Origin of the sequence: Streptomyces sp. 6N223 (assembly GCF_052246635.1) — a bacterium.
GTDB lineage: Bacteria > Actinomycetota > Actinomycetes > Streptomycetales > Streptomycetaceae > Streptomyces.
Window position 1 is genome coordinate 1 of sequence record NZ_JBQQCA010000037.1, and the last position, 55,912, is coordinate 55,912.

A 55,912-nucleotide genomic window follows, 5' to 3' on the forward strand; every position below is an offset into this window, starting at 1 on the left:
TCCAGGAACGCACCGATCGCCAACGGTCCGGACTGCCCTTGGACCAGGACTCCAGCACCCGGCTCTGCCGCTGCGGAGAGCGAAATATCCGACCAACGCTCAACTCTGAGCAATAAGTAGGAAGCAGTTTCAGGTGAAACGCAGAACGCTGCTGACGGCCACAGGCACCGCCCTCGCCTCCGGGGTGATGCTCCCCCTCCTCCCGGGGACCGCGCGGGCCGCCACCGTCACCATCGACCCCCAGGCGTCCTGGGGCGCGTGGGAGGGCTGGGGCACCTCCCTGGCCTGGTGGGCCAACGTGATGGGTGAGGACGAGGGCCTCGCCGACCTCTTCTTCACCACGCAGACCGTGCCGGTGCTGGGCACCCAGCTCCCGGGCCTGGGCATGAACCTCGCCCGCTACAACCTGGGCGCGTGCAGCTGGAACGCCTACGAGGGCGAGTCGATGGTGGTCTCGCCCAACATGCAGTCGTTCAAGCAGATCGAGGGCTACTGGCAGGACTGGGCCAGCGAGGACCCGGCGTCCAGCTCGTGGGTCTGGACGGCCGACGCCACCCAGCGGGCGATGCTGCTGATGGCCCACGAGCGCGGCGCGGCCGTCGAGCTGTTCTCCAACTCCCCCATGTGGTGGATGTGTTACAACCACAACCCCGCAGGTGCCGACAACGCCGCCGAGGACAACCTCCAGTCCTGGAACTACCGCCAGTTCGCCGTCTACCTGGCGGAGGTCGCCCGCCGCTCGGCCGAGGAGTGGGGCGTTCCCTTCATCTCGGTCGAGGCGTTCAACGAGGGCACCTCGGACTACTGGAGCGCGACCGGCCGGCAGGAGGGCTGCCACTTCGACCCCGCCACCCAGGAGGCGGTCCTCGGTCACCTGCGGAGCGAGCTGGACCGGGTCGGCCTGGCGGACACGCCGATCGCCGCCTCCGACGAGACGAGCTACCAGGCGGCGTACGACACGTGGAACGCCTACGCCCAGGCCAGCCGCGACCTGGTGGACCGCGTCAACGTCCACGGCTACCAGGGCTCCAGCGGGCCGCGCGCCGAGCTGGGCGACGCGGCGCGCGGCGCGGGCAAGGGGCTGTGGAACTCCGAGTACGGCGACAGCGACGGCACCGGCCTGTCGATGGTGCGCAACCTGATGCTGGACCTGCGGCTGCTGCGCCCCGACGCCTGGCACTTCTGGCAGGTGCTCGACGAGAGCCCGGGGTGGGCGCTGATCTCCTTCGACCCGGCCGCGGCGCAGCTGGTGCAGATCCAGACGAAGTACTACCTGCTCGCCCAGTTCACCCGCCACATCCGGCCCGGGATGCGCATGATCGACACGGGCGTCGAGGACGTGGTCGCGGCGCACGACGACGCGGCGGGCCGCCTCGTCGTGGTCGCGGCGAACCTCGGCAGCGGCGCCTCGGACCTGACGCTCGACCTGTCGGCGTTCGCCACGGTGCCCGCCGACGGGACGAGCGTGCCGCACTGGACCACCTCCACCGCCTCCGGCGGGCCGCGCTACGCCGCCCAGACGGGCACGGCGGTCAGCGGCGGCCAGATCACGGTCTCGCTCCCGGCGACCTCCGTGCACACCTTCGACCTGGAGGGCGTGGCGTAACGCCGCGCGCGCGGTGCCGCGCGCGCAGCGCCGGGGGTCGCCGGCCGGGCCCCGGCGTTAGGGTCGGCACATGACCGAGACCGCGCGCCCGCTGGCCACCGGCCCGCTGGGCATGAAGCTGCTGGCCTTCGAGCGCGTGCCGGAGGAGACGCGCTTCGCCGATGTGCCCGTCGCCTACGGTCTGGTGGCGCTGTGGCACACCGGGCGGCTGCTGCTGGTGCACGTCCGCCACCGCGACTGCTGGGAGCTGCCGGGCGGCGGCATCGACCCCGGCGAGACCCCGCGCGAGGCGGCGGCCCGCGAGCTGTGGGAGGAGGCGGGCCAGCGCGTCGAGCCGGGCGAGCTGCGCTTCTCGGGCTTCGCGCTGACCGCGCTCCCCGACAAGCGCACGCTCTACGGCGCGGTCTACGACGCGGAGGCGGCGCACGTCGCGGACTTCACGCCCACTGACGAGATCGCCGCCATCCACTGGTGGGACCTGAGCGAGCCGCTGCGCGGCGGCCGGCTCCAGACCGTCGACGCCTACCTCGCGGGCCTCACCAGGCCCTGAGGAACGCCTGCACGCCTGCACGCCTGCACGCCGGGACACCGGGACGCCTGGACCCCGGGCCCCAGCGGGACGCCGGCTCAGACCCCCACCGGCTCGCCGGCGTACGTGCGCCACAGCGCGGCGTACCGCCCGTTCCCCGCCAGCAGCTCCTCGTGGGTGCCGTCCTCGGTCACGCGGCCGTGGTCGAGGACGACGATGCGGTCGGCGCGGGCGGCGGTGGTGAGGCGGTGGGCGACGACGAGGGTGGTGCGGCGGGTGGCGAGGCGGTCGGTGGCCTGGTTGACGAGGGCCTCGGTGGCCAGGTCGAGGGCGGCGGTGGCCTCGTCCAGCAGCAGGATGTCCGGGCGCACCAGCTCCGCCCGCGCCAGCGCGATGAGCTGCCGTTGCCCGGCGGAGAGGTTGCGGCCGCGCTCCGCGACCGGCGCGAGGTAGCCGCCGGGGAGCGCGGCGATCATGCGATGCGCCCCCACGGCGCGGGCGGCGGCCTCCACCTCGGCGTCGGAGGCGCCGGGGCGGCCGTAGGCGATGGCGTCGCGGATCGTGCCCGCGAAGAGGTACGCCTCCTGCGGCACGACGCCGAGCCGGTGCCGGTAGCCGGTCAGGTCAAGATCGCGCAGGTCGGCGCCGTCGACCCGCACCGCGCCCGAGGTCGGGTCGTAGAACCGGGCCACCAGCTTCACCAGCGTCGACTTGCCCGCGCCCGTCTCGCCGACGAACGCCACGGTCTGCCCGGCCGGGATGGTGAGCGTGATCCCGGACAGGGCGTGCTCCTCCCCGTCGTAGGAGAAGTGCACGTCGTCGAAGGCGAGTTCGCCGCGCAGGGAGCCCACCGGCGCGGGCCGCTCGGCGGGCGGCGTGGTCGTCGGCTCGCGCAGCAGCTCCTGGACGCGGCGCAGCGAGACGACCGCCTGCTGGTAGCCGTCGAAGACCTGGGAGAGCTGCTGCACGGGCGCGAAGAACAGCTCGATGTACAGCAGGTACGCCACCAGCGCCCCGGCGGTCAGGCTGCCGTCGTCGATCCGCCCGGCGCCGACGACCAGCACCCCGGCGGTGGCGGCGGTCGCCAGGAGCTGCACGAAGGGGAAGTAGACCGAGATCAGCCACTGCCCGTGGACGCGGGCCTGGCGGTAGCCGTCGGAGCGGGCGGTGAAGCGCTCGTAGCCGTCGGCCTCGCGCCGGAACGCCTGCACCATGCGCAGCCCGGCGACCGACTCCTGGAGGTGGGCGTTGACGCCGCCGACGCGCTCGCGCGCCAGCTCGTACGCGCGCACGCTGTGGCGGCGGAAGACGACCGTGCCCAGGGCCAGCGGCACGAGGGTGGCGAGCACCACCAGCGCCATCTGGAGGTCGAGGACGACGAGCACGACCATGATCCCGAAGAACGTCAGCAGGGCGACGAGAGCCTGCACGAGGCCCGTCTGGAGGAAGGTGGTCAGCGCGTCGACGTCCGTCGTCATGCGGGTCATGACGCGGCCGGTCAGCTCCCGCTCGTAGTAGTCCAGGCCCAGGCGCTGGAGGTGGGCGAAGATCTTCACGCGCAGCGAGTACAGCGCGCGCTCCCCCGTCCGCCCAACGGTGCGGGTGGCGGCCCACTGCGCGACCCACTGGCCGAGCACCACCACCAGCGCGAGCCCGGACGCCACCCAGACCGCGCCGAGCGCCGTCCGCGTCACGCCCTCGTCGATGCCGTGCCGGATCAGGATCGGCACGAGGAGGGACGCGGCGGCGTCGGCGACGACGAGGAGGAGCGCGAGGGCGAGCGGCCGGCCGAGTCCGGCGAGCAGGCGGCGCAGGCCGTAGCCGCCCGGTTCGGGGCGGGCGGCGCGCTCCTCGTCGATGCCTGGGGCATCGGTGGCCGGGGGCAGGGCCTCGACCTGGGCCAGCAGTTCGGGCGTGGCGCGGGCGGTGCCGACGGCGGAGAACGCCGGCCCGACGGCGGGCGTCGCGGGCGGGCGCGACCCGTCGCCGTCGAGGGCGTTCCCGTCGCCGTCCTCGCGCACCCACAGCTCCGGCGTCACGCCGTCGACGAGGCCGTCGTCTTGGTTTCCGTCCGCGGCGAGCCCGGCCGGGTCCCGCTCCACGCCGCCGAGCTCGTCCGGGTCGGCCAGCAGCCGCCGGTAGAGCGGGCAGCGCTCCATCAGCTCCTCGTGGGTGCCGGTGTCCACCAGCCGCCCGGCCTCCAGCACGGCGATGCGGTCGGCGAGCTGGAGGGTGGAGAGGCGGTGGGCGATCAGCAGCGTGGTGCGCCCGGCCATCACGCCGCGCAGCGCGTCGTGGATCTCGTGCTCGACGCGGGCGTCGACGGCGGAGGTGGCGTCGTCGAGGATGAGCAGCCGCGGGTCGGTGAGGATGGCGCGGGCCAGGGCGATGCGCTGCCGCTGCCCGCCGGAGAGGGTCAGGCCCTGCTCGCCGATGACGGTGTCGTAGCCGTCGGGCAGCGCCCGTATGAACCCGTCGGCCTGCGCGGCGCGGGCCGCGGCCTCGATCTGCTCCTGGCTGGCCTCGGGGTGGCCGTAGGCGAGGTTGGCGCGGATGGTGTCGGAGAAGAGGAAGCTGTCCTCGGGGACGAGGCCGATGGCGGAGCGGAGGGAGTCGTAGGTCAGCTCGCGGATGTCGTGCCCGCCGAGGCGGATGGTGCCGCCGTCGGGGTCGTAGAAGCGGGGCAGGAGGAGGGAGACGGTGGACTTCCCGCTCCCCGAGGGCCCGACGACGGCGAGCGTCTCGCCGGGGTCCATGCGGAGCGTGAGCTCCCGCAGCACGAGCCCGCTGCCGCGGCGGGCGTGGCCGTCCGGCGACCGCCCGTCGGCCCCCTGACCCGGGCCGTGGCCGTCCGGGCTCGCGGACGCATCGCCGTCCGCGGCGACCGCCACGGCCCGCTCCGGCTTCGGTCCGCCGCGGCCGTCGCGGGCCTCGCCGCCGGGCGACTGCCCGTCGCCGACCGCACCGCCCACGTCGGCGCCGCCGCCTGCCGCGACGGTCGCGGAGCGCGGGCCCGGCCCCTGGCCACCCACGTCGGTGCCTGCCTCGAAGGGCACGGCCCGCCGGGCCGGGCGGCCCTGGGCGTCACGGCTCGCGGGCGCGAAGCCGTCGCCCACCGTGTCCGGCACGCGGCCGCCCGTCCCCGCCTCGTCGGCCGCGACGGCGGCCGTCCCCCGGTCCGCCGTGACCGTCACGGCCTCCCGGCCCTGCCGCAGCCCGTCCCGGCTCGGAAGCGCCCGCTCGCCCCCTGCCGCGCCCGGCTCCTCGGACCGCGCGGTGGACTCCGAACGCGCCGTCTCATCTGCCGCTCTGACCGTCAAGGTCGGCTCGTCCGGTCCTGCGCTCTTCACCGCTCCGGCCGGCGTGCCGTCGTCGGACCCGGTGGGTCGGTCCACAACAGCTGTCACGGCCTCCCGGCCCTGCCGCAGCCCGTCCCGGCTCGGAAGCGTTCGCACGTCCCCGTCCCCCTCCCCGGCCGCGTGCGGCGAGGCCGGGTGGACGGCCGAGGCGGTGTCCCCGTCCCTGGACTCGCCGCCAGTCGCGTCCCGTACGTGGCTGCCGGAGCCCTCGCCGCCGTCGTCCCCGCGCCCGGCAGCGGCCCCGCGCGGCCCGTAGCCGAAGCTGACGCGGTCGAACTCGACCGTGGCCGGGGCGTCCGCCGGGAGGGCGTACGCGCCGGGGGATTCGCTGATCTCCGGCTCGGTGTCGATCAGCTCCAGCACACGCTCCACGCTGGCCCGCGCCTGCTGGCCCATGGTGAGGATCATGGTCAGCATCCGCACCGGCCCCACGAGCTGCGCGAGGTAGGTGGAGAAGGCGACGAACGTGCCGAGGGTGATCTCGCCACGCGTGGCCATCCAGCCGCCCAGCGCGAGCATCGCGACCTGGCCAAGGGAGGGCACGGCCTGCAACGCCGGCGTGTAGCGGGCGTTCAGCCGCACCGTCCGCATCCGGGCGGCGAAGAGCGAGCGGCTCGCCTCGCGCAGCCTGCCGGTCTCCTGCTCCTCCTGGCCGAAGCCCTTCACCACGCGCACCCCGCTGATCGCGCCGTCCACGACGCCCGCGACCGCCCCGGCCTGGCCCTGGGCGTACCAGGTGGCGGGGAAGAGGCGCTTGCGGCTGCGGTGGGCGATGAGCCACAGGGCGGGGGCGACGGCGAGGGCGACGAGCGTCAGGGGCGGGGAGAGGATCAGCATCACGACCAGCGAGACCGCGAAGAGCATGAAGTTGCCGATGGTCATCGGCATCATGAACAGCAGCCCCTGGACGAGCTGGAGGTCGCTGGTGGCGCGGCCGACGACCTGGCCGGTGGAGAGCTGGTCCTGGCGGCGGCCGTCCAGTCGGGTGATGGTGCGGAACATCTCGGTGCGCAGGTCGTGCTGCACGTCGATGCCGAGACGGCCGCCGTAGTAGCGGCGGATGTAGGTGAGGACGTAGACGACGACCGCGGCGGCGGCGAGGAGACCGATCCACAGGGCGAGGCCGCCCTCGTCGGCCACGATGACGTCGTCGATGACGATCTTGATGATGAGCGGCATCAGCGCCATCACGCCCATGCCGAGCAGCGAGGCACCGACGGAGAGCAGCAGGTCGCGGCGGTAACGCCAGCAGTACGCGGTCAGCCGGCGTATCCACCCGTCGGCCGTGGCCGTCTCACCCGGCCCCGACCCCGGCCCCGATCGCGATCCCGATCCCGATCCCGATGCCGCCGCCCGCACCCGCACCTGCGTCTCCCGTCGCCTCGTCATGCCCCGTCCCGATCCCGTCCCGACCAGCATGCCCCCTGCGTAACGCCCGGGCCTGCGGTTTTCATCCCGGCGCAACGTGGAGAAACTCGATTGCGGGCGCTCGACGGCAGCTCCTACCCTGCCCGCATGGGAACTCTGCTCCTGGCCACGTGCGCCGTCGCGCCGTGGCCGTTCTCCCGCCGCCCGCGCGCCCGGCGCCCGGCCCTGGTCCGCTAGGACTCGCCCGGCGCCCCCGAGCCGCCTGCCTGCTCGGGTGCTGTCCCCGTCTCCGCGCTCCGCTGAGCGCCGAGCGCTGAGCTTTCTCTTCGCGATCCCTGTGCGCGCGCCAGGGCCGTCCGGTGTCTCTGCCGACCGGACGGGCCCTTCGCCGGCCTGTCCTCGTTCACGATTCCGAGGACCCCGTGGCACGCCGCCGCTCCCCCCACACCCACCACCGAAAGGCCCTCTCGCAGAACTTCCTCCACGACCCCGCCGCGCTGCGCGCCATCGTGCGCGCCTCGGGCGTCGGCCCGGCCGACCTGGTGCTGGAGCCGGGCGCCGGTGAGGGCACGCTGACCCGGCTGCTGGCGCACGGCGCGCGGCAGGTCATCGCCTACGAGCTGGACCCGGCGCTGGCCGCCCGCCTGCCGCGCCGCCTCGGGCCGGTGCACAACGTCCGGGTCGTGCCGGGCGACTTCCTGCGCGCCCGCGCGCCGCGCGCGCCGTTCGCCGTGGTCGGCAACATCCCCTACGCCCGCACCTCGGCCATCGTCCGCTGGTGCCTGGCGGCGCCCGGGCTCACCTCGGCGACGCTGCTGACGCAGCGGGAGTACGCGCGCAAGCGGACCGGCGACTACGGGCGCTGGACGCTGCAAACGGTGCTGAGCTGGCCGGAGTTCGACTGGCGGCTGGGGCCGCGCGTGGCGCGCGAGCTGTTCACGCCGGTGCCGCGCGCCGACTCGGCGGTGCTGCGGCTGACGCGCCGCCCGCAGCCGCTGCTGCCCGCGCGGCGGCTGACGGCGTACCGGGCGCTGGTGGCCGAGGGCTTCACCGGCGTCGGCGGCTCGCTCGCGGCCACGCTCGGCCGCGGGCGGCGCACCGCGCGCGTGCGCGCCGCCCTGCGCGCGGCGGGCGTCGCGGAGACGGCGCCGGTCGGGCTGGTCGGCCCCGGCCAGTGGCTCACGCTCTTCCGCCACCTGGGGGAGCCGTGAGGGCCGGGCCGGCCCTCCGGGCCTCAGAACAGGTCGCCGACGAAGTCGCCCACCGCGTCGGCCGCGTCGCTCAGGCCCTCGCCGACGGCGTCGACAGCGTTGCCGACGCCCTCGGTGATGCTGTCCCAGTTCTCGGCGATCTTCAGCCCGCCGTAGATCACGCCGGTGACGACGGCCGCGCCGATCGTGACCGGGTTCGGGGCGATCATGGCGGCGGTGAGGGAGGCGTTGAAGCCGAGCTCGGCCCAGTCGGCGGCGTATCCGATGCGCTCCTGCGTGTTGTACTCGCTCCACGCCTCCACGGGATTGCCCTGCGCGATGAGGTTGGCGGCGCTCACGCCCGTCCCGACGACGCTGCCCGCGACGCCGAGGCCGCGGATCCAGCCGCCGGCGCGCAGCGTGGTGCCGGCGGCCCGGACGCCCGAGGTCCAGCGGGTGTTGCCGGCCGTGCGGAGCTGGGTGTAGCGGTTGCGGGCGACCCAGTCCATGCGGAGGTTGGCGGCGCGCGGCGGCAGGGTGGGGCGCTGCTGCGCGCGGATGGCGGCCGGGGTGCCCGGGCGGTGGCCGAGCATCCGGGCGATCTGGTCGTTGCCGGTGATGCGGTTGGCGAGCCAGTTCGGGGTGAAGTTGCCGACGCCGGTGCGGGCCAGCGGGCTGCGGCGGGCCGCGTCCCAGGCGCTGCCGAAGACCTGGCCCTCGATGCGGGCGGCGGTCTGCCCCGGTATCCGCATCAGCCGGTCCACGGTGGGGTTGCCCCGGATGAAGTTGCCGAGCTGTCCGGGGAGCCAGGAGCGGGGCGCGTTGTAGTAGAAGCCGCGCCAGCGGGCGGCCCGGTACATGTTGGCGCCCGCGGAGCCGACGACCGTGGCGGCGGCGGTGAAGCTCAGCCAGTCGTTGCCGGTGCGGATGGCCCACTCGACGGTGGGGCCGTGGCCTTCGAGACCGGGGATCTCCTCGGTGTAGTGGCCGGCGATCCTGGCCAGCCACTCGTCGATCTTCTCCCGGTGGCCGCGCTGAAACTCCTCGTCGTCGGCGTTGCCGTTGGCGGCCAGGGAGTTGGCCATGACGAGCGCGTCGGTGGGCACCTCGCCGTTGAAGGCGGCGATGTCCTCCGTGGTGAAGCCGGCCAGCCGCAGCGCGGCGGTGGGGTCGCCGTCGGAGAGCCGGGCGTACCCGGCGCGGGCGCGGAGGTTGGGCGCGGTGTCCGAGAGCCAGGTCTGGAGGGGCCGCAGCGGCGCCATCTCGCTGGTGGCGTCGAGAGTGGCGGCACGCGTGAACATCCCGGAGAGGTCGGCGCTCACGCCTCCGCCGCCCGCCTCGCCGTCGAGCCGCCGGGCGAGCTCCTCCATCTGGTCGGGATTGACATTTCCCACGGTCATCGGCGTTCCCCCTGCCTCACCGGTTGCCAGTGGCCACGATAGGCGCGAACGCCCGCCAGTTCGTTACGACTTCGTCACGAGACCGCCACCGCCTCCAACGCCCTCGTGCTCGGACTGGGGCTGGGGCTCGGACTGGGCCGTCGCGCACCAGGCGGCGACCTCGTCGAGGGACAGCCCCAGCTCCCGCGCCAGCGCCGCCACCGTGAAGAACGCCGGGGTCGGGGCACGGCCGGTCTCGATCTTGCGCAGCGTCTCGGCGGAGACGCCGGCGGCCGCCGCGACCTCCGCCATGCTGCGGTCGCCGCGCGCCTGGCGGAGCAACGCCCCGAGCTGGCGGCCGCGTTCGCGCTCCAGCGCCGTGAGTGGATTCCGAACCATGCCCGTGATACTAATACCGCCAGCAACCGGTATAAGAATTGGCTTCCGATCGGAGGCGGGATCCATGGTGGAGATCAAGACCGACGCGGCGATGGACGCGATGCGCGAGGCGGGACGGGTCGTCGCGAACGCCCTGGCCGCGGCGCGCGAGGCGGCCCGGCCCGGCGTCACCCTGCTCGAACTCGACGAGGCGGCGCGCCAGGTGATCCACGAGGCGGGCGCCAAGCCGGCCTTCCTCGACTACCATCCGCGCTTCGCCCCCATGCCCTTCCCGGCCGTGATCTGCGCCTCCGTCAACGACGCGATCGTGCACGGCATCCCGGACGGGTACCGGCTGAGGGACGGCGACCTGCTGGGCATCGACTGCGGCGCGACCCTCGACGGCTGGACCGGCGACGCGGCTGTCACCTTCGCCGTCGGCGCGCCCGGCCCCGCCGACCGGCGGCTGCTGGAGACGGCCTGGCGGACCCTGGACGCGGGCATCGCCGCCGCCGTCGTGGGCGCGCGCATCGGCGACATCGCCCACGCCATCGGCCGCACCGCCCGCGCCGCGGGCTACGGCATCCCGCACGGCTTCGGCGGCCACGGCATCGGGCGGGCGATGCACGAGGATCCCGAGGTCCCCAACGAGGGCCGCCCCGGCCGCGGCTTCCCGCTGCGCCACGGCCTGGTGCTGGCGATCGAGCCGATGCTGATCGCGAGCGGCAACGACGGCTACCACGTGGCGCGGGACGGCTGGACCCTGCGCACCGACGACGGCAGCCGCGCCGCCCACGTCGAGCACACCGTCGCCATCACCCACGACGGCCCCAGGATCCTCACCCTGCCCTGACAGCCGCCGCGGCCTCCGCTCGAAATACCCCTGGCGGGTATACCGTGGGTGGGGAACCAGACGCCCGGCACCACCCGAGCGGGAGCCCTCATGAACGAGCACGCCCGCCGCGACCCCCACGCCCACCACGCCGTCCACCCCGCCCACCGCGTCCGCCCCGCCGACTGGCGCACCGCGTCGCAGGCCACCCTGCACTGCCTCACCGGCTGCGCCATCGGCGAGGTGCTCGGCATGGTCATCGGCACCGCCCTCGAACTGCGCGACGCCGCCACGGTCGCGCTCGCCGTCGCCCTGGCGTTCTTCTTCGGCTACGCCCTCACCATGCGCGGCGTGCTGCGCGCCGGCGTTCCCCTGCGCCAGGCGCTGCGGGTCGCGCTCGCCGCCGACACCGTCTCCATCGGCGTGATGGAGATCGTCGACAACGCGGTGATGGTGGGCGTGCCCGGCGCCATGGAGGCGGGGCTGGCCAACGGCTTCTTCTGGGGCGCCCTGGCGTTCTCCCTCCTCGTCGCCTACGTGGTCGCCCTCCCCATCAACCGCTGGCTCATCGGGCGGGGCCGGGGGCACGCCGTGGTGCACGCCCTCCACTGAGATCACAGCTAGGAGAAGGAAACTCCGGAATCCTCCCCTCCGGGCGATACTGACCGTATGCCGACTGCCGCTCCGTCCCGCCTCGAACTGATCGAACATCTCATACGGACCCGGATCGCCGGCGAGGTCGCCACCCCACGCGAGAACAACCTCGCGCACTACCGCGAACTGGCGAACGGCAACCGGTACTACTGGCTCGGCGTCGAGCTCGGCGAGCGGTGGACGGACGAGCAGGACGTGCTGGCGGTGATGGCGGAGCGCTGCGGCGTCGACGAGGACCCGGCGCACCGGCGCGGCCAGGACACGATCGACCCCGAGCTGACGCTCGACGCCCTGGACCGCGCCGCCGTGCTGCTGCGCAAGGCCGCCGGCGGCCGGCAGCGGGTGCTGGTCGCCACCGGCCACCCCGGCGGCCTGCTCGACGTCCACGCCCGCACCGCCGCCGCGCTCCAGGCGGCGGGCTGCGAGCTGGTGCGGGTCCCCCTGGGCCTCACGGCCGACGAGGGGGTGGTGGCGCAGCTCGCCGGGGTCGCGATGTACGAGCGGGGCGCGACGCTGTGGCACACCCACTCCCCCGCCCCGATGGCCGAGATCCTGGCGGCGCTGCCGCAGGAGGGCGAGGCCCTGCCCGACCTGGTCATCGCCGACCACGGCTGGGCGGGGTACGCCGCGCAGCAGGGCATCGACACCATCGGGTACGCCGACAGCAACGACCCGGCCCTCTTCCTCGCCGAGGCCGAGGGGACGCTCGCCGTGTGCGTGCCGCTCGACGACCACGTGGTGAACCCGCAGTTCTACGAGCCGCTCACGGCCTATCTGCTGAACGCGGCCGGGCTGGCCGGGCCGATCGGACCGGCCGGATCCGCCGCGGGCGCGTGATGCGGCGGCTGCGGGCGTTCGATCCGCTGCTGCCCGCCTCTCACCCGCTGCCGGAGCCGCTGCCCGGCGACGTGCGGCTGCGCGCCCCGGGCGGGGAAGCGGTCTACCGCCGCCACCGGCCGGACCCGGAGGCGTTCGAGGCCTGCTGGAACGCCCTGGACCAGCATCAGCTCCATGCCCGCGTCGCCCCCGACGCCGACGCCGACCACCCCGCCGCGCTCGACGCGCTCGACGCGCTGCTGACCGCCTGGGAACGCCGGATCGCCGCCGCCCCGCCCGGCGGCGCGGGCGGCGGCACGGGCGACGCCGAGGCCGTGATCACCTGGCCGAGCCGCGACACCGCCGCGGTGCGGGTGCTCCTGGCCCACGGCCTGACGCCGAAGACCATCGCCGCCGCCCGTCCGGCGACGGCGCACGGGCCGAGCCCTCGGCACGCCGTGCCGATCCGGCCGCTGACCCTGGCCGACGCCGGCGCCGCCGCCCGGCTGTGGCTGGAGGAGCTGCGCTGGGAGGCCCAGTTCGGCAGCGCCTGGGTGCGGGAGGCCGCAGAGCGCAACATCCGCCAGCGGCTGGCCGAGGCCCTGGCGCGCGACCGGCCGTGGGTCTGGCTGGCGGGAGAGCCGGGAAGGGCGGCGTCGGGCATGATCGCGGTCGAGCCCCCGGAGCCGGCGGCCGTGTGGGCGAGGGCCCTGACCTCGGCCCGCCGGCCGGGCTACATCACGCACATGGTGGTGACCGCCGCCCACCGCGGCGCCGGCGTCGGCACGGCCCTCGCCCACACGGCCCACACCGCCCTGTCCGAGGCGGGCTGCACCCTCACGCTGCTGCACTACGCCGCGCTGAACCCGCTCTCCGGCCCCTTCTGGCACCGCCACGCCTACCGCCCCCTGTGGACCACCTGGCACCGGAGGCTCTAGCGCTTCGCCAGTTCATCAGCTCAGTTCATCAACTCAGCTCATCAACTCAGTTCATCAACGCCCGCAGCGCGGTGGCTATCTGCTGAATGTCCGCCTCCCCCGACTTCGCGCGCTCGACGAGATCGCCCAGCGGCTCGGGCTCCGGCGGCTTCGGCCAGCCGTCGGCCGCGCAGTAGGAGCGCGTCATCGCCATGGCGTAGAACTCGTTCATCGGCGAGTCCAGCGGCGGGCACACGGTGAGGGTGTGCAGCAACGCCGCGGCCCGCCACGCCGAGTCGTGCGGCTCGGCGTCCGGCGCCATGACCAGGTCGGAGGCGTGCCTGGCTATGGCGGCCTCGATCCCCGAGGGATCCCACACCATCGGATCCGAGGGCAGGTGGTGGGCCAGCACGTTCCAGGCCCAGGTGAGCGTGACCTTCACTTCGCGGGTCCGAACCTCTCCTGGACGTAGGCCCAGTTCTCCGGCGTGTTGAACTCGGCGGCGGCAGCCAGGAACCGCTGCCGCTCCGGGTCGAGCTCACGCCGGGCCGCCTCGGTGATCAGCGCGGTCACGGTGGTGCCCTGCTCCTCCGCCCGCCGTTTCAGCTGCCGGTGGAACTCCTCGTCCAGCCGGATCGTGACGTGCTTCGACATGCCGAGGACTGTACAGCACGGATGCTGTACGGTCACCATCCGCCGCATTGTCCGCTGCGTCACGTTCATCCGTCCGAGCCCCCGCCTTCCTGTCGCTTCACCTTCCGCCGCTCGGCGCGCGGCACCCGCATCAGCCCTTCCTGCACCACCGAGACCGCCAGCCTCCCGTCCCGCGTGAAGATGCGGCCGTGGGCCAGGCCCCGGCCGGCCTGCGAGGTGGGCGAGGCGGTGTCGTACAGCAGCCACTCGTCCGCCCGGAACGGCCGGTGGAACCACATGGCGTGGTCGAGGCTGGCGCCGACGATGTCGCCGACGACCCAGCCGCCCCGGCCGTGGGCCAGGAGGATCGAGTCCAGCAGCGTCATGTCGGAGACATACGTCCCCAGGCAGGTGTGGACCAGCGGGTTGTCGTGCTCGCCGTCGAGCTTGCCGTTGATGCGGAACCACACCTGATTGTGGGGCTCGCGCCGCTGGCCCGCCGTGGCGAAGGGGGGTTCTGCGACGTACCGCATGTCGATCATCCTGCGGGCCTCCAGCAGGAGTTCGGCCGCGGCCGGGTCGGCGAAGAGGTGGCGGTAGCGGGGCAGCATCTCCTCGGCGGTGGGAAGCGTCTCGGGGTCGGGGGCCTCGGGCATGGGCTCCTGGTGCTCCAGGCCCTCCTCCGTGCGCTGGAAGGAGGCCGAGAGGTGGAAGATCGCCTGGCCGTGCTGGACGGCGACGGCGCGGCGGGTGGTGAAGGAGTGGCCGTCGCGGATGCGGTCGACGGTGTAGACGATCGGCGCGCCCGGGTCGCCGGGCCGGAGGAAGTAGGAGTGGAGCGAGTGCGGCGGCCTGTCCCCGGGCACGGTGCGGCATGCGGCGACGAGCGCCTGGGCGGCGACCTGCCCGCCAAAGACGCGGGGCGTGACCCAGGCGTGGCTCGCGCCCCGGAAGATGTCCTCCTCGATGCGCTCGAGGTCGAGCAGCCCGAGAAGATACTGGAGAGTAGCGTCCATGGCCCGATTCTCCCTCACAGGCCGAGGGACTTGGCCAGGATCGTGCGCATCACCTCGCTGGTGCCGCCGTATATCCGCGTGACCCGGTTGTCGGCGTAGAGCCGTGCGATCGGGTACTCCCGCATGTATCCGTAGCCGCCGTGGAGTTGCAGGCAGCGGTCGATCACCCGGCCCGAGCGTTCCGTCGTGAAGAGCTTGACGGAGGCCGCGTCCGCCGCGCTGAGCTCGCCCGCGTCGTGGGCGTCGAGCGCCTGGTCGACGAGCGCCCGCATGGCGCTCACCTCGGACGCGCAGTCGGCGAGCGAGAACTTCGTGTTCTGGAACGCCGCCACCGGCCGGCCGAAGGCCGTGCGCTCCTTGACGTACGCGGTCGCGAAGCGGACGGCCGCGGCGGCCTGGGCGTGGGCGAGGAGCGCGATGCTCAGCCGCTCCCTGGGGAGGTTCTCCGTGAGGTACCGAAACGCCCGGCCCTCCTCCCCCAGCCGGTCGGCCACCGGCACCCGCACGTCGGTGAAGGACAGCTCGGCCGTGTCGGAGGCGTGCAGGCCGAGCTTGTGCAGGGCGCGGCCGACGGCGAAGCCCTCGCTGCGCGCGTCCACGACGAGGATGGTGATGCCGCCGCGCCGGTCCTCGCCCGACGGGGGTGCGGTGCGGGCGCACACCAGCACCCGGTCCGCCTGCACGCCGCCGGTGATGAAGGTCTTGGCGCCGTTGAGCACGTAGTGCCCGCCGTCCTCGCTCAGGCGCGCGTTGGTGGTCATCCCGGCGAGGTCGGAGCCGGTGCCGGGTTCGGTCATGGCGATGGCGGTCATCAGCTCGCCGGCGACGGCCGGCGGCAGCCAGCGCCGCTTCTGCTCCTCGGTGCCGTACGCCAGCAGGTAGGGCAGGCAGAGCGTGGCGTGGACGCTGGCGCCGCCGACGCTCACGCCGGCGCGGCACAGCTCCTCGGTGAGGACGGCGTGGAACCGGAAGCTGGCCTGGCCCGCGCCGCCGTACTCCTCGGGGACCTCCATGCCGAAGACGCCGAGCTCGCCGAGCCGCTTGTAGAACGCCCGCGGGACGTGACCCCGCTCCTCCCACTCGTGGTAGACGGGGACGACCTCGTCCGCGATGAACTCGCGGATCACCCGCCGGAACGCCTCATGGTCCGGACCGAACACGGTGCGACGCACGGTGCCTCCCTCCCTCGCCCTGCCCCACGCAAAGCTACCGACGAGTTACCACCACGGCACGCGCGCGTAAACGCCGTCAACGCGCCGAGGCCCCGGATCCGTCACTTCGGATCCGGGGCCTCGGCTCGCAGTAGCGGGGACAGGATTTGAACCTGCGACCTCTGGGTTATGAGCCCAGCGAGCTACCGAGCTGCTCCACCCCGCGTCGTGTTCCTTAACTCTAGACCCCTACCCACCGTCGTTGCAAATCACCAAGCGCCAGGTCGATGACCCTCAGCTACCGCACCCGCACGAGCCGGCGAGCCGTCAGCCGAGGGCGGCGCACTCGGGACACCGCCCGTAGTACGTCACCGTGACCTCGGAGACGGTGAAGCCGAAACGCTCGGCCTCGGGCAGCACGGCCATCGGGTCGCCGCTGAGCCGGACGTCGCGGATGGCGCCGCAGCCGGAGCAGACCAGGTGCTGGTGGGGGTGGTGGGCGTTCGGGTCGTATCGCTTGGCACGGCCGTCGGTGGTGACCTCGATGACCTCGCCGAGGGCGACCAACTCGCCCAGCGTGTTGTACACGGAGGCCCGGGAGATCTCCGGCAGGCGCTCCACGGCCAGGGCGTGGATCTCGTCGGCCGTGTAGTGCACGTGCTCACCGTCCAGCACCTCGGCGATGACTCGCCGCTGTGCAGTGAGCCGCCAGCCGCGGTCACGGAGTCGATGGAGCAGGTCACTCATGGCTTCCACTGTAGTGGCGAGCCCTCATTTCGAACAGATTCATACATCTCCGAGCGCAATCTTGACTTAGACATAGTCCAAGATAGGATCGCATCAAGCACAGGAGCACGGCGAGCGGCCGCGGGACGCGGTCCAGGCCCTCCGCGCCCCATCCAGCCACTCGCCGTTCCGCCGGAGCGACCGGTCGCCTCCCCTTCAGGCGCCGGCCGCTCCGGCACGTGCGCACGCCGCCGTGCGCGGGTCGGTGGCGTTACGCGCTGCTGAGGACCGGGGTCCAGCAGCTGATGATGTCGCGGACCGAGACGATGCCGACCGCCTCCTGGCCCTCCAGCACGATCAGATGGCGGAAGCCGCCCTGCGTCATCGCGTAGGCGGCGTCGGCGAGCGTCCACTGGGGCGCGGCGAAGACCACGTCCGAGGTGGTGTGCGACCCGGCCCGCTCCTGGTCGGGGTCCTGGCCGAGGCCCACCGAGGTGAGCACGTCGCGTTCGGTGAGGATGCCGATCCCACTGGTGTCGGGATCGTAGACGACCGCGGCGCCGACCTTCCGGGCGGACATGAGCCGTGCGGCCTGGCGGAGTGTGTGATCGGGGCCGATGGTGAGGATAACGCTGGTCATGGCGTCGCGTACGAGCACGGGGACCGTCACCTCCTGAGGTGAAACACTCCCGATTGAGAGAGAATTCACAAGGTCACAAGCAGAGGAACTCTCATGCTCACATGAGCTCCCCCACCCAACAAGGGGGTGGGCGGCATATTCCGGACGCGACTAGTCGGACGAATGGTCAGGTGAAGGGATCAGGCCACGGGGTCAGGCGAACGAGCCGTAGGTGCCGAGGTATCCGAGCAGATCCTCGTGGAGCAGCCCGTTGGACGCCGCCGCGTTGCCGCCGTGCGGCCCGTCCCGCCCGTCCAGGCTGGTGAAACGGCCTCCCGCCTCCTCCACGACGACCGCCGGCGCCGCCATGTCCCACAGCGACAACTCCGGCTCGGCACAGACGTCCACCACCCCCTCGGCGACCATCATGTACGACCAGAAGTCGCCGTACGCACGGGTGCGCCAGCAGGCGCGCGCCAGGTCGAGGAAGCCGCTGAGCAGGCCACGCTCCTCCCAGCCCGAGAGCGAGGAGTAGGAGAAGGAGGAGTCCTCCAGCCGCGCCACGTCCGAGACCTTGAGCCGGGTCGCCGAGTACAGGCTGCGGCCGGTGTACGCCCCGCCGCCCTTCAACGCCCACCAGCGGCGGCCGAGCGCGGGCGCGGACACGACGCCGACGACGGGCTGGTCGCCGCGCTCGGCGCGCTCCGTCAGCGCGATCAGCGTCGCCCAGACCGGCACGCCGCGCACGTAGTTCGAGGTGCCGTCGATCGGGTCGATCACCCAGCGGCGCGGGCCGTGCCCCTCGCTGCCGAACTCCTCCCCCAGCACGGCGTCCCGGGGGCGGGCCCGCTGCAGCGACGACCTGATCAGGTCCTCCGCGGCCTTGTCCGCCTCGCTCACCGGAGTCATGTCCGGCTTGGTCTCGATCTTCAGATCGAGCGCCTTGAACCGTGCCATCGTCGCGGCGTCCGCCGCGTCGGCCAGCACGTGCGCGAGACGCAGATCATCGTGGTAGTCGGGCATGCCCGAAACAGTAATCCGCGCGCAGGCCGTCTTGACACCCCCTCTGACCGCGTCAATCCTGTCCCGCACCAGGCAGAGCCGTACCTGGAGGCGAGGAGGCAACGATGCCCACCGCGCGTGAATCCCTTCTGGAGGCCGCCCGCAACGCCGTTGAGCGCCGCCCGTGGCCGGTGGTGCGGATGGTGGAGGTGGCCGCCGCGGCCGGAGTTTCCCGGCAGACGCTCTACAACGAGTTCGGCGACAAGGCCGGGCTCGGCATCGCCCTGGTGGACCGGCAGGTCCGCCGGTTTCTCGACGGCTTCTCCAGCGGCCTCACCGAATCCCTCAGCGACCCGCCGGAGATCACCTCGGACGAGGCGCTGGCACGCGCCGCCGACTGGATGCTGTGGGCCGCCCGGCGCGACCGCATGGTGCGCGCGACCCTCACGGGCTGCCAGAGCTCCGAACTGCCCCCGAGCGCCGGGCAGGTCGGCCAGCCGGGCCAGCTCGTGGCGGAGCTGCGGGACCGCGCGCTCGGCGTGCTCGCGCGGCGCGACGAGGAGGCCACGGACCGGGGGGAGTTGGCGGGCCGCTGCGAGACCGCCATCCGGCTGGCGCTCTCCCACCTCGTCGCGCCGGCACCGGGCTCGGCCGCGCCGGGGCACGTGCCTCTCCCGCGCACCGGCTGGCGCCTCGACTCCACCGCCAACGCCGGGACGGGCGGGAACGCCGCCATGCAGCCGAGTCAGCGCGCCGCGCTCAGTCGCCCTCGCGGCGCTCCCGAGTAGCCAGCAGCCGCCGCAGCGAGGCGAGGCGCGCCGGTTCGGCGTGCCCCTCGGCCACCCAGTCGTCGAGCGCGCAGTCCGGCTCGTCGTGCCCGCAGGAGCGCGGGCAGCCCTCCGCGCCCGGCTCCAGGTCGGGGAAGGCCTGGATGACGCGCCCCGGGTCGACGTGGTGCAGGCCGAAGGAGCGCACGCCCGGGGTGTCCACGACCCAGCCCGCGTCGCCGGGCAGCGGCAGCGCGAGCGCGGCCACGGTGGTGTGACGGCCGCGCCCGGTCACGGGGTTGACCTCTCCGACCGCCCGCTCGCGCTCCGGAACCAGCGCGTTGACCAGCGTGGTCTTCCCGACGCCGCTGTGCCCGACGAACGCCGTGATCCGCCCGGCCAGCATCTCCCGCGCCCTCTCCACCGCCTCGCTGTCGGGCCCGAACGCCTCCGCGCTGGTCACCACGTGCCGCACCCCCAGCGGTGAGTACGCCGCCAGCAGCGGCCCGGGCGAGGCCAGGTCGGCCTTGGTGAGGATCAGCAGCGGGTCGAGCCCGGCGTCGAACGCGGCCACCAGGCAGCGGTCGATCAGCCGCGGCCGGGGCTCGGGGTCGGCGAGCGCGGTGACGATGGCGAGCTGGTCGGCGTTGGCGACCACCACCCGCTCGAACGGGTCGGTGTCGTCGGCGGTCCGCCGCAGCACCGAGGAGCGCTCCTCGACCCGCACCACCCGCGCCAGGGTGTCCTTGCGCCCCGACAGGTCGCCGACGACCGCCACCCGGTCGCCGACCACGACGCCCTTGCGCCCCAGCTCCCTGGCCTTCATCGCCAGCACGGTACGGCCCTCGACGAGGCAGGTGATGCGCCCCCGGTCCACGGTGGTGACGAAGCCCTCGGCCGCGTCCGCGTGCGCCGGACGCCGGTGGGTGCGCGGCCTGCTCCCGTGGCGGCTGGGCCTGACCCTGACGTCGTCCTCGTCGGTGTGCTTCCCGTACCGGCGCATGAGGGGGCGGCCTCTACGCTCTGGCTCCGTCGCCCGCGAGCATGCCGTGCCACAGCTCGGGGAAGCCGGGCATGGTCTTGCCGGTGGTGGCGATGTTCTCCACCTCCACGTCCTTCACGACCAGGCCGAGCACGGCCGCGGCCGTGGCCAGCCGGTGGTCGTCGTAGGTGTGGAAGACGCCGCCGTGCAGCTGGCGCGGGCGGATCCGCAGCCCGTCCTCGGTCTCGGTGACGTCGCCGCCCAGGGCGTTGATCTCCCTCGTCAACGCCGCCAGCCGGTCGGTCTCGTGCATCCGCAGGTGGGCGACGCCGCGCAGCACGCTCTCGCCCTCGGCGAGCGCGGCGACCGCCGCGATGCCCGGGGTGAGCTCCCCGACCTCGCTCAGGTCGGCGTCGATGCCGTGGACGCGGCCGCTGCCGGTGAAGGTCAGGCCCTGCTCGTCGAGGGTGCAGTCGCCGCCCATCTCGGTGAAGATCTGGCGCAGCGCGTCGCCGGGCTGGGTGGTGTGGGCGGGCCAGTCGGGGATGGTGACCCGGCCGCCGGTGACCAGGGTCGCGGCCAGGAACGGCTGGGCGTTGGACAGGTCGGGCTCGACCACGATGTCGCGCCCGAGCAGCGCGCCGGGCGTGACGCGCCAGACGTTCGGCTCGCCGCCGGAGTCGGGGGAGTCCACCTGCGCGCCGGCCGCGCGCAGCATGTCCACGGTCATGCGGATGTGCGGCAGCGAGGGCAGGGTGCGGCCGACGTGGCGCACCTCGACGCCCTGGTTGAAGCGGGGGGCGGACAGCAGCAGCGCGCTGATGAACTGCGAGGACGAGGAGGCGTCGACCTCGACCGGGCCGCCGTCGAGCGAGCCGATGCCGTGCACCGTGAGGGGCAGGCAGCCGCGGCCGTCGTCGTCGATGCGGGCGCCGAGGGAGCGCAGCGCGTCGAGCAGGCCGCGCAGCGGGCGCTGCCGGGCGCGCGGGTCGCCGTCGAAGGAGACCGGCCCCTCGGCGAGCGCCGCCAGCGGCGGCAGGAAACGCATCACGGTCCCGGCGTTCCCCACCTCCACGCGGGCCGGGGCCTGCGGGGTGCCGGGGATGACGCGCCACGCCTCGCCGCGCGCCTCGGGCAGGCCGGTGACGGCGGTTGAGGAGGCCGCGGTCTCCTCGATGCCGATGCCGAGGGAACGCAGCGCCTCGGCCATCAGCAGGGTGTCGCGGGAGCGCAGCGGGCGGCGCAGCCAGCCGGGGTCGGCGGCGAGCGCGGCCAGGATCAGAGCCCGGTTGGTCACCGACTTCGAGCCGGGCACGGTCACGGTCGCGTCCACCCCGCCGGAGGCGAGCGGCGCGGGCCAGAGGGCGGGGTTGTCGCCGAGTGCAGCGCGTTGCTCCGTCATACGACTCACTGTAGTGCGTGACGCTGAGTTAACCGCGAGAAATCAGCGCTCGACCAGCCAGCCGGCGCCGATGGCGAGGCAGGTGAGGGACACGACGAGGAAGAACAGCACCCACAGCAGGCCGGGGAGCCGGGTGAGGCGGGCGAGCTGGTCGGCGTCGGAGTCGCGGGCGGCGCCCCCGCGGCGTTTGCGCTGGAGCTCGATGACCGGGCGCACGCCGCCCAGCAGCAGGAACCACACGACGACGTAGGCGAACGCCGCCTGCACGTCGGGCTCGGTCAGCCAGGAGACGAGGAAGAACGCGGCGCCGGTGACCAGGACGGACAGCACGCCGTAGGCGTTGCGGATCATCACCAGCATGGCCAGCAACAGCGCGATGGCGCCCCACAGCAGGGCGGTGATGCGGCCGGCGGCCAGCAGCGCGGCGCCGCCGAGGCCGAGGAGGGAGGGGGCGGTGTATCCGGCGGCGGCGGTGAGGACCATGCCGAAGCCGGTGGGCTTGCCCCGGGAGACGGTCAGGCCCGAGGTGTCGGAGTGAAGGCGTATGCCCTGCAGGCTGCGGCCGGTGAGCAACGCCACCAGGCCGTGGCCGCCCTCGTGGGCGATGGTGATGGTGTTGCGGGCCAGCCGCCATATGCCGTATGGCCCCGCGACGGCCACGAGCGCGACGCCCGCGGCGAGCAGCACCAGCCAACGCTCCGGCTCCGGCTGGGTCCCCGTGACGCGGTCCCACAGCTCACCGAGATCGGCGGCGTCCACAATGTCCATGGGGTGAGCGACGGGACTCGAACCCGCGGCCACCTGGACCACAACCAGGTGCTCTACCAACTGAGCTACGCCCACCATGACCGGCATCGAATGCCTCGATCGGCCGGTACTGATGGTACATGCTCGCGGGGGCCGCCAGCGCCCGGGTTTATCACACCGCCGGTCGGTGCATCACGTGGTGCGCGGCGATGCGCTTGGCCTCGTCGGAGTCGGGGCCGGGCTGGGGCACGAAGATCGCCTCGCGGTAGTACCGCAGCTCGGCGATGGACTCCTTGATGTCGGCGAGGGCGCGGTGGTTCCCGTTCTTCTCGGGGCTGTTGAAGTAGACGCGCGGGTACCAGCGGCGGGCCAGCTCCTTGACGGAGGAGACGTCGATCACGCGGTAGTGCAGGTGCGACTCCAGGCTCGGCATGTCGCGGGCGAGGAAACCGCGGTCGGTGCCGACGGAGTTGCCGCAGAGGGGGGAGCGGCCCGGCTCGGGGGCGTACTCGCGCACGTACTCCAGCACCCGCTGCTCGGCGTCGGCCATCTCCGCGCCCCCGTCGAGCTCCTCCAGCAGGCCGGAGGAGGTGTGCATGGCGCGAACCACCTCGGGCATCGACACCAGGGCCGAGGCGGGTGGTCGGATGACGACGTCCACCCCCTCGCCGAGCACGTTGAGCTCGGAGTCGGTGACGAGGGCGGCCACCTCGATGAGCGCGTCGTCGGAGAGCGAGAGGCCGGTCATCTCGCAGTCGATCCACACCATGCGATCGTTCATGCGAACAACCTTACGCCGCGCCCCGCCTCGGTGACCTTTCGCGTCCGACCGTTTACGCCCGCGTACCGGCGAAGCCCTGGCCGGGACCCGGCTATGCCCTGTCCGGCCGCGCCCGCTGGCCGGGCAGGCGCGGCGAGAAGCCGTCGGTGGCCGGCTTGCCGCGGCCCGTGGCGGCGTCCTGCTGGCGCGCCCGGTACGCCGCCCGGTAGGCGGCCGGCGAGGCGCCGAGCTGGCGGCGGAAGTGTCCGCGCAGCGCGACCGGCGAGCGGAAGCCGCAGCGGCCGGCGACCTCGTCCACCGAGTAGTCGGAGACCTCCAGCAGCCGCTGCGCCTGGAGCACCCGCTGCGTGATCAGCCACTGCAGGGGAGCGCTCCCAGTCAGGGCACGAAAACGCCTGTCGAAGGTGCGGCGGCTCATGTACGCCCTGGCCGCGAGCGCCTCCACGTCGAACTGCTCGTGCAGGTGCTCCAGCGCCCAGGCGACGACCTCGGCCAGCGGGTCGGCGCCGATGTCCTCTGGTAAAGACCTGTCGAGATGGCGGTGGGGCGCGGCCTCGGTGCCGTTGGTGCCGCGGCGGGGCGGCAGCACCAGGCGGCGGGCGAGGGCGGCGGCGGCCTCCGGGCCGTGGTCCTGGCGCACGATGTGCAGGCACAGGTCGATCCCGGCGGCGGTGCCGGCGGAGGTCAGGATGTCGCCGTCGTCGACGAAGAGCTCCCGGGGGTCGACGTGGACCGACGGGTACCGCTTGGCGAGGGTGGGGGCGTACATCCAGTGGGTGGTGGCGGGGCGGCCGTCCAGCAGCCCGGCGGCGCCGAGGGCGAAGGCGCCGGTGTTCAGCCCGATGATCCGCGCGCCCTCGCTGTGCGCGCGGCGCAGCGCGGCCAGCGCGGCGGCCGGCGGCGGGCCGGTGATGGACCGCCAGGCGGGGACGATGACGGTGCCGGCGCGCGAGACCGCGCCCAGGCCGTAGGGCGCCCGCAGCTCAAGGCCGCCGGTGGTGCGCAGCGGCCCCTCCTCGCCCGCGCAGGCGAGCAGCCGGTAGCGCGGCACCCCCGCATCCTGGCGGTCGACGCCGAAGACGGACAGGGGGATGGAGCTTTCGAACATGGGGCTGCCGCTGAACAGCACCACCGCGACGATCTCTCGGCGGCGCCGGGCGGCGAGCTTGACGGCGGGCTCGGGGCCGTGCGTTGGGTCCTGGCTCATGCTCCTCAGTTCCCTCGGTTCGTCGCATCCTCTCGGTCCTGCACGTTTCCCCCGACGTGATGGCCAAGATCGAATCTACTGTGTCGGATGAGCTCGGCGGGACACATTCATCACTCGGCGCTTAATCGACATGACAACGTGGCGCGAAGCATTCGATCAGGAAGCGTTACACGTGGGAGCAGTTGGGGGAAGTGCGCCTGTCTCAGTCGCAGGTCACCGGCGCTGTGTCCGGAGGGCCGGACGGCCGGGCGCGGCCTGAAGATCCGTCTACCTCTCGTGATGCTCAAGGGGTTGGTGGGGTGGATGTGGAAGGTGTGGCGGGTGTGGGGAAGTTGGCCGAAAATATAACCTGTCAGTCCGGGCGCCGAGTCGGTCATCCCCGGTCATCACGGACGCCGCCGCTGGCCGGGAGCTCCCCGCGCTCCCCGTGCTCCCCGTGCGCCCCTCGTGCCCCCGCCCGTGCCGGTGCGTAGAGGTGCAGAACGCGCCACGGACACCGATGGTCACGCTCCGACAGCAGACGTACCTGAATGTGTACGAAAGCATTGCGCCGCGCGGCGGCCATGCGGCATGCTGCACGGTCAATAGCTTCAGGGATTGAAGCAGTCTCTGGTTCACGCGTTATGTCATCCCGCCGCCGTCGCCGTACCCTGGAAGCTCTGGAGGTCACACCAGTGGAAGCGTCCTCACTGACCCACCGCTGAGGCTCCGATGGCTGGATACGAGTTCCCCGAACCTGCGGATCGCAGGCGACCCAGGCACGTCGTCGATCCGGCGGCCTTCACGCCCGACGCCGACTCCGGCGCCGATCCGGCGGCGGAGGAGCGCACCACGCAGGACCCGGCGTTCCGGCACGGCGTGGTCGTGGGCTTCGACGGCTCCACGTCGAGCGAGCGTGCGCTGGCGTATGCCGTGGGCATGGCCAAGCGCTCCGGCTCCGGCCTGATCATCGTCCACGTGGCCAACCGGCTGCCGACCACCGTGTGGGCCGGCTGCGAGCCGCCCGCCCTCGTCGATGTGCCCGACCACCGCACCGAGGTGCTGGGTCTGGAGCTCGCCTGCGCCGAGCACCTGGCCGACGTGCCCTGGGTGCTCCTGGAGCGCGGCGGAGACATCTGCCACGAGCTGGAGGAAGTCGGCCGGGAGTACGAGGCGGACGCCATCGTGGTGGGCACCACCCATGGCATCCTCGGCCGCCTCTTCGGCTCGGTCTCCGGCCGCCTGGCGCGGCGCGCGCAGCGCCCGGTGGTCGTGATTCCGTGACCGGTCGGTAGACACTCACCGGTCATTCACCAAATAAGCCAGCCGTGAGGGGTGGATTGTGCGCTTGTGATGGGCATAAAGGGGAACAGGCGACTTTGACTTGGGGATGCCTTCGGGCTGACCTCGGGGACTATGGCCGCCCGGCGGGAGGTGACGGACCCGTCGGCGGCTTCTCCAGCCGGCGTAATGGGCGACGCCGGCACCAGATGGCGGCCCCCGGGAGTGCGTTTGGTGGCACGCACTCCGCGGGGGCCGCCGTATCTTTGCCCTTCTTCCCTTCTTCCCTTTTGTCCCTTTGCCCTTCTGCACGATCCTTCGTCCGACTTACTCCACAGTGACCGACTTGGCAAGATTGCGCGGCTTGTCGATGTCGCGGCCGAGCGCCAACGCCGTGTGGTACGCCAGCAGCTGAAGCGGGATGCCCATCAGCACCGGGTCCAGCTCGGGCTCGTTGCGCGGCACCACGATCGTGTCGTCGGCCTTGGGCTGCTCCTGGTGCGCCACCGCCAGGATCCGCCCCTGGCGGGCCTTGATCTCCTCCAGCGTGGCGCGGTTCTTCTCCAGCAGCTCGTCGCCGGGGATGATCGCGACCGTCGGGACGGAGGGCTCGATGAGCGCGAGCGGCCCGTGCTTCAGCTCCGAGGCCGGATACGCCTCGGCGTGGATGTAGGAGACCTCCTTGAGCTTCAGCGACGCCTCCTTGGCGACGGGGAAGCCGCGCACCCGCCCGACGAACATCATGCTCCTGGACTCGGCGAGCCCGGCGGCCAGCGCCGCGATGCGGTCCTCCTGCCGCAGGATCTCCGCGATCTGCTCCGGCAGGCGGCGCAGCCCCTCGATGAGCCGCTTGCCGTCGGCGACCGAGAGGTCACGGATGCGGCCCAGGTGGATGGCGAGGAGCGCGAAGGCGACGGCGGTGTTGGTGAAGCACTTGGTGGAGACCACGCAGACCTCGGGTCCGGCGTGGACGTAGACGCCGCCGTCGGTCTCGCGCGCGATCGCGGAGCCGACGACGTTGACCACGCCGAGCACCATCGCGCCCTTGCGCTTGAGCTCCTGCACGGCGGCCAGGGTGTCGTAGGTCTCGCCGGACTGGCTGACCGCGACGTAGAGGGTGTCGGGGTCGACGACGGCGTTGCGGTAGCGGAACTCGCTGGCGGGCTCGGCGTCGGCCGGGACGCGGGCCAGCTCCTCGATCATCTGCGCGCCGATCAGGCCCGCGTGGTACGCCGAGCCGCAGCCGAGGATCTTCACCCGGCGCATGGCGCGAGCGCCGCGGGCGTCGAGGTTGAGGCCGCCGAGCTTGACCGTGGCGAACCGGTCGTCGATCCGGCCGCGCAGCACCCGGTCCACGGCGTCGGGCTGCTCGGCGATCTCCTTGTGCATGTACGTGTCGTGGCCGCCCATGTCGTAGCTCTCCGCCTCCCACTCCACGGTGGTGGGCGAGGCGGCGGTGCGGGAGCCGTTGTTGGTGTAGGTGCGGTAGTCGTCGGCCTTGAGGGTGGCCATCTCGCCGTCGTCGAGGGTGATGACCTGGCGGGTGTGGCTGACCAGCGCGGCGACGTCGGAGGCGACGAACATCTCCTTCTCGCCGATGCCGAGCACGACCGGGGAGCCGTTGCGGGCGACGACGATCCGGTCGGGGAAGTCGGCGTGGAGGACGGCGATCCCGTAGGTGCCCTCGACGTGTCGCAGCGCCTCGCGGACCTTCTCCTCCAGGGTGGTCGGCTGGGCGCGGGCGATCAGGTGGGCCAGCACCTCGGTGTCGGTCTCCGAGGCGAGCTCGACGCCGTCGGCGGTGAGCTTGGCGCGCAGCTCGGAGCAGTTGTCGATGATGCCGTTGTGGACGACGGCGACCTTGCCCTTGGCGTCCAGGTGCGGGTGGGCGTTGACGTCGTTGGGCGCCCCGTGGGTGGCCCAGCGGGTGTGGGCGATCCCGGCGGTCCCGGCGAAGCGGGCGGGGACGCGCTCCTCGAGCTCGCGGACCCGGCCCTTGTACTTCACGGCCTTGATCCCGCCCGCCCGGCCGCTGGAGTGGATGGCGATGCCGGCGGAGTCGTAGCCCCGGTACTCCAGCCGTTGAAGGCCCTCCAGCAGCAGGGGCGCAACATCACGTTTGCCGATATATCCGACGATCCCGCACATAAAGACTCTGCTCCTTCTCCTGCTGCTGATCTCTTGCTTGTTCCCGGCGGTCGGTGAACGGCGGACGCCGACCGCGCTAGCCGTAGACGATCCGGCGAAGCTGCCGCAGCGACAGCTGCGGTGGCGACACCGCCCGGCGCGGCAGCTCGTCGGCGATCCGGCCGAAGATCGCCTCGTTGCCCATCCCCCGTGCCCGCAGCTCCCGGTGCCGCCGCCGCACGAACTCCTCGACCGTCTCGTCGAAGTACGCCAGCACGTCGAGCACCACCCGCGCGGCCTCGCCGCGCCCGAGCGGCGTGCTGCGCACGAGGTGGTCCACAAGGTCGTCATGACCGTTCGACGTCGAGAGCACCCCCTGATAGTGCTCATCGGCCGCGCGTTTCGCAAGAATTGTGCCCGATATCGGGCACGCGCGTGTCGTTTGGCGCCCGGGCGCGCCGCGGCGGTCAGCCGAAGTCGTCGCCGAACGCCGCGCCGAGGGCCGTGGCGACCAGGGCGGGGAGGTCGGGGACGCCGTCCTCCTGCGCCCAGCGCGTGATCGCGACCTCCATCGCCGCGAGGCAGGTGCTCGCCACCACCCACGTGCGGAACTCTGCCTCGGGGTCGGGGGCGTCGCCCAGCAGGGCGTCGGCGACGGCCTTCTGGGTGGCGTACTGGCTGTCCAGGTGGCGGGCGCGCAGGGCGGGCGTGTCGATCATCAGGCGGAGGCGGGCGAGCAGCAGGTCCCTGCCGGGGGGCTCGGCGGCGATGCGGGCCGCCTCGACCAGGGCCGTGCCGATGCGGCGCACCAGGGGCTCGCCGGCGGGCCGGGCGGCGACGCGGGCGGCGATGAGGGGGTCGTACCGGCCGTGGAGGACCAGGTCTTCCTTGGTCGGGAAGTGCCGGTAGACGGTCATGGGCGACACGCCGGCGGCCGCCGCGACCTCGTTGACGGTGGTCGCGTCGTAGCCGCGCTCGGCGAAGAGCCGCATCGCGTGCGACTGGATGGCCCGTTGGGTCTCCGCGCGGCGGCGCTCGCGCAGGCTTGGCGCCTCGTCCCTCATGTGATAGACACTATCGCAGTGGTAGTCACTAACACATTGGAGGGGTGGGATGGGTGTGGGTGTGGGTATGACGGGCGGCAGGACCGCCGTGGTGACCGGCGCCTCGCGCGGGATCGGGCGGGCCGTCGCGGAACGCCTCGCGGCCGACGGCGCGGACGTCGCCGTGACCTAGCGGCGGGACGAGGCGGCGGCGCGGGAGACGGTCGCGCGGATCGAGCGGGCCGGCGGGTCGGCGTTCGCCGTGCGGGCCGAGCTGGGGGTGGAGGGCGACGTGGACGCCCTGTTCGCGGGCCTGGAGGGCTGGCTGGCCGGGCGGGCGGGCGCTGGAGGACATCCTGGTCAACAACGCCGCCGCCGCGCCGGCCGGGCCGATCGAGACGGACAGCCCGGACGCGTTCGACCGCCTCTTCGCCGTGAACGTGAGGGCACCGTACTTCATCATCCAGCGGGCGCTCCCGCTGATGCGCGACGGCGGGCGCATCGTCACCCTGTCCTCGGTGGCCACCCGCGCGGCCAACCCGGGGCAGACCTCCTTCGCCATGACCAAGGGCGCGGTGGAGACGATGAGCCGGACGCTGGCGAGCGCGCTGGGCGTGCGCGGGATCACGGTGAACGCCGTGGCGCCGGGCGCCACCAGGACCGAGGCGAACGCGGCGCTGTTCGAGGCGCCGGGGACGGAGGAGTTCCTCGCGGGGATGACCGCGCTCGACCGGCTCGGGCGGGCGGAGGACGTGGCCGGCGCCGTGGCGTTCCTCGCCTCCGACGACGGCCGCTGGGTCACCGGCCAGGTCCTCGACGTCAGCGGCGGCCTCCACCTGGGGCTGCGGGGCTCGCAGGGCCCGGCGATGGCGGCCGGGGCATGAAGGCCGGGGCATGACGGCCGCCCGGCTGCGGCCCGCACGCGGCACCGAGGGCGAGTACGCCGCCATCGCCGAGGTGCACCGCCGCGGCGCCGAGCACGACGGGCTCGACCCGCGCTCCGCGCTGGAGCCGGTGCCGAGCGCGGCGGACGTGGCCGAGCGCGCCGGCGCCCTCGCCGATCCCGGCCTCGACCAGCGGGTCGTCGAGGCCGGCGGCCGGCTCGTCGGCCACGTGTACGTGGTGTGGTGGCCCGAGGAGGACGGCACCCGGGTCTTCCTGCACCGCGGCTGTCTGCTCCCGGAGTTCCGGGGGCGGGGCATCGGCACCGCCATGCTGGGCTGGGCCGAGCGGCGCGCCCGCGCGATGGCCGCGAGCCTGCCGCCCGGCCGCGACGTGCTGGGCGGCAACGCGGCGCGAAGGGAGACCGCCGCCACCTCGCTGCTGCTCGACCACGGGTACGCGCCCGCGCTGCGCCTGGGCGAGTACCGGTACCGGCTGCCGGGCGGCGCGCCCGTCGCGGAGCCGCACGGCACCGGCGTGCGGGCCGCGACGACGGACGAGGAGTACGCCGCGCTGTGGGAGCTGATCGAGGTCAGCTACCGGGGACGGCCCGGCATCCCGCTGGGTACCGAAGCCCACCGGCGGCGTTTCGTCGAGCGCGCGCGCTCCATGACCTGGCTGGCGGCGTGGGACGGGGCGGCACCGGTCGGCTGCACCGGCCTCGCCGTCGACGAGGACGCCGCGCCGCGCGCCCGGATCATGGAGCTGTCCGTTCACCCCGCCCACCGACGCCGCGGCATCGGCCGGGCCCTGCTGCTGCACGGCCTGAGCGTGGCACGTGCGCGGAACGCCGCCGAGGTGAGGCTGTGGACCAACCTCGAGGGCCCGCAGCGCGCGTTCGAGCTGTACGAGGACGCCGGCTTCCGGCAGGTCGCGGAGTTCGTCCGCTACCGGCGGGCTCTGGAGCCCGGTCCTCACCGGCACGCGGCCGCGTAAGGTCGCCACACCCGCGCCGCCGGGGTTACACGATGTCGCCCGGGTGTCAGTGGCGAGCGCCATCATGGGGATCAAGGCCAGTCACCGATGTCGCAGGGAGCCAGCCATGTCCGTTCGTCGCGTCATGCCCGACATCCGCTCCGAGGCGTTCGCGGAGAGCCGGGACTTCTACGGCCTGCTCGGTCTTGAGGAGGTCATGAACCTGGGCTGGGTCATGACGCTCGCCTCGCCCTCGAATCCCACCGCGCAGGTCACCTTCATGCGCCACGACGCGACCGCGCCCGTCGTGCCCGACATGAGCGTCGAGGTGGCGGACGTGGACGCGGCGTACGCGGCGATGCGCGACAGCGGCGCGGAGATCGTGCACGAGCTGCGGGACGAGGAGTGGGGCGTGCGCCGGTTCTTCGTGCGGGATCCGAACGGGCGCGTGGTGAACGTGCTGGGGCACCGGATATGACGGAGAGCCGCTACGGGAGAGGCGTCGCCTTCGTGCCCCGAGCGCGGTAGCGGAGGTGGACGACGCCGCCCGCGAAGCGGCGTTCGTCCAGCAGGTCGAGGGTGACGCGCACGCCGTCGGGGAGGAACGGCTTGCCGCCGCCGACGACGATCGGGTTGAGGAAGAGGTGGTACTCGTCGACGAGGCCCGCCGCGATGGCGCGAGCGGCGAGGGCAGGGCCGCCGATGGCGATGTCGCGGGTGGCCGTGGTCTTGAGGCGGCGGATCGCCTCGGGGTCGAAGCGCCGCTCGATCCGGGTGCGGGCGGTGGAGGGCGCCTGAAGGGTGGTGGAGTAGACGATCTTGTCGGCGGCCTGCCACAGCTCGGCGAAGTCGCGCATGAGGGGCGACTGTCCGGCGAGGGAGGGGTCGGTCTCCCAGCCGGTCATCACCTCGTACATGCGGCGTCCGTAGACGTGGGTGCCGACGGACCGGGTCAGGTCGTTGACGAAGGCGTGGACCTCCTCGTCCGGCATGCTCCAGTCGAACCTGCCGGACGGGTCCTCGATGTAGCCGTCGAGGGACGTGATCCCCGTGTAGATCAGCTTGGCCATGCGTCTCAGTGTGCCCCGTCGCAGCAGCTGTCGCGGCGCATGCGGTGACCGACCACCTCCCAGTCGTGCAGGGCCTCGGCCGTCACCTCGGCCTCGTCGAAGGAGGCGATCAGCTCGGACTGCCGGAAGGGCGTGCCGCCACGCAGGACGGACTCGGTGCGCACGAGAGCGTCGAAGTCGGTGAAGGGGTCGCCGTCGACGATGGTGGCGTCGGCGAGCCTCCCCTCGGTGAGGGTGCCGAGGTCGGCGTCGGCGCCGAAGACGCGGGCGGGCAGCAGCGTCGCGGTGCGCAGGGTCTCGGCCGGGGTCAGGCCCGCGCGGTGGAGAGCGCGCAGGGCGAGGTGGAGGTGGAGTCCGACGGGGACGAGGGGCTGGTCGGTACCGAGGGCGACCAGGCCGCCGCCGGCGAGGATGCGGCGGTAGATCGCGGTCTCGGTGTCGAGGGAGGCCAGCTCGGCGGCGGTCGGCGGCGTGCCTGCGCGGGTGCGGACGCTGGCGACGTCCCACGGCGGCATGAGGGTGGTGACGCGGGAGTCGTCGGCGAGCGCGGGGTCGGCGCCGAGCAGGGCCAGCGCGGTGAACGGGGTGGCGATGAGGTGGAACGCGGCGCCCGCGGCCGTGTAGATCTCGGTGAGGTCGGCGTACGCCTGCCCGGTGGCGGTGGTGGCGTGGCCGAACTCCAGGCGCTGCGTGGCCTGGAGGTGGGTGGTCAGGTCCTGGCCGAGCTGCACGCCGGGGGTGCACAGGTGGCTGCCGCTGCGTACGCCGAGCTCGTCGTGGGCGAACGCCGCGGCCTCGGCCATCAGCCAGCCGGGGGCGCGGACGTAGGTCTTGACGAAGTCCCAGTCCAGGGCCTTCGCGCGGTCGAGGGAGCGGTGCAGTCCCTCGGGCGTGCGGTGGGCGCGGCCCATGCTGTACGCCACGCGGGAGCCGTCGAGGAGTTCGCCGGTGGCCAGCAGGCGGGGTCCGGCGAGGTCGCCGGCGGCGACGGCCTCGCGGATGCGGGCCTGTTCGTAGGCGAAGCCGCCGAGGGAGACGGCTGTGGTGATGCCGTAGGCGAGCTGGAGCGCGGTCTGACGGCCGCCGTACATGTACTGGTAGGGGTGGGTGTGGGAGTCCCACAGGCCCGGGATCACGGTCTTGTCGGAGGCGTCGACGCGGTGGGCGGCGGCGCGGCCGGGGCGGTGGGGCTCGACGGCGGTGACGCGGCCGCCGCGGATGATCACGTCGGCGTCGTCGAGGACCGCGTCGCCGGTGCCGTCCCACAGGCGCCCGGCGTGCAGCACGGTGGTGTCGGGCGCGGGCGGGCGGCGGTAGGTGAGGCGCAGCGGGACGGTGCGCGGGGCGCCGCCGTCGACGGAGACCGTGCGCAGCGTGCCGGCGGAGAGGTAGAGGAGGGTGCGGGAGTCGCCGGACCAGGTGGGGTGGTCGGCGGCCTCGGTGGTGAGGCGGCGGGGCGGGCCGTCCGGCGTTCCGTCGGGCTGGACGGGGAGGAGGTACAGCGCGGAGTCGGCGATGACGGCGAGGTGGCGGCCGTCGGGGGACCAGGCGGGGCCGGAGGCGAAGCGGTCGGAGAGGGAGGCGTGGGGCTCGAGGGCGTGGAGGGCGTAGGAGCCGGTGTCGGCGTTGACGACGCGGATGAGGTTGTAGCCCTCGCGGAAGCGCTGGTTGAGGCGGTTGCGGTCGACGAGGGCGAGGTGGCGGCCGTCGGGGGACCAGCTCGGCGCGCCCGGCAGGCCGTTGGCGCCGACGGGCGTGGCGAGGGTGCGTTCCTCGCCCGTGGCGAGGTCGCGGAGGAGGAGGTTGCCGGAGAGGTCGAGGCAGGCGAGGCGGGTGCCGTCCGGGGAGAGCGCGGGATACATGCGGCCGCCGGTGGCGAGCACGGTGTCGGAGTTGGTGGCCAGGTCGCGTCGGTGGACGGCGAAGAGGCCGTCGCCGTCGGTGCCGTCGTCGAGGGAGTAGAGGAGGGCGCGGCCGTCGGGGGTCCAGGCGGGGGCGGTGACGTAGCGGGTGGCGGCGGCCTGGAGGACCTTGCGCGGGGCGCCGTGGCCGGAGACGGGCGCGGTCCACAGGGCGTTGAGGGCGACGAACGCCACGCGGCGGCCGTCCGGGGAGAGCACGGGCTGCTGCACGCCGCGCACGTCGTGGCGGCCACCGGTGGCGAGGTCGTAGGGCTTGACACGGTAGCGGGGGCGTTCGACGGGGAGGGTCGCGGTGAAGGGGATCTCGGCGGAGGCGTCGGGGTCGCTGGGGGCGTTGGGGGCGTTGGGGCGGAGGATGCGGAACTGGCCGCCGGCGGTGAGGAGGAGCTCGTCGCGGGAGATCCAGCGGGGCGGGACGGGCAGCACGCCGCCGTCCACGGGGACGGGCTCGCCGTCGACGACGAGGGTGCAGCTGGCAGCCGGTGCGGCGGTGGTGCGGAGGTAGGCGAGGCGGCCGTCGGGCGAGACGGCCGGGGTCATCAGCTGGGCGGTGGCGGGCCCGGCGTCGGTGTGCTCGGTGGTGACGGGGCCGGCGCCGTCGGCGGGGGCCGAGGCGATGGTGCGGGAGGCCAGGGTCGGGGTGCCGGTGGTGGTGAGGGAGCCGCGGACGAACAGCAGGCGTCGGCCGTCCGGGGACCAGGCGGGGTCGAAGTCCTCGTGCCAGCCGTCCTGGAGGGGGCCGTCCTGGCCGGGGACGCCGGTGACGCGGGTGAGTTCGCCGGTGCGGACGTCGACGACCCAGATGCGGTAGGGGCTGCCCGCGACGGTGTCGCCGCCGCGTTCTGAGGCGAACGCGATGCGGGTGCCGTCCGGGGACCAGGCGGGGCCGCGGGCGTCGAACGGGCCGTCGGTGAGCTGGCGCAGGCCGGTGCCGTCGGGGCGCAGCGTCCAGATGTGGAAGCCGCCGCCCTGGTAGGCGGCGACGGCGAGCGTGCGGCCGTCGGGGGAGAAGACGGGGCGGGTGGGTTCGAGGTCGGGCGGGGTGAGGGGGGTGGCCTCGCCGCCGTCGCGGGGGATGGCCCACAGGATGTTCTGCACCTCGGCGACGAGGAGGTCACCGGAGGGGGAGAGCGTGGCCGAGCCGTTGGTGGCTGCAGTGAACCGGAGGTGGGCAGGGGAGAGAGTGAGGGAGCGGGTGCCGGTGGTCGCGGCGTCCGCGGTGGCGGCGGGCGCGAGGGCGGAGACAGCGGCGGAGGTCGCGGCGGTGGCGGCGGTGGCTTGGAGGAAGGTGCGGCGGGAGAGTTCGGTGCTCAGCGGAGGCTCCAAGGTCCGGCGTGCGGGTGGTGGAAGTGGGGGGAGCAGGGGGCGGCGGCGCCAGAACGGCCGTGCGGCGCTGCCGCCCCCTGCTGGTCAGCGGCGGTTGGGGTACGCCGCCGTCACTTCTACCTCAACGAGCCAGCCCGGAACCGCCAGCGAGGGGATCTCGATGGTGGCTCGGGCGGGGCGGGCGTCGTTGGGGACGAGGGGCTCCTCGGGTGCGGAGGTGCCCATGGGGACGGGGATGACCTCGTGGCTGGCCAGGTCGATGTTGGCGAAGTACTGCCGGTAGGCGCGGTTCCAGCCCGCGTAGTCGGCGGTCTCCTCGCCGGGCGGGGCGACGAGGTAGCACTTCATGGTGATGACGTCCTCGGGCTTGACGCCCGCCGCCTGGAGGTTGTTGACGATGTTGCGCAGCACCACCAGGGCCTGGGCCTCGGTGATGGTGACGCCCTCCTTGCCCTCGGTGAGGGCGGGGTCGGTGTAGCTCTCGGGCGAGCCGGCCGGGGCGCCGGGGTTGAGGGCGGTGGGGCCGAGGCCGCTGCTCTGATAGATGGCGACCTCGCCGCCCATCGCCACGCCGTTGGCGATGGCGGGGTTGCTGTTGCCCTCGGGCAGCATGACCCTGACCTCGTGGTCGCGGGGGGACCACCAGTCGCGGCCCTCGGCGACGGCCGCGCCGCCCGCCAAGAGGGTGAACGCCGCCGCGAGCGAGCCGAGCACCTTGGCGCGGCGGCTCATCGGCGTAAGGCGTGTCATCGGCGTAAGGCGTGTCATCGGCGTCAGCGTCGGGAGCTTCATGCGGCCATCACCCTTTCGTGGATGTCCGTGACGACCTTGCGGGCGGAGGTGAACGCCCCGTGCTGCCAGGCGATGACGTGGCTGAGCCAGTCGCCGGCGAAGTAGACGTGGCCGGCGGGCTCGTTGAGCAGCCGGTACTCCGGGCCGTTCTGGTCCGGCCAGCCGACCCAGCCCGCCTCGATGAACGGGGTGCGGTGCCAGGCCACGGAGAAGGCGGCGGCCAGTTCGGTGCGGTACTTCTCGCCGTGGATCGCGACGCCGCGGCTGATCGCGCGCTCGACGCGCTGCGGGTGCGGCAGGTCGCTGTACGCGGTGGCGTTGGGCCCGAAGTTGTAGTAGCCGATCAGGGTGCCGCGGCGGCCGTGGTAGCCGTAGGACGGGTACCAGATGGTGGACAGGTCCATGTCGGTCGGGGTGATGCCGCCGTAGATGTGCTCGTCCTTCTCCCACCAGCGGCTCTTGTACTCCAGGCCGATCTTGCCGACGGCCTGGGGCGCGGCGTAGCGCAGCGCGGCGGTGACGTCGGAGCCGAGGTTGTGGTTGAGGCGGGACAGGACCATGGGCGGCATCGCGGCGACGACGAAGTCGGCGCGCTCGGTGGCGGTGCGGCCCTGGGAGTCCTTCCAGGTGACCTCGGCGCCGTTGTCGAGGTTGGTGACGGCGGTGACCTCGGCGCCGTACGTGATGCGGCGGCGGCCGACGGCCTCGGCGAGGGCGTACGGGATGGCGTCCATGCCGCCGACCGGCTGGAACATCAGCATCGCCTGGTCGTAGCCGAACTCGAAGGAGAAGCGCTGCCCGAGCCCGCTGGCGATGACGTCGGAGAGGGAGGGCGGCGGGCCGAGGACGGTGCCCTCCTCGAAGGCGGCGCCGGGCTCGGCGGAGTACCCGCGCCGGTCGGTGCCGGCGTAGGCCCAGCTGTCGGCGCGGCCCTTGATGGCGCCGAAGTTCTGGAGGAACGCCAGCAGCCGCTCCTTGTCCTCCGCGGTGAGCTCGGCGTCCAGCGCGCCCTGGTCGGTGGCCTTGGCCAGCAGCTCGGAGACGTACCCGTAGACGTCGGCCTTGGCGGTGCGCCACCGCACGGGCTGTCCGGCGAGGGAGCCGGGGCTGTTCTGGTGGTAGATGTAGGCGTTGGCGTTCTGGTTGGTGAAGACCTCGAGGGGGACGCCGAGCTCGCGGCAGTACTCCATGGTCACGTGGGACTGCGGCAGCCGGGCGGGCCCGGCGTTCATGTACTGGCCCCGGGAGAACGAGGCGGTCTGGGTGCGGCCGTCGAGGTCGGTCAGGGTGGTGCCGCCGCGCACGGTCCAGTTGCGGCCGCCGGGGCGGTCCTTGGCCTCCAGGATCGTGCAGTCGTATCCGGCCTTCCCGAGTTCGTAGGCCGTCGCGAGGCCGGCTATGCCGGCGCCGAGTATGACGACCTTCCTGCCGCCGCGCCCGCTGAGCGTGAAGTCGCCGCGCTGGGGCGGGCGGTACGCCTCGGCCCGCGCGTCGGGGACCGGGGCGAGCCCCAGGGCGCCCATCGCGGAGTACAACATTCCGGCGCCGCCTGCGACTCCTACCGATCGCAGGAAACCGCGGCGGGTAGCGTCCGCCACCATCTATGCCCTCCTTGCCCGCGACTCGCGGGCAGGCCGGAGTCGCGTGTTGTGAACAATCCGGTTGTGCCTCGTGGTGAGGGTGTTGACCGGATGAACAAGCAACACGAGACTCCGGCAGGAGTGTTACGTGCGCATACCCATGGCGTATCCGTGTCATGAGCAAGCAAAGGTGGGCAACGAGCGGCAACCGTCATATAACGGTCGGCGACGACGGACGCCCCCGCGCGGGGGGCGCCGGCGGCGTCAGCCCAGCGCGGCGAGGCCGAGCTCGCGGGCGATCAGCATGCGCTGCACCTCGCTGGTGCCCTCGCCGATCTCCAGGATCTTGGCGTCGCGCCACATGCGGGCGACCGGATACTCGTTCATGAAGCCGTACCCCCCGTGGATCTGGGTGGCCTCGCGGGCGTTGGTGACCGCCACGTCGGAGGAGTGGAGCTTGGCGATGGCGGCCTGCTTCTTGAACGGCTCCCCCGCCAGCATCCGGCTGGCGGCGTCGCGCCACGCGAGGCGGGCGGTGTGGGCGCGCGCATCCATGTCGGCGAGCTTGAACTGGATGGCCTGGTTGGCCCCGATGGGGCGGCCGAAGGCGATGCGGGCCGCGGCGTACCGCAGCGACTCGTCCAGGCAGCCCTGGGCCAGGCCGGTGGCCAGCGCCGAGATGGCGATGCGGCCCTCGTCGAGCAGCGACAGGAACTGGGCGTACCCGCGGCCCTCCTCGCCGAGCAGGTTGGCGGAGGGGACGCGCACGTCGGAGAAGGACAGCTCGTGGGTGTCCGAGCAGTTCCACCCCACCTTGGAGTAGGGCGGGGCGATAGTCAGGCCGGGGGTGGGGACGGGCACGAGGAGGGTGGAGATGCGGGGGGCGCCGTCCTCGGCCCGGCCGGTGACGGCGGCGACGGTGACCAGGCCGGTGATGTCGGTGCCGGAGTTGGTGATGAAGCTCTTCGTGCCGTTGATCACCCACTCCTCGCCGTCCCGGACCGCCGTGGTGCGCAGGCCGCCCGCGTCCGAGCCGCAGTCGGGCTCGGTCAGGCCGAAGGCGGCGAGCATCTCCCCCGCGCACAGCCGGGGCAGCCACTGGCGCCGCTGCTCCTCGGTGCCGAAGCGGAGGATGGGCATGGCGCCGAGGGAGACGCCGGCCTCCAGGGTGACGGCGAGGGAGGAGTCGACGCGGGCGATCTCCTCGATGGCCAGGCACAGCGCCAGGAAGTCGCCGCCCATGCCGCCGTGCTCCTCGGGGAAGGGCAGGCCGAACAGGCCCATCTTGCCCATCTCGCGGACGATCTCGTACGGGAAGGCGTGCCGCTCGTAGTAGTCGCCGATGGCGGGGGCGATCACCTCGTGGGCGAACGCCTCCACGGTGCGGCGCAGCTCCTCGTGTTCCGGGGTGAGGCGGTGGTCCAGGGACATGTCAGCTCTCCTTGTGGGAGGTCCGGGTGTGCCGGGAGGTCCGGGAGGTGCCGGGGTCGCGGGTGAGCGCCCGGACGGTGCGGGACGGGCTGGGCCGCCCGAGGTGGCCGGCCAGCCACTCGCTGGTGGCGGTGAGCCGGCCGAGGTCGACGCCGGTGTCGATGCCGAGGCCTGCCAGCATCCACAGCAGGTCCTCGGTGGCGAGGTTGCCCGTAGCGCTCTTGGCGAACGGGCAGCCGCCGAGGCCGCCGGCCGAGGCGTCGACGGTGGTGACGCCGTGCCGCAGGGCGGTGAGGGTGTTGGACAGGGCCTGGCCGTAGGTGTCGTGGAAGTGGACCGCGAGGCGGGAGGCGCGGATGCCCGCCTCGTCGAGGGCGGTGAGCAGGGCCGCGACGTGGCCGGGGGTGGCGACGCCGATGGTGTCGCCCAGGCTGAGCTCGGCGCAGCCCATCTCGTGCAGGCGGCGGGCGACGGCGACGACCCGCTCGACGGGGACCGGACCCTCCCAGGGGTCGCCGAAGCACATCGACAGATAGCCGCGGGAGGGAACGCCGGAGGCGGCGGCGCGGGCCACCACCGGCTCGAACATGGCCAGGGCCTCGTCGACCGAGCGGTTGAGGTTGGCCCGGGAGAAGGACTCGGTGACGCTGGCGATCACGGCGATCTCGCGGGCGCCCAGCTCCAGCGCCCGGTCCAGGCCGCGCTCGTTGGGAACCAGCACGGGCAGCCGGTGGGTGCCGCCGAGGTCGGCCAGCAGCGGGAAGAGGGCGTCGGCGTCGGCGAGCTGGGGGACCAGGCGCGGGTGGACGAAGCTGGTGGCCTCGATCGTGGTGAGCCCGGCGGCGGCCAGCCGGTGGATGAACTCGGCCTTGACCTCGACCGGGACGATGGCCCGCTCGTTCTGCAGGCCGTCGCGGGGGCCGACCTCGTGGACGCGGACGCGGACGGGCAGGCCCTCGGCCGGAACGGTCATGGGCAGCGCGGGCGAACGCGCGGGCTCGGGCTCGGGCTCGCGGGTCATGGCGCGGCCTCCTCACCGGTGTCCGGGGCGACGACCGCGAGGAGCTGGTCCATGGCGACGGTGGATCCGGCCGTCACGTCCAGCTCGGTGACGGTCCCGGCGTGCGGGGCCGCGATGACGTGCTCCATCTTCATCGCCTCGACGACCATCAGGCTCTGACCGGCCGTCACCCGCTCGCCGACCGAGGCCTTGACGATGGTGACGGTGCCGGGCATGGGCGCCGTGAGGCTGTCCACGCCCGCCGGCCCGCGGGCGCCGGCGGCGACCGGGTCGTGGTCGCGCAGGTGCCACGCCTCGCCGTCCCGACCCAGCCACCGCCCGGCGGCGCCCGGATCGGCGGCGTGGTGGAAGGCGTGGCTGGTGCCCGCGTACTCGAGGACGACGGCGGCGGGGCCGGAGCGGGTCAGCCGGGCCGGGACGGGCTCGCCGTCGCCGACGCGGACCTCGGCGGCCCCGGCGCGCTCGCGCACCCGCACGGTGACCGGCTCCCCGCCCGCCGCCCGCAGGTGGTGCGGGGTCCAGGCCGCCTCGCCGCCGAGCCGCCAGCCGGAGGCGGCGGCGAACGGGTCGGTCCACGCCCCCGCCCCCGCCCCTGGCCCAGCGGGACCGGCCGCCGCGTGCCGCAGCAGCGCGGTGGCGGCGTACGCCTCGTCCGGCACCGGCGGCGGCAGCAGCGCGGCGGCGGCCCGCTCGACCAGTCCTGTGTCGAGCCGCCCGGCCGCCACGTCCGGGTGGGCGAGCAGGCGGCGCAGGAAGCCGGTGTTGGTGCCCACGCCGAGGACGGCGGTGCGGGCCAGGGCCGCGCGCAGCCGCCGCAGCGCGGTGGCGCGGTCCGGGCCGTGCGCGACGACCTTGGCCAGGAGCGGGTCGTACGCCGTGCCGACCTCGGTGCCCTCGGCGAGGCCCGAGTCCACGCGGACGCCCTCGCCGGACGGCTCGCGCAGCAGCCGGACCGTGCCGGTGGCGGGGAGGAAGTCGACGCCGCCCGCGCCGCCGTCGCCCGCTCGCGGGACCTCGGCGTAGACCCGGGCCTCGACGGCGTGGCCGGTGAAGGTGATCTCCTGCTGGCCGAAGGGCAGCGGCTCCCCCGCCGCCACGCGCAGCTGCCACTCCACCAGGTCCAGGCCCGTGATCAGCTCGGTGACGGGGTGCTCGACCTGGAGGCGGGTGTTCATCTCCATGAAGAAGAACCCGGCGGGGTCGTCGCCCGGGACGATGAACTCCACGGTGCCGGCGCCCCGGTACCCGCAGGCGCGGGCCGCCCGCACCGCCGCCCGCCCCATCGCCTCGCGCGTGGCCGGATCCAGCAGCGGGCTCGGGGCCTCCTCGACGATCTTCTGGTGGCGGCGCTGGAGCGAGCACTCGCGCTCCCCCAGGTGAAGCACCGAGCCGTGCCCGTCGGCGAGGATCTGCACCTCGATGTGGCGGGGGCGGTCGATCCAGCGCTCGACGAGCAGCGTGTCGTCTCCGAACGCGGCCCGCGCCTCGCGCCGGGCGGCGGCGATGTGCTCCTCCAGCGAGCCCGGCGAGCCCGGCGGGCCCAGCTCGCGCACCAGCCGCATGCCCTTGCCGCCGCCGCCCGCCGAGGGCTTGAGCAGCAGCGGGGGGCCCAGCGCACGGGCGGCCTCCGCCAGCCTCTCTCCGTGCGCCCCGGGCACCACCGGGACGCCCGCGGCCCCGACGGCCTCCTTGGCCCGGATCTTGTCCCCCATCAGCTCGATCGCCGACGCCGGCGGGCCGACGAACTCCAGCCCCGCGTCGGCGACGGCGCGGGCGAAGCCGGCGTTCTCCGCCAGGAAGCCGTACCCGGGGTGGACGGCCTGGGCGCCGGTGCGGCGGGCGGCCTCCAGCAGCGCGCCGGGCGAGAGATACCCCTCGACGCGGACGGCGGCGTCGGCCTCCCTCACGTGCCGGGCGGCGGCGTCGGCCGCAGTGAAGACGGCGACGGCGGCCAGCCCCAGGCGGCGCAGCGTGCGGATGACGCGGACGGCGATCTCACCCCGGTTCGCGACGAGCACGGTGTCGAACATCGTCCTGCGGCTCCCCTCACATCAGGCCTCGCATCGGGCCACGTACGTCTCACATCCGGAAGACGCCGAACCGGGGCGCGGCCGGGTCCCGCTCGGGCAGCGGCGCGTTGCCGCAGACCGTGAGGGCGAGGCCGAGCACGGTGCGTGTCTCCAACGGGTCGATAACCCCGTCATCCCATAGACGTGCGGTCGCGTAGATTGCGTTGCCCTGAGTCTCGTATTGATTACGGATCGGAGTCCTGAACGCCTCTTCCTCCTCCGCGCTCCACCGCTCGCCCCGGGCCCCGAGCTGGTCGCGGCGTACGGTGGCGAGCACGGCCGCGGCCTGCTCGCCGCCCATCACCGAGATCTTGGCGTTCGGCCACATCCACAGGAACCGCGGCCCGTACGCCCGGCCGCACATCGAGTAGTTGCCCGCGCCGTACGAGCCGCCGATGACCACCGTCAGCTTCGGCACCCGGGCACAGGACACGGCGGTGACCATCTTCGCGCCGTGCTTGGCGATGCCGCCCGCCTCGTAGTCGCGGCCGACCATGAAGCCGGAGATGTTCTGCAGGAAGAGCAGCGGCACCCCGCGCTGGTCGCACAGCTCGATGAAGTGCGCCCCCTTGAGCGCCGATTCCGAGAACAGGATGCCGTTGTTGGCGACCACGCCCACCGGGTGGCCGTGGATGCGGGCGAAGCCGGTGACCAGCGTCGTCCCGTAATCGGCCTTGAACTCCTGGAAGCGGGAGCCGTCCACGATCCGCGCGATGACCTCGCGGACGTCGTACGGCGTGCGCGGGTCGGCCGGCACCACCCCGTAGAGCCCGGCGGGGTCCACGGCGGGCTCCTCGGCCGGCTCGACCGGCCAGGGCAGGCCGTCGCCGCTCGCGGCCGGGGAGGCGGGCAGGGTGGCGACGATGTTCCGCACGATCCGCAGCGCGTGGGCGTCGTCCTCCGCGAGGTGGTCGGCGACCCCGGAGACGCGGGCGTGCAGCTCGCCGCCGCCCAGCTCCTCGGCCGTCACCACCTCACCGGTCGCGGCCTTCACCAGCGGCGGGCCGCCCAGGAAGATCGTGCCCTGGCCGCGCACGATGACCGCCTCGTCGCTCATCGCCGGGACGTACGCCCCGCCCGCGGTGCAGGAGCCCAGCACGGCGGCGATCTGCGGCACGCCGGCGGCCGAGAGGCGGGCCTGGTTGTAGAAGATGCGGCCGAAGTGCTCGCGGTCGGGAAAGACCTCGTCCTGGAGCGGAAGGAAGGCGCCGCCGGAGTCGACCAGGTAGAGGCAGGGCAGCCGGTTCTCGAGGGCGATCTCCTGGGCGCGCAGGTGCTTCTTGACCGTCATCGGGTAGTAGGTGCCGCCCTTGACGGTGGCGTCGTTGGCGAGGATCAGGGCGTGGCGGCCGTGGACGCGGCCGATGCCCGCGATGACGCCGGCGGCCGGGGCCTGGCCGTCGTACATGCCCTCGGCGGCGAGCGGGGCGATCTCCAGGAAGGGCGAGCCGGGGTCGAGCAGGGCGTCGACCCGGTCACGGGGCAGCAGCTTGCCGCGCGCGGTGTGGCGGGCGCGGGCGCGCTCGCCACCGCCGAGGCGGGCCGCCGCCAGCCGCTCGCGCAGCCGGGCGGCCAGCTCGCGGTGGGCGGCCTCGTTGGCCTGGTACGCCTCGGACGCCGGATCGGCGGTGCTGGTCAGCAACGGTGCCTGCCGCATGCTCCCAAGGTTAACGCTCGCTAACCTGGCTGTCTACAATGAGGCCATGAGCCCACGCCCCCACACGCCGGCCACCGATGCCACCGATGCGACGGCCGCCACCGCCGCCAGCGGCGCGAGCGGCGTCACCCCGCGCCGGGCGCAGATCCTGCGGGAGGCCTCGCGGCTCTTCGCCGAGCGCGGCTTCCACGGCGTCGGCGTCGACGAGATAGGGGCCGCCGTCGGCATCAGCGGGCCCGCGCTCTACCGGCACTTCGCGGGCAAGGACGCCATGCTGGCCGAGCTGCTGCTCGGGATCAGCGTCCGGCTGCGGGACGGCGGGCTGCGCCGCGTGGAGGAGGCGCGGACCGGCGGGCTGCCGCCGGCGGCGGCGCTGGACTCGCTGATCGCCGGGCACATCGACTTCGCCCTGGACGACCGGGCGCTGATCACCCTGCACGACCGCGAGCTGAACCGGCTGCCGGACGCGGACCGCAAGCGGGTCAGGCAGCTCCAGCGGCAGTACGTGGAGCTGTGGGTCGAGGTGGTCCTCGCCGTGTACCCGGGGCTCGTGGAGGACGAGGCGCGCGCCTGCGTCCACGCCGTCTTCGGCCTGCTGAACTCAACCCCGCACCTGGCGAGGCCCGGCACCCTGCCGGATCGGGACCGCACGGCGGCGTTGCTCCACCGCCTGGCGCGCGGCGCGTTCGCGGCGGCGGAGGAGGCGTAGCCGTGCCGGAGACGCCTGAGACGCGGAAGACGCGGGAGACGCGGGAGATCAGCGTGAGCTTCGCGCCCGAGCTGCGGCCGCTGGCCGCCGCACCCGAGCGGCGGGCCCGGGTGGACGGGATCTCGACGCTCGGGCACGTCGTGGAGTCGCTGGGTGTGCCGCTCACCGAGGTGGGGCGTCTGGAGGCGGACGGCCACGAGGTGCCGGTCACGCACGTGCCCTCGCCGGGCGAGTCGGTGCGGGTCGCCGCCGTCACCCGCCCGCAGCGGGTTCCGGGCGCGCCGCTGCGCTTCCTGCTCGACGTGCATCTGGGCAGGCTGGCCCGGTGGCTGCGGCTGCTGGGGGTCGACGCGGCGTACTTCAACGCCGACATCGGCGACGCGGCGCTGGCCGCGCGCTCGGCGGCGGAGCGGCGGGTGCTGCTCTCCCGCGACCGGGGGCTGCTGCGGCGCCGCGAGCTGTGGGCCGGGGCGTACGTCTACAGCGACCGTGCGACGGAGCAACTGCGCGACGTCCTGGGCCGCTTCGCGCCCCCGCTCGCGCCGTGGACGCGCTGCACGGCCTGCAACGGGCGGCTGCGGCCGGTGGAGAAGGAGACGGTGGTGGCGCGCCTGGAGCACGGGACGCGGCGCACGTACGACGTCTTCGCGCGGTGCGCGGAGTGCGGGCAGGTGTACTGGCGCGGCGCGCACCACGCGCGGCTGGCCGGGATCGTGGACGAGGCGATGCGCGACTTCGGCGGGGCGGGTGGCGAGACGTGACGGGGTGACGGCCGGTCAACGGCGTTCCTCCCGTTGACCGGCCGTCAGCCTCAGCCGTCACGCCGTCACGCCGTCAGCTCCTGGCGGAGCGCGTCGCGCAGGCGGGCGGCGCGGTCGGCGACCTCGGCCGGGCCCAGCTCGATGGCGCGGGTGCACCAGTCGCCGCCCTCGGCAAGGTCGCCGCGACGCGACGCCAGCAACGCCAGCCTCAGCGCGGCGCGGCCGTGCCCGGCCTCGGCGGCGCGGGTCCACCACAGCGCCGCCTCCGGCTCGCTGCCCTCGCGCGCCAGCAGCAGCCCGAGGTTGAACGCGCCGTTGCGGCTGCCCGCCTCGGCCGCGGCCCGGTACCAGCGGGCCGCCTCCACCACGTCGCCGCGGGCGGCGGCGCACATGCCGAGCCGGACCTGCGCCCGGCGGTGGCCGCGATGGGCGGCGTGGGCGTACCAGCGCTCGTGCTCCGGCACGGCGTCTGCACCGACGCCGGTGCCGACGCCGACGCCGGCCTCCGCCTCGGCCCCGGCGTCGGCCTCCGCACCAGCACCAGCACCAGCACCAGGGCTTGTTCCCGCACCAGCACCCGCGCCCGCATCCGGGACCGCGACGACGACCGCCGGGGCCTTCGCGCCCACGCCCGTGCCGGTGTCCGCCACCTCGCCGGGAACGGGCGGGCCGGCGCCCGAACCCCGCTCCAGCACCACGGCCAGCCGGAAGGCGCCCTCCACGCTGCCGCCCTCGGCGGCCCGGCGCAGCTCCCGCTCGGCCCGGCGCTGGTCCGCCTCGCCCTCGCCGTCGCGCAGCAGCTCGACGGCGATCTGCAGGGACGCCTCGGCGTGCCCGGCCGCAGCGGCCTGCTCGTACCAGCGGCGGGCCATGGCGTCCTCGCCCCGGCCCGCGTGCAGGATGCCGAGGTTGAACGCCGCGTCGACGCTGCCCGCCTCGGCCGCCTTGGAGAACCACGGCTCGGCGCCGGCGGCGTCGCCGCGCTGGAGCAGCAGCACGGCCAGCGCGTTGGCGGCCTCGCGGTGCCCGGCGTAGGCGGCGCGGCGGTACCACTGCTCGGCCGAGGCCATGTTGCCCTGGCCCGCGCACAGCAGCGCGAGGTTGAACGCGCCGTTGAACTCCCCGGCCTCGACGGCCACGCGGTACCAGCGCTGGGCCTCCTGCCGCTCGCCGCGCTCGGCGTGGAGCGCGCCGAGGGCGTTGGCGGCCGGGCCGTCGCCCTCCCGCGCCGCGCGGCGCCACCAGCGCTCGGCGCCGGCCTCGTCGCCCGCGTCGCGCAGCAGGAAGCCCAGGGCGCTGGCTGCGCGCGCCTCGCCCGCCTGGGCGGCGTCGAGGTACCAGCGGCCCGCCTCGGCGACCTGGCCGCGCTCCTCCAGCAGCGCACCCAGGCGCAGCGCGGCGCGGCGGTGGCCGCGGGCCGCGGCCTGCCGGAACCACGGCTCGGCGGCGGCCAGGTCGCGCTTGCCGACCAGGCAGGCGTGGCGGTACGCCGCCTCGCGGTGGCCGCGCTCGGCGGCGGCCCGGAACCACTGCTCGGCGTCGGGCGAGCCCCGGTGGTCGAGCAGGTCGGCCAGGGCGTAGGCGCCGGAGGCGTGGCCGGACTCGGCGGACTGGCGCAGCCAGTACTCGGCGGCGGTCTCGTCACCGCGCTCGCGGTAGTGGCGGCCCAGGGCGTGGGCCGCCGGGGCGGAGCCGGCGACGGCGGCGATGCGCCACCACTCGGCGGCCTCGTCGTACCGGCCGGACTGGTGGAGCAGCACCCCCAGATTGTTGGCCGCGGAGCGCTCGCCGTCGGCGGCCGCGGCGCGCAGCGGCGGCTCGGCGCGGTCCAGGTCACCCTGGCGCAGCAGCCGGGCGCCCTCACGGGCCGCCGCACGGCTGCTCTCGAACCTGGCCTTGTCCCCCATAAGGTCCATAGTCGCACCACCTGAAACCTGCGTACACCTCGTATACCGCAGCCAGTGAAGTCACTTCAGCGGTTTATCGACTTCCCGATATGGATACACCCAAACGCCAAGCCCGCCGGGGAGTTGTCGGGAGTTGTCCAGGTGCCGACACGCAGTATGGTCCCCGGCCGCTCGTCAGCGCCTCATCGCCGGCGGCGTGCTGCTGCCGAACTGATGCACAGGGCTGACGAGTTTGCCCGGAACGCGACGGCCCCGGAGACCAGCTCGGACTCCGGGACCGTCGGGCGTTCCACCACCGTCGGCGGCACGTCGTCGGCTAGCTGCCGCCACCGCCGTCGGCGGGCTCCTCCTCCCGGCGGCCCTGCAGCTCGGCGAGTTGGTCCAGCGCCGCCTCAAGCCGCTCCTGGGCGTCGCCATACGCCTGCCAGTCGCCCTCGGCGTAGGCGTCCTGAGCGTCCTGGTAGGCGTCCTGGGCCTCCTGGACGGCCTCGTCGAGGGTGACCTCCTCATCCGGCGGCGGGGGCTCCTCGCCCTCGTCCGGCGGTGGGGGCTCCTCGCCCGTATCCAGTCCGAAGACGACGTCGAGCGCCGCGTCGAGGGTGTCCTCGAAGGCGACCTCCTGGCCGTAGGCCACCAACACCTTCTGCATCAGCGGATAGTTCTGCCCGGCACCCCGGATGTAGACCGGCTCGACGTACATCAGCCCGCCCTCCAGCGGCACGGTCAGCAGATTGCCGTACTCGATCGTGGAGTCGCCGCGCTGCCAGATGTTGACCTGCTCGGCCACCTCGGGGTCGGCGTTGAACGCGTTCTGCACCTGTGGCGGACCCCACACGGTGGTGTTCGTGGGCAGGGTGAGGATTCTCATCGTGCCGTAGTCGGGACTTCGTGCGTCGGCTTCGACGGCCATGTAACTCGCCAGCGTGTCCCGGCCGAGCGGCGTGAAGGTCGTGGTCAGCGAGAAGACCTGGTTGTCCTGGTCCGGCATCTTCATGCTGAGGTAGTACGGCGGGACCGACTGACCCTCGTGGGTCGGATCGTCCGGCACCTGCCAGCGCTCGGAACCGCTGTAGAACTGGACCGGGTCGGTCACGTGGTACCGCTGGAGCAGGTCGCGCTGGACCTTGAACAGATCCTGCGGGTACCTGAGGTGGTCCATCAGCCCGTCGCTGATCTCGCTGCGGTCCTCGACCGTGCCCGGGAACGCCTTCATCCAGGTCTGCAGGACCGGGTCCTGCTTGTCCCACTCGTAGAGCACCACCTCACCCGTGTAGGCGTTCACGGTGGCCTTCACGGAGTTCCGGATGTAGTTGACCTGGTTCTCCTGGGCGAGCACCTCGCCCTGCGTCTCCGTCAGCGAGGTCTCGGTCGCCTCGCCGAGCGTGGTGCGCGAGGAGTACGGATAGCCGTTGGTCGTGGTGTAGGCGTCGACGATCCACAGGATGTCGTCACCGACCACCGCCGGGTACGGGTCGCCGTCGATGGTCAGCCAGGGCGCCACCGCCTCCACGCGCTCCTTCGGCGTGCGGTTGTACAGGATCTGCGAGCCCTCGCCGATCGCGCCGGAGTAGAGGATCTGCGGCTCGCCCATGGTCAGGGCGTACGCCGCGCGCTTGAAGTAGTTGTCCAGCTCGACGCCCGCGTCGCCCTCGTAGCTGTACTCGACCTCGCCTTCCTCGCCGGCGTAGTCGATCTCCTGCTGCGGGCCGCCGACGATGGAGTACTGGGTGGTGTACTCGCCGAAGTAGATCCGGGGCTGATAGCCGTCCTGGGTCAGATCGCTGATCTCGCCCTCGGGCGGCAGGTCCTGCTCGGTGAAGTCCGGCTGGCCGTCGTCGCGCACCTCCGTGCCGGAGGCGGCCACCATGCCGAAGCCGTGGGTGTACCGGAAGTGGTCGTTGATCCAGTTGCTCTCCGGCACGGCGTTGACGTTCATCTCGCGCAGGCCGACAACGGTGTCCTGCTCGCCGTCGCCCGTCGCGTACCGGTCCACGTCGAGGGTGGCCGGGAACTGGTAGTAGCCGCGCACCTGCTGGATCTGCTGGAAGGCGGGCGAGACCACGTCCGGGTCGAGGATACGGATGCTCGCCGTGTTGGGCACCGCGCTCCGCAGGGTCTCCGCGTCGGCGTCGCTCACCCCGGAGTAGTCCTCGATCTGCGCGTCGGCGATGTCGTACGCGTCCTTCGTCGCGTTCATGTGCTTCTCGATGTACGGCTGTTCCTTGACCTGCTCGTTGGGCTTGACCTGGAACTGCTGCACCAGCGCCGGGTAGACGCCGCCGATCAGCACCGCCGAGAGCACCATCAGGCCGAGCCCGATCACCGGAAGCTGCCAGCCGCGCCGCCACACCGCGGCGAAGAAGAGCAGCGCGCAGATCGCCGCGATGAACGTCAGGATCGTCTTGGCCGGAAGGTAGGCGTTGGCGTCCACGTACCGCAGGCCGGTCCAGCCCGCGTCGCGGAAGTCGCCGCTCTTCAGCGCCAGGCCGTACCGGTCGAGCCAGTACGCCACCGCCTTCAACGCCACGAACAGGCCCAGCAGCACCGACAGATGGGCCGTGGCCGACTGCGTGATGCGGCTGCCCGGGGTCGTCACCCGCAGCCCACCGTACAGGTAGTGCGTCAGCGCCGCGGCGAGGATCGACAGCACGACCAGCGCGAAGCCGAAGCCGAGGAGGAAGCGGTAGAACGGGTAGTCGAACGCGTAGAACTTCACGTCCATGTGGAACTGCGGGTCGGTCTGCCCGAACGACGTGCCGTTGACCCACTGCAGCCACGTACGCCACTCGCCGGAGGCCGAGCCGCCCGCGATCAGGCCGATCAGCACGGCGACGCCGACGAGGATCCACCGCTTGTACGGGGCGATCGACATCCGGTAGCGGTCGAGGTTCTGCTGCTCCATCGACATGGCGCTCAGCGGCGGACGCAGCCGGTGAGCCAGCCAGATGTTGAAGCCGACCGCCGCCGCCATCAGCGAGCCGAAGATGACGAACATCAGCGACCGCGTGAGCAATTCCGTCCGGTAGACGCTGGTGTAGCCGACCGACTGATACCAGAGCCAGTCCGTCCAGAAACCGGCGAACATCGCGAACAGGATCATCAGCCCGACAAGGATCGCCGCCGTGATCAGCAGCGTCTTCGCGCCCCGGGACGGGCGTCCGACGCTGAAGCGCCCCCCGCCTCGGGGACCGCGTGGACCTCGGGGTCCGCGGCCGCCCGAGCGGCCCGAGCCCCGGTCCGGCATCTGGAAAGCCAAGGTGGCACCTCAAAGAATCGCAGGATTATTCGCACTGATCAGGCTGGGAAGCCAGGCCGACCACGGGAGCGGCCCACCTGAGTAACTTACTCACGCTTTACTCGGTTCCCGTTTCCGGGGTCTGAGACGGCACGATATGCCCATGGACAACACCCCGCTGGCTGCCAGCCCGCTGACCCGTGCCGTGCTGGAGATCGACGAGTACCTCTCCGGGCTCGGCTGGGACCGGCCCACCATGCTGTTCGCACTCGTCGACACCGCGCGGCTGCGCGCCGAGGAACCGGAGCTGGCCGAGCGGCTGGGCGCCGACGGTCCCGTCGACGGGACGGACGACGCAGGGCAGGGCTCCCTCACCCCGGTGGAGCAGGAGGAACTGCCCACCGGCGTGCCGCTCGACGAGTTCCTCGCCACCATCGCCTGGCCGGAGGCCGTCAGCGGCTGCGCCATGGCCGTCGAACGCCTCATGCTGCCGCCGTCCGCCGAGGCCGCCATGCCGGACGACCTCGAACCCGCCGCCCTGGAACGCTGGGTCGCCGACCACCCTGAACGCCAGGAGGTGCGGCTGACGGTGGCGGTGCTGCGCGACGGGCAGCGCGAGTCGGCCGTGCGGCTCCGGGAGAAGGACGCGGCCACCGAGGTGCTCACCGGCCCCGACCTCGTCCCCGGCCTGGCGGAGGCGCTGGCGGCCACCCTGGAGGAATAGCCGGCGCCTACCGGGCGGCGCACAGCGGCAGCCCGTCGGTGTCGCCCTGGCGTATCCGCGTCAGCGCGTCGAGGGCGTCATCCAGCGTGCCGACCGACACCAGCGTCAGCCCGTCCGGCGGGTTCTCGGCGGCGGTGGCGCAGTTGTCCTCCGGCGTGAGGAAGAACTCCGCCCCGGCGTTCCGGGCGGCGATCGTCTTCATCGACACGCCGCCGATCGCGCCGACCACGCCGTCGTCGTCGATCGTGCCGGTGCCCGCCACGAACTCGCCGCCGGTCAGGTTCTCGGGCGTGAGGCGGTCCATCAGCCCGAGGGCGAACATCAGGCCGGCGCTGGGCCCGCCCACGTCGGCGAGCTGGATGTCTATCTCGAACGGGAAGACGTGGGCGACCCCGGCCTCGATGCCCACCAGGGCCCGGCCGTCGTCCGGCGACTTCATGGTGGTGATGGTGACGTCCTCCGTGTCGCCCGCGCCGTCCGGCAGCTCCTCGCCGGCCTCCCGCGCGGCCTCCGCCTGTTTGGCGGGCACCACCGTGAAGACGACGTCCTCGCCCGGCTCGTGCTTCCGCACCGCCTCGCCGACCTCCTCGGGGTCGGAGATCCGCGTGCCGTCGACCGCCACGATCGCGTCCCCGGCGTGCAGCTTGCCGTGCGCGGGGGCGTCCTGGATGACGGAGGCGACGATCGTCTGCGTCGGTATCTCGTACCCCAGCTCCTCCAGGGCCGCCACCTTGGCGCTCTCCTGCGAGGCGCTGAACTCCTCGGCGTTCTGCTCCTCGACCTGGTCGGCGGTGACGTCGTCGGGATACATCGTCTCGTAGGGCACCACGGCCGCGTCGTCGGCGAACCAGCCGTAGACCGCCTCCAGCAGGTTCATCTCGTAGTCCACGCCGGTGACGCGCACGGTCGTCATGTTGAGATGGCCGGAGGTGTCGTACGTCTCCTGGCCGCCGATGGTCAGCACGGGCTCGCCGTCGTACTGGCCCAGGGTGTTGACCGTGGGGCCGGGGGACAGCTCCGAGTAGGGCACGCTGGTCAGGAACCCGGCGCAGAGCGCCCCTATCAGCAGCAGGATCGACGTCAGCAGCGTCGCTGTGCGGCGTGGCATGTCTTGACACTAAGCGACGGCACTGTCAGCCGTCCGCCGGGGCCCGCTCGGCCCGCTCCATGGCCGCGCGAAACGCCTCGTATCCCCGCACCCCCGCGGAGTCTCGAACACCACCCGCACCACTGCTGCGGCGCGTGGCCCACGCGCTCCACACAGCGGCCACCACCGCACCGGCCACGGGAATCAGCAGCCACACCAAAGCCGCCATGACCGACCTCCCACCTCAGCGACGTACATTCAACGCTCAGTCGTGGGAACGAGTTGCGCAACCGGAGTAGTGCCGGTCATGCCTGCACATTTACGCACTCGTTACGCGCGGTTCCTCACAGCCACCAAACCGTCCCCAGAAGACGGCGCTACGCGCCGACCCGCCCACCCGTCACCCGACCACCACCCCCAGAAGACGGCGCTACGCGCCGACCCGCCCACCCGTCACCCGACCACCACCCCCAGAAGACGGCGCTACGCGCCGACCCATTCTTGGGACCCATCCGCGAAGGCCTGGTGCTTCCAGATCGGGACCTCGCGCTTCAGGTCGTCGATGAGGCGGTGGCAGGCGGCGAACGCCTCCGCGCGGTGGGGGCAGGAGACCGCCACCACCACGGCCAGGTCGCCCACCTTCAGGTCGCCCACGCGGTGGACGGCGGCCAGCGCCCGCACGGGGAAGTCCGCGGTCACCCGTTCGGCGACGCGGCGCAGCTCGGCCTCGGCACTCGGATGCGCCGAGTACGCCAGTGCGGTGACGGCCGCGCCCTCGGCGTGCCCGTCGTGGTCGCGCACCGTGCCGACGAAGAGCGCCGTGCCGCCCGCGGCGTCGTCGCCCACGGCCGCGAACACCTCGTCCACGGACAGCGGCGTGTCGCGGATCGCCAGCAGCCGGACGGCGTCGGATCGCGTCATGGCCCCATGCTCTCCCATACGCCCCTCCCTAACGCCGCCGGGCCCGGCGCGCCCGGCGGACCAGAGCCGCGGTGCCGACGAGAGCGACCGTGGCACCCGCCGCGCCGAGCGTGGTGGCCGCGTCCTTGCGGCCCAGCCTCCGCCCGGCCACCGTGTGCCGCCCGGCGACCTCGGTCAGCAGCTCGGCGAGGACCTCCTCGTTGCTCCACTTCGGACGCCAGCCCGCCTCGTACAGGCGGCTGCCGCTGACCACCCACGGGTACATGGTGTAGGCGAGGTCGCCCGCCGGGGACGGGGTGAGCCCGAACCGGTGCAGGCGGGCGGCGGCGCCCAGGGCCAGCGCGAAGGGCAGCTCCATGCGGCGGATGCCGGCGAGCTCCTCCACCTCCTCCTGCTCCAGCCAGCCGTCGCAGCCCACGGCCAGCTCGCCCTCGACCCTTTCGAGCGCGGCGAGCTCCAGCGCGCTGACCAGGTCCTCCATGTGGCAGAACTGCCAGCGGGGGCGGGATCCGGCGACCACCAGCAGGCGGGGCGACTCGAAGTAGCGGGTGAGCGCGGTGTCCGTGCCGCCGACCAGCACGGCGGGGCGCAGGACCGTGACGTTCAGCCCGGGGTGAGCGCGCGGGGCGCGCTCGGCGAGGCGTTCGATCTCCAGCAGGTCGCCGACGCAGGAGGCGTCGGGGGTCGCCCGCAGCTCGGCGTCCTCGGCCAGGGGCACGTCGTTGTCGGGCAGCGCGCCGTAGACCATGGCGGAGGTGCACAGCACCACCCGGCGTACGCCGGCCGCGGCGGCCGCGGTGAGCACGGTCTGGGTGCCCCGCACGTTGAGCGCGGTGCGGGCGGCGGGGTCGGAGCTCAGCTCCAGATCGAGGGCGAGGTGGACCACGACGTCGACCGGCCCGGAGCCGTCGCGGGCGGCGGCCGGGCCGCGGCTGGCGCCCGCGGTGCGCAGGAGCTCGGCGATGGCCGGGTCGCGGATGTCGAGCGTGTGCCAGTCGGCGCCCTCGGCCTCCCCGAGCCTGTCGTCCAGCGCCAGCACCCGCTTGACCCCCTCGGCCGCCACCAGGCGTTCGGTGAGCAGCGCGCCGACGCCGCCCGCTGCCCCGGTCACCGCGATGGTCAACGGGGTGGCGGGGCCGTTTCGCGGTGCGCGAACGGCGGGCTCGGGGGAACTCACGAGGCTTCTCCAGCGGTTGATCCGGTAACGAGGTGCGCAGGCCCATCCTGCCTGAGAGGTGTCTAGGCTGGAGGCAAGGAGCGGCGATTCACACATTCGCCCCCTGCACACACCGCACGACACAGCCCGAACAGCCCGACGACACGCAGACGCAGCCCGACACGCCGGGCCCGACCCAGCAGAGCCGAGGATTCCCGTGAGTGACAAGCCATTCGGATTCGGCCTCCCGGAGGAGCCCGAGGACGGCGAATCCGGCGAAAGGTCCGGCAAGGACAAGGGCGACAGGAGCGACAAGAGCGGCGGCGGCGGTCAGGGGCCGGTGCCCGACAACCCGCTGGCCGCGATGTTCGGCCCGCTGGGCGCGGGCGGGGCGATGAACCCGCAGGACCTGGGCGCGGCGTTCCAGCAGCTCGGCCAGATGCTGTCGTACGAGGGCGGCCCGGTCAACTGGGACCTGGCCAGGAGCGTGGCCCGGCAGACCGTGGCGCAGGGCGCGCCGGACGGCTCGCGGGACGCGAGCGTGCGGCCGCACGAGCGCTCCGAGGTGGAGGAGGCCATCCGGCTGGCCGACGTGTGGCTGGACGGGGCGACCGCGCTGCCGTCCGGCACCGGCTCGGCGGTGGCCTGGAGCCGCGCGGAGTGGGTCGAGGCGACGCTGCCGGTGTGGCGGGAGCTGGTGGACCCGGTCGCGGAGCGCGTCGGCGCGGCGATGGGCAGCGTGCTGCCCGAGGAGATGCGGTCGATGGCCGGCCCGCTGCTGGGGATGATGCGGCAGATGGGCGGGGCCATGTTCGGCACGCAGATCGGGCAGGCCGTGGGCGTGCTGGCCGGCGAGGTGGTCGGCTCCAGCGACGTCGGGCTGCCGCTGGGCCCGGCGGGCAAGGCCGCGCTGCTGCCGCAGAACGTGGCGGCCTTCGGCGAGGGCCTCGGCGTGCCGCAGGGCGAGGTGCGGCTGTACCTGGCGCTGCGGGAGGCGGCCCACCAGCGGCTCTTCGCGCACGTGCCGTGGCTGCGCTCGCACCTCTTCGGCACCGTGGACGGGTACGCGCGCGGCATCCAGGTGGACACCGCGAAGCTGGAGGACATGGTCGGGCAGCTCGACCCGACCCGCCCGGAGGAGCTGCAGGAGAAGCTGCGGCAGGGGCTGTTCCAGCCGGAGGACACGCCGCAGCAGAAGACGGCGCTGGCCCGGCTGGAGACGGCGCTGGCGCTGGTCGAGGGCTGGGTCGACGCGGTGGTGTACGCGGCGGCGGCCGAGCGGCTGCCCTCGGCGTCGGCGCTGCGCGAGACGCTGCGGCGGCGCCGGGCCTCGGGCGGGCCGGCGGAGCAGACGTTCGCCACGCTGATCGGTCTTGAGCTGCGGCCGCGGCGGCTGCGGGACGCGGCCCGGCTGTGGGCCTCGCTGGCCGACGCGCGGGGCATGCAGGGGCGCGACGCGCTGTGGGCACACCCGGACATGCTGCCGACCGCCGACGACCTGAACGACCCCGACGGCTTCGTCCACCGCGAGCAGGTCGACTTCGACGAGCTGGACCGCATGCTCGGCCGCGAGGGGCCCGCGGAGCCCGGCGAGAAGCAGGACGAGCGGGACGAGCGGGGCAAGCCGGATGAGAAGCCCGGTGACGAGCCTGGCGAGGGCGGCGCGGGCGGCCGGGGCGAGGCGTGAGCACACTCGGCGACGCACGGACCCTTCACGGTGACGCCTCGCGGGTGCTGGCGGGCTGGGAGGCGCCGGACGCGGAGCAGGACGCGCTGCGCCGGGTGTACGCCGCCCACCTGTCGGCCCACCCGGACGGCGTGTGGCGGGCGTGCGAGGCCGGGCACATCACGGCCAGCGCGCTGGTGGTGGACCCGGACGGCGGGCGGGTGCTGCTGACCCTGCACCACAGGATCCGCAGGTGGCTCCAGACGGGCGGGCACTGCGAGCCGTCCGACCCGACGCTGGCGGCGGCGGCGTTGCGCGAGGCCGGCGAGGAGTCGGGCATCGGCGGGCTGCGGCTGCTGGGCCCGGCGCCGGTGGGCCTGGACCGGCACGACACGCCGTGCGCCACGCACCTGGACGTGCAGTACGCCGTGATCGCGCCGCCGGGCGCGCGGGCGGTGGTGAGCGAGGAGTCGCTCGACCTGCGCTGGTTCGGGTTCGACGAGGTGGCCGGCGTCGCCGACCCCTCGGTC

The 55,912-nt window shown here is 73.5% G+C and carries 47 protein-coding genes, 2 tRNA genes and 2 pseudogenes (1 of these 51 cut by a window edge); 17 read left to right on the forward strand and 34 right to left on the reverse strand.

The window, feature by feature from the left end; all coding sequences use genetic code 11:
- The first annotated feature begins 133 nt into the window (after positions 1 to 133).
- Positions 134 to 1,606, forward strand: a complete 1,473-nt coding sequence (locus ACTWQH_RS21740) for a glycoside hydrolase (RefSeq protein WP_443288348.1) — start codon at positions 134 to 136, stop codon at positions 1,604 to 1,606.
- 70 nt (positions 1,607 to 1,676) lie between these two features.
- Positions 1,677 to 2,156: an NUDIX hydrolase gene (locus ACTWQH_RS21745; RefSeq protein WP_443288349.1), complete on the forward strand. Its 480-nt coding sequence runs from the start codon at positions 1,677 to 1,679 to the stop codon at positions 2,154 to 2,156.
- Positions 2,157 to 2,233: 77 nt separating this feature from the next.
- On the opposite strand, the gene ACTWQH_RS21750 is transcribed toward ACTWQH_RS21745, so the two are convergent.
- Positions 2,234 to 6,883, reverse strand: a complete 4,650-nt coding sequence (locus ACTWQH_RS21750; RefSeq protein ID WP_443288350.1) for an ABC transporter transmembrane domain-containing protein — start codon at positions 6,881 to 6,883, stop codon at positions 2,234 to 2,236.
- A 401-nt stretch (positions 6,884 to 7,284) separates the two neighbouring features.
- On the opposite strand from ACTWQH_RS21750, the gene erm reads away from it, so the two are divergent.
- Positions 7,285 to 8,073, forward strand: a complete 789-nt coding sequence (gene erm, locus ACTWQH_RS21755; protein ID WP_443288351.1) for an ErmE/ErmH/ErmO/ErmR family 23S rRNA (adenine(2058)-N(6))-methyltransferase — start codon at positions 7,285 to 7,287, stop codon at positions 8,071 to 8,073.
- A gap of 23 nt (positions 8,074 to 8,096) precedes the next feature.
- Here erm and ACTWQH_RS21760 read toward each other — a convergent pair whose 3' ends face one another.
- Positions 8,097 to 9,452 (reverse strand): PE-PGRS family protein, encoded by a 1,356-nt coding sequence (locus ACTWQH_RS21760; protein WP_443288352.1) that lies wholly within the window; start codon positions 9,450 to 9,452, stop codon positions 8,097 to 8,099.
- 63 nt (positions 9,453 to 9,515) lie between these two features.
- A complete protein-coding gene (locus tag ACTWQH_RS21765) occupies positions 9,516 to 9,830 on the reverse strand; it encodes a helix-turn-helix domain-containing protein (protein ID WP_443288353.1) in 315 nt (104 codons plus the stop codon).
- A gap of 64 nt (positions 9,831 to 9,894) precedes the next feature.
- Here ACTWQH_RS21765 and map point away from each other — a divergent pair, with 64 nt between their 5' ends.
- From map to ACTWQH_RS21785, 4 genes are all read left to right on the forward strand, one after another.
- The gene (gene map, locus ACTWQH_RS21770; protein ID WP_443288354.1) at positions 9,895 to 10,662 is read left to right on the forward strand and encodes a type I methionyl aminopeptidase; all 768 of its coding nucleotides are present in this window, start codon (positions 9,895 to 9,897) and stop codon (positions 10,660 to 10,662) included.
- A gap of 90 nt (positions 10,663 to 10,752) precedes the next feature.
- On the forward strand, positions 10,753 to 11,253 hold the full coding sequence (locus tag ACTWQH_RS21775) for a DUF4396 domain-containing protein (RefSeq protein ID WP_443288355.1): 501 nt from the start codon (positions 10,753 to 10,755) through the stop codon (positions 11,251 to 11,253).
- A 57-nt stretch (positions 11,254 to 11,310) separates the two neighbouring features.
- The gene (locus ACTWQH_RS21780; RefSeq protein ID WP_443288356.1) at positions 11,311 to 12,132 is read left to right on the forward strand and encodes a phosphatase; all 822 of its coding nucleotides are present in this window, start codon (positions 11,311 to 11,313) and stop codon (positions 12,130 to 12,132) included.
- Complete coding sequence (locus ACTWQH_RS21785) at positions 12,132 to 13,049, forward strand: GNAT family N-acetyltransferase (protein WP_443288357.1); 918 nt, start codon at positions 12,132 to 12,134, stop codon at positions 13,047 to 13,049. The genes ACTWQH_RS21780 and ACTWQH_RS21785 overlap by 1 nt, the downstream gene beginning before the upstream one ends.
- Before the next feature lie 46 nt (positions 13,050 to 13,095).
- On the opposite strand, the gene ACTWQH_RS21790 is transcribed toward ACTWQH_RS21785, so the two are convergent.
- The 8 genes from ACTWQH_RS21790 to hisN all read right to left on the reverse strand — a co-directional run bounded on the left by ACTWQH_RS21790 (position 13,096) and on the right by hisN (position 18,196).
- Positions 13,096 to 13,470: a hypothetical protein gene (locus ACTWQH_RS21790; protein ID WP_443288358.1), complete on the reverse strand. Its 375-nt coding sequence runs from the start codon at positions 13,468 to 13,470 to the stop codon at positions 13,096 to 13,098.
- On the reverse strand, positions 13,467 to 13,682 hold the full coding sequence (locus tag ACTWQH_RS21795) for a ribbon-helix-helix domain-containing protein (protein WP_443288359.1): 216 nt from the start codon (positions 13,680 to 13,682) through the stop codon (positions 13,467 to 13,469). Before ACTWQH_RS21795 ends, ACTWQH_RS21790 begins: the two co-directional genes overlap by 4 nt.
- 65 nt (positions 13,683 to 13,747) lie before the next feature.
- On the reverse strand, positions 13,748 to 14,677 hold the full coding sequence (locus tag ACTWQH_RS21800) for an acyl-CoA thioesterase (RefSeq protein WP_443288360.1): 930 nt from the start codon (positions 14,675 to 14,677) through the stop codon (positions 13,748 to 13,750).
- 14 nt (positions 14,678 to 14,691) lie between these two features.
- A complete protein-coding gene (locus tag ACTWQH_RS21805) occupies positions 14,692 to 15,849 on the reverse strand; it encodes an acyl-CoA dehydrogenase family protein (RefSeq protein ID WP_443288361.1) in 1,158 nt (385 codons plus the stop codon).
- Positions 15,850 to 15,980: 131 nt separating this feature from the next.
- Positions 15,981 to 16,054 (reverse strand) — tRNA-Met (locus ACTWQH_RS21810).
- A gap of 101 nt (positions 16,055 to 16,155) precedes the next feature.
- Positions 16,156 to 16,575, reverse strand: a complete 420-nt coding sequence (locus ACTWQH_RS21815; protein ID WP_443288362.1) for a Fur family transcriptional regulator — start codon at positions 16,573 to 16,575, stop codon at positions 16,156 to 16,158.
- 250 nt (positions 16,576 to 16,825) lie between these two features.
- Entirely contained in the window at positions 16,826 to 17,212 is a 387-nt protein-coding gene (locus ACTWQH_RS21820; RefSeq protein ID WP_443288404.1) for a CBS domain-containing protein, read from the reverse strand.
- A 174-nt stretch (positions 17,213 to 17,386) separates the two neighbouring features.
- Positions 17,387 to 18,196: a histidinol-phosphatase gene (gene hisN / locus ACTWQH_RS21825; protein ID WP_443288363.1), complete on the reverse strand. Its 810-nt coding sequence runs from the start codon at positions 18,194 to 18,196 to the stop codon at positions 17,387 to 17,389.
- A 104-nt stretch (positions 18,197 to 18,300) separates the two neighbouring features.
- Between hisN and ACTWQH_RS21830 the strand changes: the two genes are divergently transcribed.
- Positions 18,301 to 18,963 carry a TetR/AcrR family transcriptional regulator gene (locus tag ACTWQH_RS21830; RefSeq protein ID WP_443288364.1) on the forward strand — a complete coding sequence of 221 codons (663 nt, stop codon included), beginning with the start codon at positions 18,301 to 18,303 and terminating at the stop codon, positions 18,961 to 18,963.
- Here ACTWQH_RS21830 and rsgA read toward each other — a convergent pair.
- The 6 genes and pseudogenes from rsgA to ACTWQH_RS21860 form a co-directional block, all read right to left on the reverse strand.
- On the reverse strand, positions 18,935 to 19,945 hold the full coding sequence (gene rsgA, locus ACTWQH_RS21835; protein ID WP_443288365.1) for a ribosome small subunit-dependent GTPase A: 1,011 nt from the start codon (positions 19,943 to 19,945) through the stop codon (positions 18,935 to 18,937). The genes ACTWQH_RS21830 and rsgA overlap by 29 nt on opposite strands.
- A gap of 13 nt (positions 19,946 to 19,958) precedes the next feature.
- Positions 19,959 to 21,326: a 3-phosphoshikimate 1-carboxyvinyltransferase gene (aroA, locus tag ACTWQH_RS21840; RefSeq protein ID WP_443288366.1), complete on the reverse strand. Its 1,368-nt coding sequence runs from the start codon at positions 21,324 to 21,326 to the stop codon at positions 19,959 to 19,961.
- Between the two features lie 42 nt (positions 21,327 to 21,368).
- Positions 21,369 to 22,085: a M50 family metallopeptidase gene (locus ACTWQH_RS21845; protein ID WP_443288405.1), complete on the reverse strand. Its 717-nt coding sequence runs from the start codon at positions 22,083 to 22,085 to the stop codon at positions 21,369 to 21,371.
- 8 nt (positions 22,086 to 22,093) lie between these two features.
- Positions 22,094 to 22,169: transfer RNA gene (locus tag ACTWQH_RS21850), tRNA-His, on the reverse strand.
- Between the two features lie 76 nt (positions 22,170 to 22,245).
- Positions 22,246 to 22,854 (reverse strand): oligoribonuclease, encoded by a 609-nt coding sequence (orn, locus tag ACTWQH_RS21855; protein WP_443288367.1) that lies wholly within the window; start codon positions 22,852 to 22,854, stop codon positions 22,246 to 22,248.
- A gap of 94 nt (positions 22,855 to 22,948) precedes the next feature.
- A pseudogene (locus tag ACTWQH_RS21860) lies at positions 22,949 to 24,061 on the reverse strand (GlxA family transcriptional regulator); the annotation flags it as partial.
- 711 nt (positions 24,062 to 24,772) lie between these two features.
- Here ACTWQH_RS21860 and ACTWQH_RS21865 point away from each other — a divergent pair.
- Positions 24,773 to 25,324 carry a universal stress protein gene (locus ACTWQH_RS21865; RefSeq protein WP_443288368.1) on the forward strand — a complete coding sequence of 184 codons (552 nt, stop codon included), beginning with the start codon at positions 24,773 to 24,775 and terminating at the stop codon, positions 25,322 to 25,324.
- A 324-nt stretch (positions 25,325 to 25,648) separates the two neighbouring features.
- Here the strand turns inward: ACTWQH_RS21865 and glmS are convergent, their stop codons facing one another.
- From glmS to ACTWQH_RS21880, 3 genes are all read right to left on the reverse strand, one after another.
- Entirely contained in the window at positions 25,649 to 27,469 is a 1,821-nt protein-coding gene (glmS, locus tag ACTWQH_RS21870) for a glutamine--fructose-6-phosphate transaminase (isomerizing) (RefSeq protein ID WP_443288369.1), read from the reverse strand.
- Between the two features lie 76 nt (positions 27,470 to 27,545).
- Entirely contained in the window at positions 27,546 to 27,821 is a 276-nt protein-coding gene (locus tag ACTWQH_RS21875) for a hypothetical protein (protein ID WP_443288370.1), read from the reverse strand.
- A gap of 94 nt (positions 27,822 to 27,915) precedes the next feature.
- On the reverse strand, positions 27,916 to 28,512 hold the full coding sequence (locus ACTWQH_RS21880) for a TetR/AcrR family transcriptional regulator (protein ID WP_443288371.1): 597 nt from the start codon (positions 28,510 to 28,512) through the stop codon (positions 27,916 to 27,918).
- A 49-nt stretch (positions 28,513 to 28,561) separates the two neighbouring features.
- On the opposite strand from ACTWQH_RS21880, the pseudogene ACTWQH_RS21885 reads away from it, so the two are divergent.
- The 3 genes and pseudogenes from ACTWQH_RS21885 (at position 28,562) to ACTWQH_RS21895 (ending at position 30,826) form a co-directional block, all read left to right on the forward strand.
- Positions 28,562 to 29,375: pseudogene (locus tag ACTWQH_RS21885) on the forward strand (SDR family NAD(P)-dependent oxidoreductase).
- Positions 29,376 to 29,385: 10 nt separating this feature from the next.
- Positions 29,386 to 30,369, forward strand: coding sequence for a GNAT family N-acetyltransferase (locus ACTWQH_RS21890; protein ID WP_443288372.1), 984 nt, complete (start codon positions 29,386 to 29,388; stop codon positions 30,367 to 30,369).
- A 106-nt stretch (positions 30,370 to 30,475) separates the two neighbouring features.
- Positions 30,476 to 30,826 (forward strand): VOC family protein, encoded by a 351-nt coding sequence (locus ACTWQH_RS21895; protein WP_443288373.1) that lies wholly within the window; start codon positions 30,476 to 30,478, stop codon positions 30,824 to 30,826.
- A 10-nt stretch (positions 30,827 to 30,836) separates the two neighbouring features.
- Here ACTWQH_RS21895 and ACTWQH_RS21900 read toward each other — a convergent pair whose 3' ends face one another.
- The 8 genes from ACTWQH_RS21900 to ACTWQH_RS21935 all read right to left on the reverse strand — a co-directional run bounded on the left by ACTWQH_RS21900 (position 30,837) and on the right by ACTWQH_RS21935 (position 43,216).
- Positions 30,837 to 31,418 (reverse strand): dihydrofolate reductase family protein, encoded by a 582-nt coding sequence (locus ACTWQH_RS21900; RefSeq protein WP_443288374.1) that lies wholly within the window; start codon positions 31,416 to 31,418, stop codon positions 30,837 to 30,839.
- Between the two features lie 5 nt (positions 31,419 to 31,423).
- Entirely contained in the window at positions 31,424 to 34,666 is a 3,243-nt protein-coding gene (locus tag ACTWQH_RS21905; protein ID WP_443288375.1) for an amidohydrolase family protein, read from the reverse strand.
- Between the two features lie 84 nt (positions 34,667 to 34,750).
- Positions 34,751 to 35,458 (reverse strand): Rid family hydrolase, encoded by a 708-nt coding sequence (locus ACTWQH_RS21910; protein ID WP_443288376.1) that lies wholly within the window; start codon positions 35,456 to 35,458, stop codon positions 34,751 to 34,753.
- A complete protein-coding gene (locus tag ACTWQH_RS21915; protein ID WP_443288377.1) occupies positions 35,455 to 36,996 on the reverse strand; it encodes a flavin monoamine oxidase family protein in 1,542 nt (513 codons plus the stop codon). Before ACTWQH_RS21915 ends, ACTWQH_RS21910 begins: the two co-directional genes overlap by 4 nt.
- A gap of 306 nt (positions 36,997 to 37,302) precedes the next feature.
- The gene (locus tag ACTWQH_RS21920; RefSeq protein ID WP_443288378.1) at positions 37,303 to 38,469 is read right to left on the reverse strand and encodes an acyl-CoA dehydrogenase family protein; all 1,167 of its coding nucleotides are present in this window, start codon (positions 38,467 to 38,469) and stop codon (positions 37,303 to 37,305) included.
- A gap of 1 nt (position 38,470) precedes the next feature.
- On the reverse strand, positions 38,471 to 39,490 hold the full coding sequence (locus ACTWQH_RS21925; RefSeq protein ID WP_443288379.1) for a hydroxymethylglutaryl-CoA lyase: 1,020 nt from the start codon (positions 39,488 to 39,490) through the stop codon (positions 38,471 to 38,473).
- Positions 39,487 to 41,520 carry an acetyl/propionyl/methylcrotonyl-CoA carboxylase subunit alpha gene (locus ACTWQH_RS21930; protein WP_443288380.1) on the reverse strand — a complete coding sequence of 678 codons (2,034 nt, stop codon included), beginning with the start codon at positions 41,518 to 41,520 and terminating at the stop codon, positions 39,487 to 39,489. The genes ACTWQH_RS21925 and ACTWQH_RS21930 overlap by 4 nt, the downstream gene beginning before the upstream one ends.
- Before the next feature lie 49 nt (positions 41,521 to 41,569).
- The gene (locus ACTWQH_RS21935) at positions 41,570 to 43,216 is read right to left on the reverse strand and encodes a carboxyl transferase domain-containing protein (RefSeq protein WP_443288381.1); all 1,647 of its coding nucleotides are present in this window, start codon (positions 43,214 to 43,216) and stop codon (positions 41,570 to 41,572) included.
- 46 nt (positions 43,217 to 43,262) lie between these two features.
- On the opposite strand from ACTWQH_RS21935, the gene ACTWQH_RS21940 reads away from it, so the two are divergent.
- Together ACTWQH_RS21940 and ACTWQH_RS21945 are read left to right on the forward strand one after the other, a co-directional pair.
- Positions 43,263 to 43,925 carry an SACE_7040 family transcriptional regulator gene (locus ACTWQH_RS21940; protein WP_443288382.1) on the forward strand — a complete coding sequence of 221 codons (663 nt, stop codon included), beginning with the start codon at positions 43,263 to 43,265 and terminating at the stop codon, positions 43,923 to 43,925.
- Between the two features lie 2 nt (positions 43,926 to 43,927).
- The gene (locus tag ACTWQH_RS21945) at positions 43,928 to 44,686 is read left to right on the forward strand and encodes a Mut7-C RNAse domain-containing protein (RefSeq protein WP_443288383.1); all 759 of its coding nucleotides are present in this window, start codon (positions 43,928 to 43,930) and stop codon (positions 44,684 to 44,686) included.
- Between the two features lie 65 nt (positions 44,687 to 44,751).
- On the opposite strand, the gene ACTWQH_RS21950 is transcribed toward ACTWQH_RS21945, so the two are convergent.
- Both ACTWQH_RS21950 and ACTWQH_RS21955 read right to left on the reverse strand, forming a co-directional pair.
- Positions 44,752 to 46,593: a tetratricopeptide repeat protein gene (locus tag ACTWQH_RS21950; protein ID WP_443288384.1), complete on the reverse strand. Its 1,842-nt coding sequence runs from the start codon at positions 46,591 to 46,593 to the stop codon at positions 44,752 to 44,754.
- A gap of 316 nt (positions 46,594 to 46,909) precedes the next feature.
- Positions 46,910 to 49,837 carry a UPF0182 family membrane protein gene (locus ACTWQH_RS21955; RefSeq protein ID WP_443288406.1) on the reverse strand — a complete coding sequence of 976 codons (2,928 nt, stop codon included), beginning with the start codon at positions 49,835 to 49,837 and terminating at the stop codon, positions 46,910 to 46,912.
- Between the two features lie 154 nt (positions 49,838 to 49,991).
- On the opposite strand from ACTWQH_RS21955, the gene ACTWQH_RS21960 reads away from it, so the two are divergent.
- Positions 49,992 to 50,552 carry a PPA1309 family protein gene (locus tag ACTWQH_RS21960; protein ID WP_443288385.1) on the forward strand — a complete coding sequence of 187 codons (561 nt, stop codon included), beginning with the start codon at positions 49,992 to 49,994 and terminating at the stop codon, positions 50,550 to 50,552.
- Positions 50,553 to 50,559: 7 nt separating this feature from the next.
- Here the strand turns inward: ACTWQH_RS21960 and ACTWQH_RS21965 are convergent, their stop codons facing one another.
- From ACTWQH_RS21965 to ACTWQH_RS21980, 4 genes are all read right to left on the reverse strand, one after another.
- Complete coding sequence (locus ACTWQH_RS21965) at positions 50,560 to 51,660, reverse strand: YlbL family protein (protein ID WP_443288386.1); 1,101 nt, start codon at positions 51,658 to 51,660, stop codon at positions 50,560 to 50,562.
- A 25-nt stretch (positions 51,661 to 51,685) separates the two neighbouring features.
- The gene (locus ACTWQH_RS21970) at positions 51,686 to 51,868 is read right to left on the reverse strand and encodes a hypothetical protein (protein WP_443288387.1); all 183 of its coding nucleotides are present in this window, start codon (positions 51,866 to 51,868) and stop codon (positions 51,686 to 51,688) included.
- A 254-nt stretch (positions 51,869 to 52,122) separates the two neighbouring features.
- A complete protein-coding gene (locus tag ACTWQH_RS21975; RefSeq protein WP_443288388.1) occupies positions 52,123 to 52,560 on the reverse strand; it encodes a molybdenum cofactor biosynthesis protein MoaE in 438 nt (145 codons plus the stop codon).
- Between the two features lie 28 nt (positions 52,561 to 52,588).
- Positions 52,589 to 53,737, reverse strand: coding sequence for an SDR family oxidoreductase (locus tag ACTWQH_RS21980; protein ID WP_443288389.1), 1,149 nt, complete (start codon positions 53,735 to 53,737; stop codon positions 52,589 to 52,591).
- 196 nt (positions 53,738 to 53,933) lie between these two features.
- Here ACTWQH_RS21980 and ACTWQH_RS21985 point away from each other — a divergent pair, with 196 nt between their 5' ends.
- A complete protein-coding gene (locus ACTWQH_RS21985) occupies positions 53,934 to 55,403 on the forward strand; it encodes a zinc-dependent metalloprotease (protein ID WP_443288390.1) in 1,470 nt (489 codons plus the stop codon).
- Positions 55,400 to 55,912, forward strand: partial view of an NUDIX hydrolase gene (locus tag ACTWQH_RS21990; RefSeq protein WP_443288391.1) — the 5' portion only. It continues 36 nt past the right edge of the window; 513 of the gene's 549 nt are visible here — the first part of the coding sequence; it begins with the start codon at positions 55,400 to 55,402; its stop codon lies off the right edge, out of view. Before ACTWQH_RS21985 ends, ACTWQH_RS21990 begins: the two co-directional genes overlap by 4 nt.

Bases quoted from the DNA above. Each gene is read 5' to 3' on its own strand.
- ACTWQH_RS21745 (WP_443288349.1), top strand. From the start codon at position 1,677: ATGACCGAGACCGCGCGCCCGCTGGCCACCGGCCCGCTGGGCATGAAG.
- ACTWQH_RS21750 (WP_443288350.1), bottom strand. From the start codon at position 6,883: ATGACGAGGCGACGGGAGACGCAGGTGCGGGTGCGGGCGGCGGCATCG.
- ACTWQH_RS21760 (WP_443288352.1), bottom strand. From the start codon at position 9,452: ATGACCGTGGGAAATGTCAATCCCGACCAGATGGAGGAGCTCGCCCGG.
- ACTWQH_RS21765 (WP_443288353.1), bottom strand. From the start codon at position 9,830: ATGGTTCGGAATCCACTCACGGCGCTGGAGCGCGAACGCGGCCGCCAG.
- map (WP_443288354.1), top strand. From the start codon at position 9,895: ATGGTGGAGATCAAGACCGACGCGGCGATGGACGCGATGCGCGAGGCG.
- ACTWQH_RS21775 (WP_443288355.1), top strand. From the start codon at position 10,753: ATGAACGAGCACGCCCGCCGCGACCCCCACGCCCACCACGCCGTCCAC.
- ACTWQH_RS21780 (WP_443288356.1), top strand. From the start codon at position 11,311: ATGCCGACTGCCGCTCCGTCCCGCCTCGAACTGATCGAACATCTCATA.
- ACTWQH_RS21785 (WP_443288357.1), top strand. From the start codon at position 12,132: ATGCGGCGGCTGCGGGCGTTCGATCCGCTGCTGCCCGCCTCTCACCCG.
- ACTWQH_RS21795 (WP_443288359.1), bottom strand. From the start codon at position 13,682: ATGTCGAAGCACGTCACGATCCGGCTGGACGAGGAGTTCCACCGGCAG.
- ACTWQH_RS21800 (WP_443288360.1), bottom strand. From the start codon at position 14,677: ATGGACGCTACTCTCCAGTATCTTCTCGGGCTGCTCGACCTCGAGCGC.
- ACTWQH_RS21815 (WP_443288362.1), bottom strand. From the start codon at position 16,575: ATGAGTGACCTGCTCCATCGACTCCGTGACCGCGGCTGGCGGCTCACT.
- hisN (WP_443288363.1), bottom strand. From the start codon at position 18,196: ATGCCCGACTACCACGATGATCTGCGTCTCGCGCACGTGCTGGCCGAC.
- ACTWQH_RS21830 (WP_443288364.1), top strand. From the start codon at position 18,301: ATGCCCACCGCGCGTGAATCCCTTCTGGAGGCCGCCCGCAACGCCGTT.
- rsgA (WP_443288365.1), bottom strand. From the start codon at position 19,945: ATGCGCCGGTACGGGAAGCACACCGACGAGGACGACGTCAGGGTCAGG.
- aroA (WP_443288366.1), bottom strand. From the start codon at position 21,326: ATGACGGAGCAACGCGCTGCACTCGGCGACAACCCCGCCCTCTGGCCC.
- orn (WP_443288367.1), bottom strand. From the start codon at position 22,854: ATGAACGATCGCATGGTGTGGATCGACTGCGAGATGACCGGCCTCTCG.
- ACTWQH_RS21865 (WP_443288368.1), top strand. From the start codon at position 24,773: ATGGCTGGATACGAGTTCCCCGAACCTGCGGATCGCAGGCGACCCAGG.
- glmS (WP_443288369.1), bottom strand. From the start codon at position 27,469: ATGTGCGGGATCGTCGGATATATCGGCAAACGTGATGTTGCGCCCCTG.
- ACTWQH_RS21880 (WP_443288371.1), bottom strand. From the start codon at position 28,512: ATGAGGGACGAGGCGCCAAGCCTGCGCGAGCGCCGCCGCGCGGAGACC.
- ACTWQH_RS21890 (WP_443288372.1), top strand. From the start codon at position 29,386: ATGACGGCCGCCCGGCTGCGGCCCGCACGCGGCACCGAGGGCGAGTAC.
- ACTWQH_RS21895 (WP_443288373.1), top strand. From the start codon at position 30,476: ATGTCCGTTCGTCGCGTCATGCCCGACATCCGCTCCGAGGCGTTCGCG.
- ACTWQH_RS21900 (WP_443288374.1), bottom strand. From the start codon at position 31,418: ATGGCCAAGCTGATCTACACGGGGATCACGTCCCTCGACGGCTACATC.
- ACTWQH_RS21910 (WP_443288376.1), bottom strand. From the start codon at position 35,458: ATGAAGCTCCCGACGCTGACGCCGATGACACGCCTTACGCCGATGACA.
- ACTWQH_RS21915 (WP_443288377.1), bottom strand. From the start codon at position 36,996: ATGTTGTACTCCGCGATGGGCGCCCTGGGGCTCGCCCCGGTCCCCGAC.
- ACTWQH_RS21920 (WP_443288378.1), bottom strand. From the start codon at position 38,469: ATGTCCCTGGACCACCGCCTCACCCCGGAACACGAGGAGCTGCGCCGC.
- ACTWQH_RS21925 (WP_443288379.1), bottom strand. From the start codon at position 39,490: ATGACCCGCGAGCCCGAGCCCGAGCCCGCGCGTTCGCCCGCGCTGCCC.
- ACTWQH_RS21930 (WP_443288380.1), bottom strand. From the start codon at position 41,520: ATGTTCGACACCGTGCTCGTCGCGAACCGGGGTGAGATCGCCGTCCGC.
- ACTWQH_RS21935 (WP_443288381.1), bottom strand. From the start codon at position 43,216: ATGCGGCAGGCACCGTTGCTGACCAGCACCGCCGATCCGGCGTCCGAG.
- ACTWQH_RS21940 (WP_443288382.1), top strand. From the start codon at position 43,263: ATGAGCCCACGCCCCCACACGCCGGCCACCGATGCCACCGATGCGACG.
- ACTWQH_RS21950 (WP_443288384.1), bottom strand. From the start codon at position 46,593: ATGGGGGACAAGGCCAGGTTCGAGAGCAGCCGTGCGGCGGCCCGTGAG.
- ACTWQH_RS21955 (WP_443288406.1), bottom strand. From the start codon at position 49,837: ATGCCGGACCGGGGCTCGGGCCGCTCGGGCGGCCGCGGACCCCGAGGT.
- ACTWQH_RS21960 (WP_443288385.1), top strand. From the start codon at position 49,992: ATGGACAACACCCCGCTGGCTGCCAGCCCGCTGACCCGTGCCGTGCTG.
- ACTWQH_RS21965 (WP_443288386.1), bottom strand. From the start codon at position 51,660: ATGCCACGCCGCACAGCGACGCTGCTGACGTCGATCCTGCTGCTGATA.
- ACTWQH_RS21970 (WP_443288387.1), bottom strand. From the start codon at position 51,868: ATGGCGGCTTTGGTGTGGCTGCTGATTCCCGTGGCCGGTGCGGTGGTG.
- ACTWQH_RS21975 (WP_443288388.1), bottom strand. From the start codon at position 52,560: ATGACGCGATCCGACGCCGTCCGGCTGCTGGCGATCCGCGACACGCCG.